Raw genomic sequence first — 46,041 nt, 5'->3', positions numbered from 1 at the left:
GCACCCAACAAGCGCGGCCTCACCGCCTACGACCACTGAACACCAGCTTCAAGGATCGATCATCTAGTCGTGACGCTAGAGGGGTGCATTCGGACCGATCGACGACACGCCATCGCGTCGGATAGCGAAATCTAGGGTCGGCACGAGACGCGCGGATACCGTGCGATCCATGGATCCGGTGCGCAACCCGTTCGCTCCCGGCGCAGGTCAGCGGCCCCCGGAGCTGGCGGGCCGGGACCGCGAGGTCGACGCGTTCGAGATCGTGCTGGAGCGGGTCTCGCGGGGACGCCCGGAGCGCAGTCTCGTGTTGACCGGGCTGCGCGGCGTCGGGAAGACGGTGCTGCTCGGCGAGCTGCGGTCGATGGCGGTGCGCGCCGGCTGGGGGTCCGGGAAGATCGAGGCCCGGCCCGACGCCGATCTCCGCCGCCCGCTCTCGGCCGCGCTGCACCGGGCGATCCGCGACCTGGCCGTCCAGCACCCGCGGCAGGAGCGCGTCGACGAGGTGCTGGGCGTGCTCAAGGCCTTCGCCCTGCGCGCCTCGCCCGACGGCGCGCGGATGCGGGAGCGCTGGCAGCCCGGCATCGACGTGCCGGTGCGCAACGGCCGCGCCGACTCCGGCGACATCGAGATCGACCTGGTCGAGCTGTTCACCGAGGTCGCGGAGCTGGCCAGTGAGGTCGCCACCGGGATCGCGATCCTCATCGACGAGATGCAGGACCTGCGGCCCGACGACGTCTCCGCCCTCTGCGCCGCCTGCCACGAGCTCTCGCAGTCCCGGATGCCGCTGGTCGTGGTGGGCGCCGGGCTGCCGCACCTCCCGGCGGTGCTGTCGGCGTCGAAGTCCTACTCGGAGCGGCTGTTCAAGTACGCCCGGATCGACAAGCTGGACCGTAAGGACGCCGACTTCGCGCTGATCGCCCCGGCCGAGCGCGAGGACGCGGCGTTCGACGCCGAGGCCCTCGACCAGCTCTACGAGCGCTCCGGCGGCTACCCGTACTTCGTCCAGGCCTACGGCAAGGCCTCCTGGGACGCCGCGCCGACCAGCCCGATCGGGGCCGCCGACGTCGCCCTGGCCGCACCGGAGGCGGAGGCCGAGCTGGCGGTCGGGTTCTTCGGGTCGCGGTACGAGCGCGCGACGCCCGCGGAGCGGGAGTACCTGCGCGCGATGGCCGAGCTCGCCGAGGGGACGGACGAGCCCGTCGTCACCTCGACGATCGCGCAACACCTGGAGCGCAAGCCCTCCTCGCTGTCGCCGGCTCGGGACAGCCTGCTCAAGAAGGGCCTGGTGTTCTCGGCCCAGCGCGGTCAGATCGCCTTCACCGTGCCCCACTTCGGCCGGTACCTGCTCGCCTCCACCTGAGGCGGCGCTGGGCCGAACGAGTGAAGAACGTCTTCCGGGAGGGGATGCGTAACGCCCCGGCCGGAGCAGACGACTCCTGGGGTAGCCCCGTGGCGCTGTCGGACCCCCGACCTGGCAGCTCCACGGGGCCTCCTCGTTCCGGGGCGGCCCTGCGGGACCCGTCGCCGCGCCCGACTCGTCCCGAGGCGACACCGCCGGGTGACGGTGTCCGTGCTGCCCGTAGCATCACCCCGGTGCCGGACCCGAAGTTCGAGATCCAGATGCTGCACGACCGCGTCATGATCAAGATCGTGGAGGCGGCGGGCGAGCGGCGGAGCTCCTCGGGGATCGTCATCCCGGCCACGGCCCAGGTCGCCAAGCGGCTGATCTGGGGCGAGGTCTTCGGCATCGGCCAGCACGTCCGCGGCGTCAAGGTGGGCGACCGGGTCCTCTTCGCTCCCGAGGACCAGTACGAGGTGGAGGTCCAGGGCTCCAGCTACATCGTGATGCGCGAGCGCGACCTGCACGCCGTCGCGACGGAGCGCACCGAGCACGGAACCGGCTTGTACCTGTAGAGCGCGCGGCGCGCGGCACGACCGTCCCGGGGCACGCGGGGCGGTGGACATCGGTGGGGAAGGAACACGGCCTGATGCCCGAGCGGCAGCCCTCGCCCGGCGAGGTGGACGAGCAGCGCACCGGCGGCGGGGGGAACGGCGCCCGCCCGGCCACGGACGGCCCCCGACCGGTCGCGGGCCCGCGCACGGACAGTCTGCGCGGCGACGCGCTGTTCTCCCCGTCCCCGCGGCCCACGCCGCAGCCCCCCGAGCAGGGCCGGGACGGGGCCCACACGAACGGGGCCCACACGAACGGGGCCCACACGAACGGGGCCCACACGAACGGGGCCGCCGCGACCGCCGTCGAGCCGATCAGCCGGCCGTCGCCCCGCCCGAAGGGTGTGGGGGGCGACGGCGCCGAGGCGCCCGTCGCGACGTCCACGGGCTCCCCGACGTCCACGGGCTCCCCGACGTCCACGGGCTCCCCGACGTCCACGGGCTTCGCGACGTCCACGGCCGCCGCGACGTCCGAGACGTTCGCGACGTCCGCGACCTCCGCGGCGAACGGGAACGCCGCCACCGGCGACGGCGCTGCGAACGGCGCGGGCACGAACGGTGCGGGCACGAACGGTGCGGGCACGAACGGCGCGGGCACGAACGGCGCGGGCACGAACGGCGCTGGGAACGGCGCTGGGAACGTCGCTGGGAACGTCGCTCGGAACGGTGCTGGGAACGGCGCGGGCGCGGATGGTGCCGCCGCGGGGCTCGCCGGCGCGACCGGAACCGAGGCTGGGGCGAGCACCGGCGCCGGTACGGGTGCCGCCGGGACGGCGCCGGCCGACGACACCGGGAATGGCGCGGCGGCACAGGCGGCTGCCGGCACCGGGCCCGCTGCTGCCGCGGAGGCCTCCGGATCGGCCGCGGCTGCGGCTCCTACCGTGGCGGCGGGCTCCGGATCCGCGAACCCCCCGGTTTCCGCCGCGGACGGTGCCCCTTCCGCGACCTCGATCCCTGCGTCCGGCTCGGCCCCGACCGCCCCGACCGCCCCGACCGCCGCAATCGGCTCGACCGCCGCGATCGACCCGACCGCCCCGATCACCCCGACGGCCGCGATCGGCCCGCCTGCTCAGACCGGCCCTGCCGGAACCCCGACCTCCGCGTCGGCCTCGTCCGAGGCGCCGGCCGCCGACCCCGCGCCCCCCCCGGCGGGCGCCCAGTCCTCCGCCCCGCCGGCGGGCGGCCTGCCCTCCGCCCCGCGGGCGGGCGACCCGCCCTCCGCCCCGCCTGGCGACCAGTCCACCGCCCCGCCGGCGGACGACCGGCCCACCGCCCCCGGTTCTCCCGTCGCAGCGTCCGGCCCCGCGGCCCCGGCCGGCCCGGCCTCGAGCGCCGACGAGCGCCCCACGACCGTCCATCCCGCCGCGACCGGGTGGAGCGCCGAGGACACGCAGGTCCTCCCGCGCGCCGCTGCCGCGGCGGCGTCCGTCGACCAGCCGACCGATCGCCTCGGCGCCCAGCCGACTCAGCGCCCTGGCGCTCAGCCGACCCAGCACCCCGGCGCTCAGCCGACCCAGCGCCCCGGCGCCGCAGCCCACCCCGTCGACCCGGTCGACCCGCCGACCGAGCAGTTCCGCATGCCCCCCGGCGGGGCGGTGCCGCCGACCCGGACCGCCGGTACCCCGCCGACCGGGAGCGGTCCCGCCGGCGCCGGCAGGGGCGGCGGTGGTCGCCGCAGGAAGCCGCTGCTCGTCGTCGCCGGCGTCCTGGCCGTGCTCGGCCTCCTGTACGTCGCCGACCTCGTCGTCTCGGCGGGCGACGTGCCCCGGGGGGTCACCGTCGCCGGGCTCGAGATCGGTGGCCTGTCCAAGGCCGACGCCCGGCAGCGTCTCCAGGACGCGATCGAGCCCCGGTCGTCGCTCCCGGTCCGGATCACCGCGGGCCCGGTGCAGAGTCAGATCGACCCGAAGACCGCCGGCCTGGAGGTGGACTACCAGGCCACGATCGACCAGGCGGGCGCGCAGCCGCTCAACCCGATCACCCGGATCACGTCGTTCTTCTCCGAGCACGAGGCCGGCGTGATCAACAAGGCCGACGAGCGGTCGGTCACCACCGCCCTGGAGCAGCTCAAGCCGGTCGTCGACCAGGCCCCCGTCGAGGGCAACGTCCGCTTCGAGGGCACCACCCCGGTCGCCGTCCCGCCGGTCCCAGGACAGACGCTCGACCTGGCCACCGCCGTCGGAGTGCTGGAGCGGGAGTGGGCCTCGGGTGCGCCGGTCGCGCTGCCGCTGATCCCGCAGCCGACCGCCACCACGAACGACGACGTGCAGGAGGCGATCGAGAAGGTCGCGACGCCGGCCGTCTCCGCGCCCCTGACCATCAAGGGCGAGGGCGCCGACGCCGCCCTGCAGCCCGCGGACATCGCGAAGGCCCTGACCTTCCGCGCGGACGCGGCGGCGAGCCCCAAGCTCGTCCCGGAGATCAACAACGAGGCCCTGAAGGCGGTCGCGTCGCCGCAGCTCGCCGCGACCGAGAAGCCAGCCCGCGACGCGAGCCTGGACTTCTCCTCCGGCACCCCGACCGTCGTCCCCTCGCAGGACGGCCGCGGGATCGACTACGACAAGACCCTCGAGAACGTCGTCGCGGTGCTGACCGGGACCGGTGAGCGCAGCGTCGTCGCAGTGTACGCCGATCAGAAGGCCGAGCTGACCACGGAGAAGCTGTCGTCGCTCGGGATCACCGGCGAGATCAGCTCGTTCACCACCGGCGGCTTCGCGGCCGACTCGGGCCAGAACATCAAGCGTGCGGCCGAGCAGGTCAACGGCACCATCGTGCAGCCGGGCGAGACGTTCAGCCTCAACGCCAGGACCAACCCGCGCAACGCGGCCAACGGCTACGTCGAGGCCGGCATCATCGAGAACGGCCACTCGGCCCGCGGGATCGGCGGCGGCGTCTCGCAGGTGGCGACCACGCTGTACAACGCGGCGTACTTCGCCGGCATGGTCGACGTCGCGCACAAGGAGCACAGCTTCTACATCAGCCGCTACCCGGTGGCCCGCGAGGCCACGGTGTTCGACGACCTCATCGACCTGAAGTTCCGCAACGACGGGCCGACCGGCGTGCTCATCCAGACGGCCTGGACCCCCTCGAGCCTCACGGTGAAGATGTTCGGCACCAAGCGCTACGAGGTGACCTCGGAGACCGGGCCGCGCACCAACCCGACCGAGCCGCAGACCATCACCATCCCGCCGGGCCAGGCCTGCACCCCGTCGAAGGGCGCGCAGGGCTTCACGGCCACGGACACGCGGGTGATGCGAAACCTCGAGACCGGCGAGGTCACCCGGAAGACCCGCACGGTGAAGTACAACCCGTCACCGAACGTGATCTGCGGCTGACCTGCCGTCGGACGATCGGGGCGAGCGGCCGTTCAGCCCTCGCGTGATCGGGGTCACGGTTCGTACCCTCCTCGGACAACGACGTCGAGGAACGGGGGCACGGATGCGCATCGCGGACGTCCTGCGGAGCAAGGGGCACGCCGTCGCGACGATCGAGCCCGAGGCCACGGTGACGGCGCTGCTCGCCCGTCTGGCCGAGGGGAACTACGGCGCGCTGCCGGTCGTCGCCGACGGCCGGCTCGTGGGGATGGTGTCCGAGCGCGACGTCGTCCGGAAGCTGTACGAGCAGGGCGCGGCCCTGCTGGAGGTCGCCGTTTCCGAGATCATGACGACGGTGGTGGCCACCTGCACGCCCGAGGACAGCGCGAGCGACCTCGCCGTGGTCATGACGAACCGACGGGTGCGGCACCTGCCGGTCGTGGTCGAGGACGAGCTGCGCGGCATCGTGTCGATCGGCGACCTCGTCAAGGCGCGGATCGACTCCCTGGAGCGGGAGCGCGAGCAGCTGGAGTCCTACATCGCGCAGTGAGCAGCTGACGCTGCCCGTGCGCGGTGAGTGGTGCCGGAGCACCACTCACCACCCACAGGGAGCCGCGGGCATGGACTAGAACGCGGCCTCGTCCAGCTCCATGAGGGAGTTGTCGGCCGCCTCGACGATCGCCTTCTCGGCGGTCAGCCGCGGCAGGACGGTCCTGGCGAAGAACCGGGCGACGCCGATCTTGCCCTCGTAGAAGTTCTTGTCCTTGGCCGAGACGTCGCCGGCCAGGGCCTGCTGCGCGACGTCGGCCTGGCGCAGCAGCAGCCAGCCGACGAGCAGGTCGCCGACGGCCATCAGGAACCGCACCGAGTGCTGGCCGACCTTGTAGAGGTTCTGCACGTCCTCCTGCGACGCGAAGAGGTAGCCGGTCAGCGAGCCGAGCATGCCCTGGACGTCGGCCAGGGCGGTGGCCAGGAGACCGCGCTCCTCCTTGAGCCGGCCGTTGCCGGTCTCGTTCTCGAGGAACGCCTGGATCTCGCCGGCCACGGCCATCAACGCCTGGCCGTCGTTCTTGACGATCTTGCGGAAGAGGAGGTCGAGCGACTGGATCGCCGTCGTGCCCTCGTACAGCGAGTCGATCTTCGAGTCGCGGATGTACTGCTCGAGCGGGTAGTCCTGCAGGAAGCCCGAGCCGCCGAGCGTCTGCAGGGACTGCAGCAACTGCTCCGACGCCCGCTCCGAGCCGACGCCCTTGACGATCGGTAGCAGCAGGTCGTTGACCTTCTCGGCCAGGTCGAGGTCGATCACACCGTCGCCGCCCTGCCGGATCCTGTCCTGGAAGGTGCCGGTGTAGAGGTAGAGCGCCCGCAGGCCCTCCGCGTACGCCTTCTGCGTCATCAGCGAGCGGCGGACGTCCGGGTGGTGCGTGATGGTGACGCGCGGGGCGGTCTTGTCGGTCTGCCGGGTCAGGTCCGGGCCCTGCACGCGCTCCTTGGCGTACTCCAGCGCGTTCAGGTAGCCGGTCGACAGGGTCGCGATGGCCTTGGTGCCGACCATCATCCGGGCGTACTCGATGACCTGGAACATCTGCGCGATGCCGTCGTGCACCTCGCCGAGCAGCCAGCCCTTCGCCGGGACGCCGTGCTGGCCGAAGGTGAGCTCGCAGGTCGTGGAGACCTTGAGGCCCATCTTGTGCTCGACGTTGGTGACGAAGGCGCCGTTGCGCCCGCCCAGCTCACCGGTCCCGCCGTCGAAGTGGAACTTGGGCACGAGGAACAGCGACAGGCCCTTGGTGCCGGGCTTCGGGTCGAGGCCGGGCGCCTCGGGGCGGGCCAGGACCAGGTGCATGATGTTCTCGGTCATGTCCTGGTCGCCGGACGTGATGAACCGCTTCACGCCGTCGAGGTGCCAGGAGCCGTCCTCCTGCAGCACGGCCTTGGTGCGGCCGGCGCCCACGTCGGACCCCGCGTCGGGCTCGGTGAGCACCATGGTGGCGCCCCAGCCCTTGTCGATCATGATCTCGGCCCAGTGCCGCTGCTCCTCGGTGCCGTTGGCGTGCACCACCGAGGCGAAGTTTGGGCCGGCCATGTACATGTACAGCGCCGGGTTGGCGCCGAGGATCAGCTCCGACGCCGCCCACTGCACCGACGGGGGCACGCCGAAGCCGCCCAGCTCGACGGGCAGGGAGAGCCGGTGCCATTCGCCGTCCCACAGGGCCCTGTAGGAGTCCTTGAAGGACTGCGGCAGCGTGGCCGTGTGGGTCGTCGGGTCGAAGACCGGCGGGTTGCGGTCCGCGTCGGCGAAGGACTCGGCCAGCGGTCCGGTGGCGAGCGTGTTCAGCTCGCTCAGGATGCCTTTCGCGGTGTCGGTGTCGACGCCCTCGAACGCACCCGTGCCGAGCTGCTCCTGGACCCGGAACACCTCGAACAGGTTGAACTCGAGATCGCGCACGTTGCTCTTGTAGTGGCCCATCGCGGTGCTCCTTCCTGCCGACGGGTAACTCGTCTGCGGCAGCTTATTACTCGTCGGTAACCACGGCAACCGTCATCGACTTCGACGAAAGCCGGTCACACCTTTGTGTCGATCTGTTGTGCACGGAGCGTGTGTGATCCAAGGTGTCCGCGGGGCGGATGTGACTCCTGTGACCACAGAAGTCACCCGGATGGGCAGGGGGCCACGATGGATCGTCGGCGTGCGGTGACGGGCGTGGTGCGAGGGGACCTCACGCGCCGCGGCTTCGTCCTGGGTGGACTCGCGGCGGGGGCGTTCGTCGCCGCACCGGGGCTCGCCCGGGCCGGCGAGATGCCGGCCGGGGGCCCCCTGACGGACGGCGTGGCCTCGCCGGACATCGTCGACTGCGCGGGCTGGGGCGCCCGACCGAACAGCGCGATCGTCCCGATCTGGAACCAGCGTCCGGTGAAGATCCTCGTGCACCACACGGCGTCGGCCAACGTCGCCGACACGAGCCGCGGCGCCGCGGACCGGGTCGCGCGCGCCATCCAGAACTTCCACATGGACAGCCGCGGCTGGCTCGACACCGGGCAGCACTTCACGATCAGCCGCGGCGGGTTCGTGCTGGAGGGCCGGCACCGCTCGCTCGAGGTGCTGCGGATCGGGCAGCGTCAGGTCGAGGGTGCGCACTGCACGGGGCAGAACGTCGTGGCGATCGGCATCGAGAACGAGGGCACCTACATCGACCAGGAGCCGCCGGGCGCGCTGTGGGACTCCTTGCGCGCCCTGTGCGCATACGCCTGCAACCAGTACGGCATCGCGCCGACCGAGCTGTACGGGCACCGGGACTTCAAGAACACGATCTGCCCCGGCGACCAGCTCTACGGCATGCTGCCGCGGCTGCGCAGCGAGGTGGCGGAGGTGCTGGGCCGCGGCGTCGAGGAGGCGGACACGCAGAAGGCGAGCTGGCCGCTGCTGCGCGCGGGCGACACCGGCGACGTCGTCCTGGCCGCGCAGTACCTCCTGCGCGACGCGGGGCTGCGCACGAACGTCGACGGCCGCTACACCCCGGCCACCACCGCCGCCGTGACCGAGTTCCAGCAGACCACCGGGGCCGAGGAACCCAACGGCATCCTCGGCGGCGAGTCCTGGCCCGTGCTGGCCCGGACCGTGGACCGGACCGGGGAACCGGGATCGGACGCCGCCCGGGCCGTCGAGGTCCTCGCCTCGGGCCGGGCCCGGAACACGCGGGGTGGGCCGTCGGGCCGCACACGGAGCGTGGGAAGCGGCCCTTCCGGCGGAACCGCCGAGGCCGTGCCCGACGTCGTCGACCGGCCGGCCTGGCAGGACCTCCTCGGCACCTCCGGCGCGCCGGCGAACACCGCGGTCGACCCGAGCGGCCCGCCGCGCTGACGGCACCACATCGGACACGCCGAACCTGAGAACCGCCCTCACCCGATCGGTCGGTCGTGTCTGCGCCGATGCGGGGGCGGGACGCTGCACCGCCCCGGATCGCTACGCTCGGTCGTCGCACGGTCGGCGGGCCGTAAGGGGGTGGAGCGGTGTCCGAACCGGACCCGGGCGAGGCGCTGGCCGGGGTGCCCGCGGCGCGCCGGCTGGTCCGCGCGATCGCCGCGGACCCCGGCGCCGGCGTGGTGTGCGACGTGGTCGGGCCGGCCGGGGCCGGCAAGTCCACGACCCTGCGCGCCGTCGCCGCGGCGTGGTCCACATCGGTCAGGACCTCGATCGAGGCCGGCAGCGAGGGGGGCGAGGACACGCCCCTCGTCGTCGACGACGCGCACGAGCTTCCCGGTCGCACCCTCGACCTGCTGTGCGAGCGCGCGGCCCGCCCCGGCGCGCGGCTCGTCGTCGCCCGTCGCCCGTGGCCGCGTGGCCCGCAGCTGGCCGCCCTCGGCGCCGCGCTGAGCTCCCACCGCCCCCCGCTGCTGCTCGGCACGCTCGATCGCACCGGCGTGGGGGCGCGCGCCGCGCGCCTGCTCGGCGCCCCCGCCGCCGATGCCCTGGTCGAGCACGTCCACACGAAGACCGCCGGCCTCCCCGCGCTGGTCGACCGGATGCTGGCCGAGATCGTCGAGCGGATCGGGCCGCAGAACCGCGCCCGGCTGTTGCGCGACACCCCGCCCGGCTCCGTGCGGGTCCCGGTGCCGACGGGGTTGCTGGACCAGCTCGGGCACCGGCTCTGGGCCCTCGACGCCCGGGTGCGGGAGCTGGCCGTCGCCGTGGCCCTGGGCGCCCCGCTCGACGCCGAGGTCCTGGTCCCCCTGCTCGGCCTGCTCGACTCGGCGGGCGGCGGGATCGACGAGGTCGACGAGCTCGTGGAGGAGGCCCGCGCCGCGTCCGTCTTCACCCCCTCCGGCGGCCCGGCCCCGCTCATGACGAGCGCGATCCTGCGGGTCACCCCGGAGGCGCGGCGCCTCGAGATCCGCCGCACGCTCGCCGAGATCGAACTGGACCGCGGCGGGAGTGTGCTCACGGCGGCACGGGGGATGCTCGGCACCGGCGCGACCGGCACCCGCTCCGCCGAGGTCTTCACCGCCGCCGGCGACGAGCTCTCCCGCACCGCCGCCGACGAGGACGCCGGGCCCTTCTACGCCGCCGCCGTCGCCGCCGGGGCCCCCGCGCTGCCTCTGGCCGCGCGCCGCGCCGAGGCGGCGATCCGGGCCGGCCGGCTCGACGACGCCCTCGCCGAGGCCGACCAGGTGCTGTCCTCACTGGACCGGGTCGACGTCGACGACGCGCTGCGCGCCGGGACCGTCGCCGCCGCGGTCCTCGCGCACCGCGGCATGCTCGCCCGCAGCGCCGAGCTGTACCGCTGGACGGCCGGGGCGGGTGCGCCGACGGCCCTCGCGATCCCCGCCCTCGTCGGCACGGGTGCGCTCGACGAGGCGCGGGCCGCGCTGCACACCCCCGCCCCGCCGCCGGTCCCGAGCGGACCCGCGACGTCGGCCGGAGCCGTCCTCGGTGCCCCGCCCGGCTTCGGCGGCGGCGCGGCCACCGGTGGCCCTGCCCGGCCGCCGACCCTGCTCGCCGGCGCCGAGGAGCTCACCGCCCAGGGCGTGCTCGACTCGGTCACCGGCTCGCCGACCCGGGCGCTCTCCCAGCTCGCGCGGGCCGCCGCCCTGCTCGAGTCGTCCACCCGGGCCGCGCTGCTGCCGGACACCCCGGCCGCCCTCGCCGCGCTGGTGGCGGTGCAGACCGGGGAGCTCGACGTCGCGAGGTCGCTCCTGGAGCGCGCCGTCACCGTCCGGCTGGGGGGTCCCGCGGCCGCGGCCCGGCACCGGCTCCTGCTCGGCTGGATCGCCCTGAACCGCGGCGCCTTCGGGTCCGCGCGCGGTCATCTCGACGCGGTGGGCCGGGACGCGCTCGAACCCCGCGACGAGCTGCTCGCCTCCGCGCTGGAGGTCGCCCTCGCCCGCCGCGCCGGCGATCTCGCCTCGCTCATGCCGCTCTGGGCCCGGGCGCGCGAGGCGATCGTGCGCCACCCCGTCGACCTGTTCGTGCTGCAGCCGCTGGGCGAGCTGGCGATCGCCGCCACCCGGCTGCGCGAGCCGAGCTGGGTCCGTCCGCACCTCGACGAGGCCGAAGCCCTGCTCGACCGGCTCGGCAGCCCGCCGCTGTGGGCCGCGCCGCTGCACTGGGCCCGGCTGCACGCCGCGATCCTGGTCGAGGACCGTGAGGAGGCGGCCGCGCACGCCGCTGCCCTGCAGGGCGCGGCCTGCGGCAGCCGGTTCGCCGAGGCCATGGCCGTCGCCGCGCCGCACTGGGTGGCGCTGCTCGAGTCCCGGGTGGACCCCGTCGCGGTCGAGGCCGCCGCGCGCGGCCTGCACGCCGTCGGCCTGTCCTGGGACGGCGGCAAGCTGGCCGGCCAGGCCGCGATCCGCACGGACGACCGCAAGGCGATGAGTGCGCTGCTGACCTGTGCCCGGGCGCTGCAGGGCCAGCAGGCGCCGGCCCGTCAGGACCCGGCCCCGGAGCCGGCCGGCTCGTCCGTCGGATCGTCGGCAGGGTCGTCGGCGGGGGTCCCGGTCGAGGACGAGCCCGCCGACGGCCAGCTCTCCGACCGCGAGCGCGAGGTCGCGGCGCTGGTGCTGGAGGGCCTGACGTACAAGCAGATCGGCGAGAAGCTGTTCATCTCGGCCAAGACCGTCGAGCACCACGTGGCCCGGATGCGCCAGCGGCTCGGGTCGACGAGCCGCGGCGAGCTGTTCGCGCAGCTCAAGCGGATCGTCGGCTGACTAGCGGCCGGATGTCAGCGCAGCCGGGCGAGCATCCCCTCGCAGCTGCGCACCACGACCCGGGCGGCGTCGGCCGTCGTTCGGCTCGCCAGCGGGCTCTCCGCCCGTCGCTGCCAGCGGACCACGGCGTCGAGCGCGGCCGCACGCAGCTCGTCCGGCCCCGTCGCGGCGTCGAGGCCGAGCCGGGCGGCGACGCCGCTTCCGTCCCCGCCGAGGAGGCGCTCGGCGTCGGGCAGCGCGTCGGCGGGGAAGGTGACGGTGCCGGCCCGCAGGGCGGACAGCATCCGCAGCTCGACGAACTCGTGGGCGCCGGCGAGGATCCGCTCCATCTCCGCCGCGATCGGCTGCGCCGTCGGGCGGGGCTCGCGCTGCAGCACCAGCTCGACGGCGAGCAGCGCGGACCGCGCCTTGAGCAGCTCGCGGCGCTCGGCGAACTGCGTGGCGAGCACCGAGCGCAGCTCCTCGAGCCCGCTGCGCCGGACCAGCTCGGCGGCCAGCGCCGACGGGTCGGTCACGCCCTGGCGGATCAGCGTGGTGCCGAGCCGGACGCCGAAGAGCCCGAACCGCTCCACCAGCCGGCGCCGCACCTCCGGCGCGGGCGCCCCTTCCACCTCGCGGTTCGCGAACCGGTCCGCGGACAGGAGCAGGGCGTCGAGCTCGGCGCGCGGCATCCCGGCGAGGGCGGCCATCGCGGCGTACTCGTCCTGCCGCATGGTGCGGCCGGTCTGGGCGAGCAGCCCGGCGACGGCGACGACGGTCTGGCACAGCCCCCGGATCTTCGGGTCCGCCCGGTACCGGCGGGCGATGCGGCGGGCCGAGGTGAGCGCGTCGAGCCGCCCGACGCCGATCTCGTCCGCCCGCGACAGCACGGCGATCGTGTTCACCGGGGTCGCCCGGGCCACGCCGCGGTCCAGGAAGGACTCGAGGAACCGCACGTCCGTGCTGTGCAGGTGCCGCATCAGGTAGACGACGGCGTCGGCCTGCGAGGGCGAGTCCTCGGGGGCGAGGAAGGCGCCGGCGCGCGCGGCGGCGTCGGCGGACAGCGAGGCGATGCCCGGGGTGTCGACGAGCGAGGTGGTCCGCAGGTACTGCGACGGCCAGTCGACGACGAGCCGGTCCACCTGCTCGGCCGGCAGCCCGCCGAGGTCGAGCTGCAGGGCGCCCTGCGACCGGGCGATCGTGAGCTGCCGGGGCGCTCCCGCGCGCGGGAACAGCTGCACCCGCGGCGCCGGGGCGTCCTGGTACCAGGTGACGACCCGGGTGCACTCCCCTGCGTCCGTCGGCGCGATCTCCTCGCCGACGAGCGCGTTGAGCAGCGTCGACTTGCCGGCCTTGACCTTGCCCGCGATCGCCACGCGCAGCGGCTCCTCGAACCGGGCCAGGTGGTGGCGCAGCCAGCCGACGGCCTGCGGACTGTCCGCGTAGACGTCGATCGTGCGGCGGAGCAGGGTGCGGACCTCGGCACCCAGGCCGACGGGCTGCGCCGGGGTCCGGAGGGTGGAGTGTTCGCTCACTTCTCGTCCACCAGCGCCCGGGCCCGCGTCGCCAGGGACTCGACCCGGCTGATCTCGGCCTTCAGGTCCTCGATCCGCTTCTGCCGGCCCGAGACGTCCGAGGTCACCGCGCCCTGCGCCGCCGCCACCGAGGTCGCGAGCGAGACCGACAGCTCGTCGGCGAGCACGGTGAAGTGGTCCCGCAGCTGGCGCTGGGCGCGGCGCAGGGTGTCCCGGGAGTCCTTGCCGACCTGGAAGGTCACCTCGTCGATGTGTCGGCGCACGGCCGTCTTCGCCTCCGCCCGGCGTCGCTCGCGCTGGCGTTTGCGCTCGTCGCGCACGGTCTTGCCGCCGAAGAGCAGACCGGCCGCGATCGAGAACGGGTTGAGCAGGGCGAGACCCGCGAAGCTCGTCGCGAGGCCGATCATCAGCAGGCCGCCGTAGCCGCCGCGCATGCCGACGAACAGCTTCTGCCCGATCCCGAACTTCTCGCCCTCCGGCTGCTCGAGCGCCTGGACGGAGCCACCCAGCCGGCTCCCGTCGATGTGGATCTCGGGGAGGGCGGCGTCGGCACCCTCGGCGAAGTGCTCGGAGACCTGCTCGGCGAGCCAGCGGGCGCGTTGCGCGGTCCAGACGTAGTTCGCCGACGTCGCCTGGCTCACCTGCTGGTGGAACCACTGCGCGAACTGGTCCCAGATGTCGGCGGGGTCGGCGTCGTCGAGCAGCTGCTCGGCCTCGCGGGTGACCGCGCGGAGCCGGTCCCGCAGGTCGTACTCGATGTCGGAGATCAGGTCGGCGACGCCGTCGTTGAGCGTGATCTGCCAGCGCGCCGAGCGCTGCCGCAGATCGTCCGCCCGCGCCTTCGCCCGGGTCAGCTCCTCGACCAGCGCCTCGGCCCTGCCCGGGTCCTCCAGCGCGGCGAGCTCGGCGGTGAACTGCGCGGAGAGCTGCTCGGCGACGGCCCGGACGTCCTGGCTGGTGGAGCGCCGGTCCAGGTCGTCCGCCCGCGCGACGACCTTGCGCAGCAGGAACCCGACCAGCGGCGCGAACCCGGACTCGCTCATCAGCTCGGCGTCGCCGGTCTCGGCGCCCGCCAGCCGCAGCGCCGACGACACGGGGTAGATCTCCGCCTCGACGCCGGCCCGCCGCAGATGGCCCTTGTCGAGCTCCACGATCTGGCGCCAGTGCGGGTAGAGGTCGGTCTTGGTGACCACGCACCCGACGTTGGGACACAGGCCCATCGCCGAGCGCAGGAAGTCGATCTCCGGGGCGGTGTACTCCTGCGCGGCGTCGGACACGAGGACGACGGCGTCGGCGGTCGGCAGGGCGGCCATCGTCGCGGCGCCGTGGGCGGAGCCCAGCCCGCCGACGCCGGGGGTGTCGACCAGGACGAGGCCGCTCTGGAGCAGCTTGCGCGGCAGGGTGACCTCGGCGTGGTGCAGGCCGGCGCGGTTCTCGGGGTTGCCGGCCTCGGAGACGAAGTCGGCCAGCCGGGAGGTCTCGACGACCGTGCGCTCCTCGACGGGCTCCCTGGAGTCGAGCGGGGCTCCGTCCGCCACCCCCGGCGGCACCCTCACCAGGGTCACGGTGGTGGTCTCGGCGAACCGGACCTCGGTGGGCACCGCGGTCGAGATGTCGTCGTCGACGGGGCAGACCGGGGCGTTGACCAGCGCGTTCACCAGCTGGCTCTTGCCCTGCTTGAACTCCCCGACGATCAGTACCCGCACGTTCGGGTCGGCCAGCCGAGCCCGGGTCGCCTGCAGCCGGACGGCGAGGTCCGGGCGCTCGTAGGCCGTCGTGGCCTTGAGCGCCAGATCGACCAGCTGGACCGCTGCCGGTACCGCCACCGAATCGTCGTCCTCTCCGGTCCCGGGCGCCGGGACACCTCTCCGCATTCTGCCTACACGACGACCGCGTCCACGACGAAGGCCCCGACACCCTCGGGTGAGGGTGCCGGGGCGTCCGGTCACGCGGGAGGCGCGTCAGGCGGTGACGAACGAGTCCTCGACGGACACGTCGTCGGTCGTGACACCCACGTTGTGGGAGTCGTTCGTGCTGTTGTCGGTCGTGCTGTTGAACGAGTCGGTGCTGCTGTTGTCGACGTCCTGGTCGAAGTTGCCCGAGTCGGACACGCTGTTGTCGCTGTGGTCGTTGCCCGAGTCGTTGATGCTGTTGTCGGTGTACTCGTTGCCCGAGTCGTTGATGCTGTTGTCGCTGTTGTCGACGCCCGCGTTGCCGCCGGTGGCGAAGGCGGAGCCGTCGTCGACCGTGAGGTCGCCGCCGACGTTCGTGCTGGTGGCGCTGCCGTTGCCGAAGGCGGTGGTGTTGCCGTCGCCGTCCACGACCTGGTTGCCGTCGCCGACGACGTTCCCGTTGCCGGTGGTGATCGTGGAGTCCTCGATGTCGCCGCCGGCCGCCACGGCGCCGTCACCGGACGCGGTCACCGCGTCGATGTCGATGTCCTGGCGGAAGTCGCCGCCGTCCGTGTCGATGACCTGGTTGATCGAGTTGTCGACGATGGTGTCGCGGTCGTCGACCCAGTTGTTGGTGACGTAGGTGTTGAGGTACTTGACGGCGTGCTCGTGGTCGGACTCGTGCGGCTCCTTGTGCGGGGGCGGCGGCGGGGTGTGGTGGTGGTTGCCGCCGGTGTCGTGGTTCCGCTCGAAGTCCGAGTCGTCGTTGTCCTGGATGAGGAGCGCGGCGTCGTGCACGTCCTCGGCGGTGAACCCGGTGAGCCCGCAGCCCTGGATGTAGGCGGCCGGGTCGGCCTTGAAGGCCTCGGCGGCCTCCGGGTCCTTGAGCAGGCTCAGCAGCAGCTCGATCAGGGTCTGGGGGGAAGCCATGTCAGTCGTCTCCGTGCAGGTCGTGAGGTCGGGAGGAGGAGGGGAGCGGGATCAGAGCGCGACGACGGAGTCGTCGACGTCGATGTCGCCGGTGTCGACCGTGAAGTTGCCCGAGCCGTTCTGGCTGTTGTCGGTCGAGGTGTTGAACGAACCGTCGTTGCTGTTGTCGACGTCCTGGTGGGTGTTGAAGGAGTCGTCGACGCTGTTGTCGCTCTCGTCGTTGAACGAGTCGTTGACCGAGTTGTCGGTCTCCTCGTTGAACGAGCCGTTCACGCTGTTGTCGCTGTTGTCCACGGAGGCCGAGCCGCCGGTGGCGAAGGCCGAGCCGTCGTCGACCGTCACGTCGCCGCCGACGTTCGTGCTGGTGGCGCTGCCGTTGCCGAAGGCGGTGGTGTTGCCGTCGCCGCGCACCACGTCGTTGCCGTCGCCGACGATGTTGCCGTTGCCGGTGGTGATCGTGGAGTCCTCGATGTCGCCGCCGGCCGCCACCGCGCCGTCGCCGGAGGCCGTCACCACGTCCGTGTCGATCGTCTGGCGGAAGTCGCCGCCGTCGGTGTCGATGTGCTGGTTCACCGAGTTGTCGACGACGGTGTCGCGGTCGTCGACGTAGTTGTTGGTGACGTAGCGGTTGATGTAGTCGACCGCGCCCTTGTGGCCGTCGTGGTCGCCCTCGTGGTGCCCGCCGCCGTGGTGCGGGGCCGCCGCGGCCGCGACCAGGTGGTTGCTGCCGGTGTCGTAGTTGCGGTCGAAGGAGGCGGTGTCGTTGTCCTGGATCAGGACGAGGGCGTCGTGCACGTCCTCGGCCGTCAGGTCCTCGAGGCCGGCGTCGCGCAGGGTGCCGTGGGGGTCGTCGCGGAAGTCCTGCTGGAGGTCGCGGGACTCCTGGTCGTTGCCGATGAGCTTGAGGAGGAACTCGAGCAGCGTCATGGGGATCGTCTCCGTGGATCGTGTGTCGGTGTCGCGCCGGGCGAACCCGGCTGGCGTTGATCCGAAAGGTAGGAGCGCGGGGCCGACCCGCCATCGGGGATCGGGCACGGTTCCCCACCGGGTGGCATAGGGGATCGGGGCCGGGCCGGTTAGGGGCTTCCGGGGCCCCGCACCCCCCGGCGTCACCCGATCGTGTCAGCAGGGGGTCGGGGACGATAACGGCGCGGCGCCGCCACGCGATGGCGTGACAGGCGTGCGGGGGCGCGCCGGGGGCAGAGCTGCCGGTGATCGGCGGGGGGAACGACGATGGGCTACCAGCTCGGTATCGACCTGGGCACGACGTACAGCGCGGCGGCCGTGTGCCGCCCGGCGGGCGAGCACTGGGTCGCGCCGGAGATGGTCGCGCTCTCGGGCCGCCGCACGGACGTGCCCTCGGTGCTGTTCGTGGGGCCCGACGGCGAGGTGCTGGTCGGCGACGCCGCCGAGCGCCGCGCGGTGACCGACCCGGACCGGGTCGTCCGCGAGTTCAAGCGCCGCGTCGGGGACTCGACGCCGATCGTCGTCGGCGGGCGCACCTGGGCGCCGGAGGAGCTGTGCGCCCGGCTGGTCCGCTGGATCGTCGACGAGGTCGCCGACCGCGAGGGGGGCCCCGCCGAGCGGATCGCCGTCACCCACCCCGCCTCCTGGGGCCAGCACAAGCTGGAGCTGATGGCCGAGGCGCTCGACGCGCAGGGCCTCACGGTGACCTTCCTGGCCGAGCCCCAGGCAGCGGCGCTGCACTACGCGGCGGGCGAGCGGGTCGCCGCGGGCTCCACCATCGCCGTCTACGACCTGGGCGGCGGCACGTTCGACGCCGCCGTGGTGCGCAAGACCGACCGCTCCCACTTCGCCCTGCAGGGGCGGCCCGAGGGGATCGAGCGGCTCGGCGGGGTCGACTTCGACCAGGTGGTGTTCGACCACGTCGTCGCCGGGCTGCCGGAGGCCTTCGAGGGTCTCGACGACGCCGATCCGGCCGTGCTCGCCGCCGTCGCCCGGCTGCGTCGCGAGTGCACCGAGGCCAAGGAGGCGCTCTCGGCGGACACCGAGACGGCGATCCCGGTCCTGCTGCCGGGCCACCGCGGCTCGGTCCGGCTGCACCGCAGCGAGTTCGAGGACGTCATCCGCGACCGGGTCGAGGAGACCGTCGAGGCGCTCCGCCGGGCCGTCGCCTCGGCGGGGCTGCAGCCGGCGGCGCTCGACGCCGTGCTGCTCGTCGGCGGGTCCTCCCGCGTGCCGCTGGTCGGGCAGCTCGTGTCGCAGGAGCTCGGCCGGCCCGTCGCCGTCGACACCGACCCGAAGAACGCGATCGCGAAGGGGGCGGCGCTCGCCGTCTCCCCGCGGCCCACGGCGTCCTGGCCGGCGGTGGCGCTGGCCCCGGTGCCCGGTGGGGCCGCGACCCCCACCGGCGGGTTCCCGGCGCCGTCGCCGAACGCGCTCAGTTCCACCTCGGGCTCGCTGCCCGCGCTCATCGGGGCCACCGTGGCGATCGGCGCGCCGGGCGGCGGCGCGACCGGCCCGATCGGGGTCGTCGGCCCGGCTGCGTCCCCCTCATCGACCGGGGGCGGGTCGACCGGGGGCTGGGCGCCCGTCGGGCCTCCGCCACGTCCCGGACTGCCCGGCGCCGCGCCCACGGACCCGGACTGGGAGTACGACCCCGAGCCCGGGGGTCGTCGCCGCATGCCGGTCGGCCTGCTGGTCGGTCTGGGCGGGGCGCTCGCCGCCGTGGGTGTGGTGGCCGCGGCGGTGTTCTGGCCCTCGGCCGCGCCGGCCGTGAGCAGCGGGGTCGGCGGGATGAACGTGCCGGTCTCCGGCGCCCCGGCCGCGGACCCCACCCCGGCGGCGGCCACCCTCGACCCGACGACCGCGGGCCGGGCCCCGTCTTCGGAGACCGGGTCCGCGGGGTCGGGCGGCAACGCGACCACGGGCCGTGCCCCCACATCGCCGGCCGGCGGCGCGGCGCGGCCCCCGGCGGCGGGTGGAGCCGCCCCCGCTGCGCCCGTCGTCCCCGCGGCCCCTGGTCCGGCCGCGCCGGGGTCGTCGACCCCGCCTCCCACCTCGTCCGGCAACGACGCGGGCGGGGGCAACGGCGGTGCCGGCGGGAACGACGGTGGGGCCGGCGGGACTCCGGGTGGCGGCACCAGCGGCGGCAACGCCGGTGGCAGCACGGGTGGCAGCAACGCCGGTGGCGGGAGCACCGGCGGCACGGGTGGCAACACCGGCGACACGGGTGGCAGCACCGGCGACACGGGTGGGAGCACCGGCGGCACCGGAACGAACCCGGGAACCTCCACCCCGCCCCCCGCGACGGACGGCGCCCCCACCAGCAGCATCCCGCCCGCCCCCTCCACCACCGCCCCGGCCGGCGGCACCCCCTGACCCACCGGACCGCCAGCGTTATGGCTCCATAACGCTTTCGAACGGGCTGGCTGGCAGCGTTGTGGCTCCACAACTCCTCCCGACGCCGGCGGGGCCGGTGTCCCGTACGTGGCCGGGAGGAGGCCGCCGGGTGTCCCGTCACCCGATCCGGGTCTCGGTTGCGTCTCGGCTCCCGTACTCGGCGTGACGTCCCGCATCCGCCGACCGATAGTCGACTGCGGCGCCCCGGAGTGGGCACCGGACGACGGTTCGAGTGGTGAGGAGGGCCCCGCGGTGGGTCGGCTGGCAGGGTTCGTGATCGGTCTCGAGGCCGCGGCGGTCGTCGTCGCGTATCTCGCCTTCGGATGGCCGGTGCTGCTGATCGGGATCCCCGCGCTGGTCGGTACCGCGTTCGTCCTGCTGTTCGTGCACCTCTCCGAGAAACCCCGCGCCCGCCTGCAGGAGGCCCGCGCGGCCCGCTACGAGGAGGCCCCGGTCCCCGGCGGGCTCATGAGCGGGTTCTACGAGGTCCCGGCCCCGCGCGCCGTCGCGGAGGTCGATCGCACCCGGGCGTGAGCTGCCGACCGCCCGCCGCCGTGCCACGGTGGTGAGGTGGCCCGAGGCGTGCACCCGTGCTGACCGGCCTGCTGTTCGCACTCTGCGCGACCGTCCTCAACACCGGGGCGGGGCTGCTGCAGTCGGAGGCGGCGCAGCACACCGAGTCCCGTACGCACCTGGCTCTGCGCCCGCTGTACCTGGCCGGCCTGCTGGTCGACTGCCTCGGCTGGATCTGCACGGTCGTCGCGCTGCGGCACCTTCCGGTCTTCGCGGTGCAGGCCGCGCTCGGCCTGTCCATCGCGCTGACCGCGGTGGCGACCTGGGCGATCTACGGGATCCAGCTGCGGACGGTGGACAAGCTGGGTGTCGCCGCGTGCGTCCTCGGGCTCGGCGTGGTCGCGGGGAGCGCGGGCGGTGAGACCCCGGCCGACTTCTCCGGCACCGCGATCGTCGTGCTGATCGCGGGCGCCGCGGCGCTGGCCGTCGGCGCGATCGCGGTCTGGCGGCTTCCCGTGGCGTGGCCCATGTCGTTGATCGCCGGGTTGGGCTTCGGCGGGACCTCGCTGGCGGTCCGTGCCGTGCACGTGTCGCCCGTGGCCAGCTTCGACGTCGGCGAGCTCGCCGGGCAGCCGGCGACCTACCTCATCGGGCTGTACTGGGTCGTCGGGATCACCTGCTACTCACGGGCGCTGGCGATCGGCAACCTCGCCGGCGTCACGGCGGTGTTCTCGGTGACCGAGGTGATCGTGCCCGGGCTGGTCGGCATCGTGCTGCTCGGCGACCCGATCCGGCACGGCTGGCTGATCCCCTTCGCGGCCGGGCTCGTGATCGCGGTCGCGGGCGTGGTCGCCCTCGCGAATGCGCCGACGCCCGCGGCCGGGCATCGTCGTCGCCGGCACGTCCGCTGAGAGCCGAGGAGTACCGATGCCGACCTTCACCCGCGACGGGGTGACCCTGCACTACGAGGAGCACGGCTCCGGTTTCCCCGTGCTCCTGCTGGCGCCGGGCGGGCTGCGCTCCACGATCGACGCCTGGCAGCGCGGCCCGTGGAACCCGATCGACGAGCTCGCGCCGCTCTACCGGGTCATCGCGATGGACCAGCGCAACGCGGGGGGCGGCTCCTCCGGCCCCGTCTCGGCGTCGGACGGCTGGGACACCTACACCGGCGACCAGCTCGCCGTCCTCGACCACGCGGGCGTCGAACGGGCGCACGTGCTGGGCATGTGCATCGGGGGCGCGTTCATCGCCAACCTGCTGCGCACGGCGCCGGACCGGATCGCCGCCGCCGTCGCGCTGCAGCCCATCGGGCTGTCGGACAACCGCGACCGGTTCCACGAGATGGTCCGGGGCTGGGGGGAGGAGCGCGGGGTCCCCGCCGAGGACCTCGCCGGCTTCCGGGACAACCTCTACGGCGGCGACGACGTGCTGTGGAGTGTCTCCGACGCCGACGTCGAGCGCTTCACCCACCCGATCCTGGTGCTCATGGGCGACGACGAGTTCCACCCGCAGGCGGCCTCTCGTCTCCTGGCCCGGGTGGCGCCGGACGCGTCGTTGCTGGAGTCGTGGAAGGACCCCGACAGCATCCCGATGGCGCAGAAGGCGGTCGCCGAGTTCCTGGCCGCGAACACACCGGCCTGAGATCCGTTTCCTCCACGACGACGGGTGCCCCGGTCCGTCAGGATCGACCCATGACCTGGGACGACGTCGTCGCGATCGCGACCGCACTGCCGGAGGTCGAGGTGTCGACCTCCTACCGCACACCGGCGCTGAAGGTCCGCGGGAAGGGCTTCGCCCGGCTACGCACGGAAGCGGAGGGCGGGCTCATGCTGGTCTGCGGCACGGACGAGAAGGAGGCCCTGCTCGCCTCGGGCGACCCGACCTTCTTCACCACGCCGCACTACGACGGGCACGGCTCGATCCTCGTCGACCTGGCGACGGTCGATCCGGCGCAGCTCAGCGAGCTCGTCGAGGAGGCGTGGCGACGGAAGGCGCCGGCCCGCCTGGTGCGCGACCGGGACGCGGATCAGGCCCGGTAGGTCTGGACCAGAGTGTCGCCGTAGCGGGTGACGTCGGCCAGGTGCAGCGACACCTTGCCGCGATCCTCCGGCCAGAACCGCAGGCCGCCGCCGATCGCGACCGGGAAGACCTGCAGCCGCAGCTCGTCGACCAGCCCGGCGGCGAGCAGGGTGCGCACCATCGTGGCGCTGCCGTTGACCAGTAGTGGTCCGCCGTCGCCCTTCTTGAGCTCCGTCACGGCGTCGACGACCGCGCCCGTGAGCGGGCGGGCGTTCCAGGTCAATTCCTCGGGGCGCGAGGTGGCGACGTACTTGGGCAGCGCCGTCATCCGCTCGGCGAAGTCCCCCTCGCGCTGTGGCCACGCCCCCACGAAGCTCTCGTAGGTGGTGCGGCCCAACAGCAGCCCGCCCGCCTCGACCACCTCGCGGTACTTGAACTCGAAGAACTCGGGGGTGCCGTGCTCGGCCACCCAGCCGGTGTGCGGGTGCGTCGGCTCGCCGCCGGGCGCCTCCATCACGCCGTCGAGCGTCACGAACTCGGAGACCACGATCTCGCGCATCGGTGCCGTCCTCTCCTGTCTCGGATGTCCCCCTTCCGACCGGCCGAGGCCGCGCAACTCATCGGACCGTCCGGCATCGCGCCCGCCCGGGAGCGCCACCACCTCCGGCGGCCGGGGCCAGTGCAACCGGACGGGTCGTGCCGGATTCCCGGCGGGCCGTGATGCGGGCGCGCAGCCGGGCGAGGTGCCCGTCGAGGCCACGGGGGACCTCGGGGACGACGAAGGCCCAGCTCCGGTGTGGACACCGTGTGAGCTGGGCCTTCGGTGAGAGAGCGGATGACGGGAATCGAACCCGCGTATTCAGCTTGGGAAGCTGATGTTCTACCATTGAACTACATCCGCAGTGCGTGAGAGCGACTCTAGCATCCCCGCTGCGGCCCTCGATCCACCTCCCCGGATAGGCTGCGCGGCGTGTTGCTCTCGGACCGCGACCTGCGCAAGGAGCTCGAGTCCGGGCGCCTCGGGCTCGACCCGTGGGACGAGGCGATGTTGCAGCCGTCGAGCATCGACGTGCGGCTGGACCGCTTCTTCCGGGTCTTCCAGAACTCCCGCTACACGCACATCGACCCGTCGATCCAGCAGGACGAGCTGACCACGCCGGTCGAGACGGCCGAGGGGGACAACTTCGTGCTGCACCCCGGCGAGTTCGTCCTCGGGTCGACGTTCGAGCAGGTCAGCCTTCCGGACGACCTGGCGGGCCGGCTCGAGGGCAAGTCCAGCCTGGGCCGGCTGGGCCTGCTCACCCACTCCACGGCCGGGTTCATCGACCCCGGCTTCACCGGCCACATCACGCTCGAGCTGTCCAACGTCGCGAACCTCCCGATCACCCTGTGGCCCGGCATGAAGATCGGGCAGCTCTGCCTGTTCCGGTTGTCCAGCCCGGCCGAGCGGCCCTACGGCAGCGAGGGCGTCGGCTCCCGCTACCAGGGGCAGCGGGGCCCGACGCCCTCGCGCGCGTGGAAGAACTTCCACAAGGTCGACACCCGGCGCTGAGCGCCTACACCGCGGCCACCCGCGCGTCCCACCGGAAGTTCCGCATGGCCAGCCAGCCGAACAGCACCGGCCACGCGACCAGCGAGCCCAGCGGGTACGGCATCCACGGCGCGCCGGAGGCGATCCGGCTCAGCGCGCCGATCGCCCCGCCGGGCAGGAGCGCGAGCAGGCCGGGCCAGCCGCCCGCGGAGACCACGGCAACCATCACCGCGGCCGCGACCACCAAAGAGAACAGCGGCAGCGTGGTGATCTCCCGCCTCGCTGCTGGCCGACGTGATCCGGCGGGTGCACGGCGGCGGCCGGTACGTCGACCCGACCTGGCCGTGGCCGCCCTCGCCACGGAGGGCTGACCGCTCATCGAGCGGGAGCTGCAGGTCCTGCGCAGCGTCGGTCAGGCGGGGTGGGCGGGGACGGCGGGGACGGCGGGACGGCGGGGACGGCGGGATGGCGGGATGGCGGGATGGCGGGACGGCGGGGGACATCGCCACGCGGGTCCACCTGTTCGCCGGCACCGTCCGCAACTTCCTGTCCTCGGCGACGGAGAAGCTCGGCGTCGCGACCCGGGTGGAGGCGCTGGAGCGGGCGCGCGACCACGGCTGGTTGTGAGGCCGCTACGGACCCCGGCGGATCGCTAGGCTGGGCCGCGATGGAGCGCCCCGACCCTTCAGCCCACCCCGACCCCTCCGCCGGGACGGGGGCGTGGCGCAGTGGGCGGCACGCGCCCCCACGGCGGGCGGCCGAAGAGCCCCGCGCCGGCACGGAGGACGACCGGCCGGCGCCCGGGGCCGAGGTCGTGCGGCGGGACGAGGGCGACCCGCCGGTGGAGCGGGACGCTGTCCAGCAGGACCGACGACCTGAACGCAGCCGGTCCGGGGGCCGGGCCGAGCGGGATCGGACCGACGCCGATGCGCGTGAGCTCGGCCGGGCAGAGCCCGAGCAGGCCGAGTTGGAGCGGCTCGACCAGGGACGCATCGATTCGACGCCGCTCGACCGGGGGCAGGCCGCACGAGACCACGCAGGTCGGAGAGGTGAGCGAGAGAAGGGCCGGCCGCGAGGGCGGTTCGACCCCGATCCCGACCCGGAGGGCTCGGGAGCGAACGGAACCCGGGTCCCGGCGGCGGAGGTGTTGCGGAGGTTCCGCCCGCGGAGCTGGCGCGGCGCGATCGGCCTCGGGATCGTGGGCGCTGCGGTCCTGCTGTTCGTCTTCGTGGCGTTCGACGACCAGGCGCGCTGGTGGGTCCCGGTCGCCGCCGGGCTCGTGGTGCTCGTGCTGCTGTCGCTGCTGCGCCTGGACCGGCTGCTGAAGGGCTGGACCTGGCACGTCGCCGGGGTCGCGCTGCTGGCCGGGCTGGTGCACGAGACCGCCGGCAACCCCTGGTCCTGGGCCTTCGCCACGAGCATCGGGGTGCTGGTCGCCGGGCTGCTACGGCTCCCGCGGTGGCAGGTCGCGGCCGTCGGCGCGGCCCTGTGTGTGGTGTCGTTCGTGGGCTACCAGTTCCGCGCCGCCGAGGTCCGCGACCAGGAGACGCAGATCGCGCAGCAGGCCGGGACGCAGATGCGGCAGGGCTTCGGCTACGACCGTCCCGACCTCGTCCTGACCAAGCTCGGCGAGGGCCTGACCCCGGCCGACCCCGAGGCGGTGTGCCGGCTCCTCGACCCGGCCGCGCAGGCCCAGCTGGCGCAGGCCACCGGTGCGGCCGACTGCACCGCCGGGGTCGGCGTGGCCGCGAGCCGCGTACCCGCGGGCAGCCCCACCGCCGCCCCCCGCGCCTCCACTTCGCCCACCCCGGCCCCGGCACCGGGCACCGTCGTCGCGCTCGACGGCTGTTCCACCGCCTGGGGCCGCGCCGTCCCGGCCCTCGGCACCGTCGACGTCGTACGAACGGAGAACACCGCCAAGGCCACCTGGCGCGTCGCGCGCTTCCGCCCCTGCCCCTGAGAGAGCCCCGCGAGCCGGGCTCTCACCCTCCGTCGAGTCGGGCTGTGGGCTTCCGCGAGTTGCGCTGTGGGCTTCCGCAGGCCGCGCTGTACGCCTTGGGTAAACGCCGTTTACCGGGACCCGCTATCCGAGCGGTAAACGCCGTTTACGGGGACCTGCCGCCCCGAGATCACCGTCCGGGACGATGTGCGGCCACCGCCGGCCGCGGGCGGTCCGGAACGACGATCAGGGCTCCGCTCCCGCCCGCCACGCCCGCCGGGCCCGCTGCCGCGACCGACCGTGACCGACCGCGTCCCACCCCTGAGAACGCCACCGGCCCCGCGATCCGAAGATCGCGGGGCCTGTGATGGGACTACTGCGTCAAGAGCCGGATTCGCCCTTGTCGCCGGTGCCCGAGGGGGCGTCGGAGCGGGCGTGGCCGTTGGTCTCCGGCTTCGGAGCGGAGCCGTTGGACGTCGCCCCCTTCGACCCGGACGCGTCGGAGTCCTCCTTCGAGGCCTCCGTCGACCCGGTCGGCGGCTCCGACGGCCCGGCCGTCTCGGCCTCGGACGACGCGGTCGGCTCCTTGCCCGAGCCCTCCACCGCGGCGTCGTTCATCCCGGTCGTGACCTCCGACTTGTCGGCGTCGGTGCCGGCCGTGCCGGTGTCCGGGGCCTCCGCGGCCTTCTCCGCGACGGCGTCGACGGGCGCCTCCGCCGGCTTCACCGTGTCCGCCGCGGCCTCGGCCGAGGTCGACGCGGTGGCCGCACCGGAGTCGGCGGCGCCGGCCGGGGTGTTCTCGGTGAGCGGGGAGTCCGTGGTCTGCTCGACGTCGCCCTCGGTCGCCTCCGGGGCCGCGGGCGTCGCGACGGCGGAGTCGCCGCGCTGGACCGAGGCCAGCAGCATCTGCGCGACGTCCTGGATCTGGACCTGCTCGCCCTCGCCGCCGGCCTGCTTCTGGGTCAGGCCGTCGCCGATCATGGTGCGGCAGAACGGACAGCCGACGGCGATCGTGCCGGCCGCCGCCGAGGCCCCGTCCCCACCCGCGGGCGAGAGGGTCTCGAGCGCCTCGGTGGTGCGGGTGACGTTGATCCGCTGCCCGATCCGCTCCTCCATCCACATCCGCGCGCCGCCCGCGCCGCAGCACATCGAGCGGTCGCCGTGGCGGGGCATCTCGGTGAGCGTGCCGACCGCGGAGACCAGCTCGCGCGGCTCCTCGTAGACCTCGTTGTGCCGGCCCAGGTAGCACGGGTCGTGGTAGGTGACCCGCTTGGAGGAGTCCGGGTCGGCGACCGGGACGAGCTTGCCGGTGCGGACCAGCTTGTTGAGCAGCTGGGTGTGGTGGATGACCTCGTAGTGCCCGTCGAGTTGCGGGTACTCGCGGGAGAGCGAGTTGAGGCAGTGCGGGCAGGTGGTGACCATCTTGCGGGTGCCCGGCTCGCGGCCCTCGAACACGGCGTTGAGCATCTCGGCGGTCTGCTGGGCCATCATCTGGAACAGGAACTCGTTGCCCGCGCGCCGCGCCGGGTCGCCGGTGCAGGTCTCCTCGGTGCCCAGCACCACGTAGTTCACGCCCGCCCGGTGCAGCAGCTCCGCGGTGGCCCGGGTGGTCTTCTTGGCGTTGTCGTCGAACGCCCCGGCACAGCCGACCCAGAAGATGTACTCGGTCTCCGGGGAGAGCTCGCCGTCGAACACCGGGACCTCGAAGGGCAGGTCCTGGGTCCAGGCCAGCCGGTCCTTCTGGTTCGACCCCCAGGGGTTGCCCTTGTTCTCCAGGTTCTTGAACAGCCCGGACAGCTCCGTGGGGAACTCGGTCTCGATCATAACCTGGTAGCGGCGCATGTCGACGATGTGGTCGACGTGCTCGATGTCGACCGGGCACTGCTCCACGCACGCCCCGCAGGTGGTGCACGACCACAGCACGTCCGGGTCGATCACCCCGAGCACGTCCTCGCCGCCGACCAGCGGGCGCTCGGCCTCCTTGACCGCGGCGGAGGGGATCGCGGCCAGGCGGGCCTCGGCGTCGTCGCCGGTCAGCCCGACCTCCTCGCCGGTCATGTCCTTGCGGCCCCCGGCGAGCAGGTACGGGGCCTTGGCGTAGGCGTGGTCGCGCAGCGCGTTGACCAGCAGCTTCGGCGAGAGCGGCTTCTCGGTGTTCCACGCCGGGCACTGCGACTGGCAGCGCCCGCACTCGGTGCAGGTGGTGAAGTCGAGCAGGCCCTTCCAGGTGAAGTCCTCGACCCGCCCGGCGCCGAAGGTGTCGGTGTCCGGGTCGGCCTCCTCCAGGTCGAGCACCTTGCCCTGCGAGGTCATGGGCTTGACGTTGCCGAGCGCCTTGCGCCCGTCGTCCTCGCGCTTGAAGTAGATGTTCGGGAACGCGGTGAACCGGTGCCAGGCCACCCCCATCGTGGGCTTGGCGGCGATCACGATCAGCCACAGCGTGGCCGAGAGGACCTTCACCGTGGCGAACACCGAGATCAGCGTGGGGCTGCCGGGGAAGATCGTGGACAGCGGGCCGGTGACGAAGGTCGACCAGTCCGGGGCGTCGAACGCACCGAGCGCGAGCTTCGAGGCGCGCACGATCAGGATGCCGGCGCCCTCGAGGAACACGATGGCCTCGACGAAGTACGCCCGGCCCATGTACGAGCCGTAGAACCGCGACGCCCGCCCGAGCCGCTTGGGGTTCTTCACCTGCCGGTAGACGATCAGCGGCAGGATGCCGACCACGGTGCCCACGCCGAGGACCTCGACCCACAGCGAGTAGGGGCCCCACTCGCCGATGATCGGCAGGTGGAAGGTCGGGTTCCACACCTCGACGAACGCCTCGATCAGCGCCAGGAACAGCCCGCCGAAGCCGATCATCACCAGCCAGTGGAAGACACCGACGTGGCTCCACTTCAGCATCCGGGTGTGACCCAGCGTCTCCTTGAGCATGGTCGCGAAGCGCGGCCCGAACGGGCCGGAGCGCGTTCCGTCGGCCTGGCCCAGGCGGATGATGCTCACCATGCTCGCCACCGTGCGCCACACCAGCGCCACGGCCACCACGGCGGACAACACCGTGACGATGCCGAGCACGTACTGCACCCAGGTCATGTGGACGAACCTCCCTGTCGTGGTCCCGGCAAGAAGGCTATACGCGTGGTTACTGACGAGTAGCAACACGAAACGGCCTCGTTGCGGTTCGCGACGACAATCGCGTGAGCGGGAGAATAGGTCACCGGGGTGGCCCTGTGCCCTGTGACGGGCACGGCACGCTGCGGTGACGGGGGCTGCCGGACGCGCTCCGCAACCGCTGCTCCCCCGGTCAGGGCCGCGTGGTCAGGGTACCCTTCTGAGAGCGGAATCACCGAATGCCCGGGTCGTGCGGCCACCCCGCGGGAGGCGTGGTGACCGGGCGGTGCGGGACCGTGGACGACTCACCCGGTCGGCGGGCCTCCCTTCACGGTCGGTGCGAGGCCCGTGGCGAACGGGTGCGGCGAGGCCGCCGGCAGCGCGTGCGATCGGGTGGCTCTGGCGTGGCCTCACCTGCGCTTCGGCCCGTCGTGGCTACTCTGGTCCGCTGGCGGCCCATGCTCCCCCCGTTCCCCAGGGTGCCCGCCCGACCACGGCAGGAGAAGACCGATGACCGGACCAGGGGCCCGGACCCTCTGGTACGCCCAGAACCTCACCACGAACGGCCTGCAGGGGTGGATCCAGAGCAACATCGTCCCGCTCATCCTGCTGGGTATCGCGATCATCCTGCTGTGGATCGGCGGTCGGGGCGACAACGCCGGTGTGGCCCGCCGCAGCGTGGGGCTGCTCGTCGGTCTCGTCGCGCTGGGCATCGCGGTGTCCGGCAACGGGCCGAGGGTCGGCAGCTTCCTCGCCAGCCTGATCACGGGTTAGCCCGTGCTGGTCCGCACCGACGACGAGGTGTACCGGGTCGACTCCGTCTGGCTGGGTCCGCCGCGCGCGACCTTCCCCTGGCGCGCGCGGTACGTCTCCTACGGTGTCGGCCTGCTCGTCATGATCGTGATCATGTTCCTCCAGCGCCGGGTCGGCATCGGGCTGGACTTCTTCTCGGTGGCCTGGGCGCTGGTGCTGACCGTGGTCGCCACCCGGTTCCTCGGGAAGAAGATCGACTACGAGCGCCCGCTGAGCCAGGTCGCGGAGCTGTTCCGGCACGAGGTCACCGGTCCGCGGCAGCGCCGCCGCGGCGCGGGCGGGCCGGTGCGGTTCGCGCACGTCCGCACGCACCGGGCCCTTCCGCGGCCGGGCCGGGCGGCCGTCCCGGAGCCGAGGCCCGCCGTGCGCCCCGAAGCGCGTCCCGCCGTGCGCGCCGAGCCGGAGCCCGAGCCCGAACCGGCCCCGCGGATCGTCGAGGCCGCCCCCGTGCTGAACGACATCGCCCCCGTGCAGGCCGCACCGCACCGGGTCGGCCACACGCCCGCCGCGCCGCAGCCCTGGGCGACCTCCGCACAGCGCCGTGAGGCCACCGGGACGGCCACCGCGAACGGGCGGAAGGGGGCCGGTCGTGGCCGCGCGTGAGCAGCGCGATCCCTTCCGCGACGGCCGCCGCCCCGCCGGTCGCTCCCTGCAGGGCGATGCCAAGCTCCCCAAGTTCAGCCCCACGATCGCGTTGCGCAGCATCGACGGGCACGTCACCCGCACGTCCACCCAGGTCATGGCCTGGTACCGGCTGTCCCCGCAGGCGTGGAGCTTCCGCAGCGACAGCCAGCGCGAGATCCTCATCCGGCAGATCGCGGCGCAGCTCGGCGAGCTGCAGGGGCGCTGGCTGCACCTGCGCGTGACCACCCGCCCGTACCCGGTGCACATGTGGGCGGAGTCCTTCGACCAGAACGCCCTCGGCCGCATGCCCGACGTGCCGGGCGCGCTGGGCTGGGACGCCTTCCTCGAGGGCGAGCAGCGCCACCTCATGGGCCTGTCCATGAGCGACAAGGAGGTCTTCCTCGGCGTCGAGGTCTCCGGCCGCAGCATGATCGACCGTTGGGTCGAGCGCGCGGCGCCGGTGCTGGGCCGGGTCGTGCCGGCGGCGGTGCGGGCCGAGCTGTCCGCGCTGGAGTCCGAGCTCAACCACCTCGACGCGCTGGTGGCGGGGTCGGGGCTCGACGGGGTGCCGGCGTCGGCGTCGGACATGGCCTGGTTGATGCACCGTTCGGTCGCCCTCGGGCTGCCCGCGCCGCGCAGCCTGTCGTCGGTCCCGGTGGGCGTGACCCGCTGGGAGGAGGAGGACCTCGCGGCCTTCACCGACGGTGTCGAGCTGCACCAGGAGCCCTACGCGCCCACGGTGAAGGTGACCGGCCGGGTCCGCGGGCAGGCCGTCACCCGGGACGTCGCGGTGCTCTCCCTCGGGCTGATGGAGGGGCTGCGCATCCCCGAGGTCGACGACCCGTGGATGCAGCACTCCGACCGCCTCCCCTTCCCGGTGGAGTGGTCGGCGCGGATGTACATCCGCAGGCCCGAGGAGGTGACCGGCGAGCTGCAGCGCCAGATGGGCAAGGTGCGCAGCCAGATCCGGCACTACACCCACGACCACGACCTCGAACCGCCGATGTCGCTCGCGCGTCAGGCGGACCGGGTGCTCGAGGTCGAGGACGAGCTGACCAGTGGCCTGACCCAGCTCAACACGCGGCTCTACGGCTGGTGGCGGATCGCCGTCGCCGGGCCGGACGAGGGCGAGGCGATCCAGCGCGCGCAGCAGGTGCTGGACCTGTACTCGCCGAAGGTGCAGATCGAGCATCCGGAGGCGCAGTACCGCTACGCCCGCGAGTTCATCCCCGGCGAGGCGATGGCGTCCACGGCGTACCGGCGACGCGGCTCCGTGACCTGGGCGGCGGCCGCGGTGCCGGCCGCGACGGCCAGCGTCGGGGACCGGCGCGGGATCATGCTCGGCGAGACCTGCACGGCCACCCGGCGCCCGGTGGCCTGGGACCCCTGGCTCGCCCAGGAGGTCCGGCGGGCCTCGGGCCTCACCGCCGTCGTCGGCGGTCTGGGGTCCGGCAAGTCGTTCCTCACGGGCCTGATCGTCTACAAGACACTCCGCGCGGGTGCACGGTGGACGGTACTCGACCCGTCGGGTCCGCTGGCCGAGCTGACCCGGCTGCCCGAGCTGGCCTCGTTCTCCCGGCACATCAACCTGCTGCGCGCCGACCCGGGCATCCTGAACCCGTACCGGGTGGTGGCCGAGCCGCGGCCGGACCACTTCGCCGACGACGAGGACCCCGAGCGGTCCTGGCGCCGCGAGCGGTCCCTGGCCGCGGCCACCCGCCGCCGGCTGGTGCTCGACGTGCTCACCGGCCTGCTGCCCTACGACGTCGCCCGCCTGCCGCACACCCGGATCGTGCTGCTCCGCGCGGTGCGCGAGGTCGGTGGTGCCCCGGACCGGCACCCGGGCCTGGTCATCGACGCGCTGCGCCGGCACCAGCGCGACGGCGAGGAGCACGCCGGCGTGGTCGCGGACTTCCTCGAGGAGCGCCGCGAGCTCCCGCAGGCCGCGCTGCTGTTCCCGGACACGAGCCGGGACGACCCGTGGGCCGCCGATCGCGACTACCGGCTGACCGTGCTCACCATGCAGGGGATGACGCTGCCGCGGCCGGGCAGCCCGCGCGAGGAGTGGACGGACAACGAGGCGCTGGCCGTCGAGCTGCTGAACCTGGCCTCCTGGCTGACCCAGCGGACGATCTACGAGGCCGACCGCAACCTGCGCAAGGGCGTCGCGCTCGACGAGACGCACTTCCTGTCCCAGGTGCCCACCGGCAAGGTGCTCATCGACCGGCTCGCCCGCGACTCCCGCAAGTTCAACGTCCGGGCCCTGTTCGCCTCCCAGCTCGCGGGCGACCTGCTGCGGGTCTCCGGCTTCGCGTCCCTGGTCAACGCCGTGTTCGTCGGCCGCACGGACGACGAGGAGGCCCAGACGGAGGCGCTGCGCCTGCTGCGGGTCCCCACCGGCGTCGGCTACGAGCAGATGCTGAGCACGCTCTCCCCGCGCCCCCGGCACGACGACCGGCCGGACGACACCCCCCGCCAGTTCGTGTTCGCCGACGGGCACGGCGGCGTCGAGAAGATCCGGATCGACCTCGAGGCGCCCCACCTCGACCACGTGCGCGAGGCGCTCGACACCAACCCCGACGCCAGCCGGGTCGCCGTCAGCGGGGCGCCGGTGCTCGCCGCCGACTCCGGGCGGGCGCCCGACGAGCCGCGCCCGGTCGGGGCGCGCCAGGTCGTCGTGCCACCGGGCGGAATCGATCTGGACGAGGACCTCGACCCCGTCGACCTGTCCGCCCCGGAGATCCGCACCGGCGAGGCCACCCGGGTCGGCCCGGGCCGGGCGGGCTGGGACGGCGGCGTGCAGGTGGTCCCCGGCTCGCCGGAGGCGGACCCGGACGACCTCGACGACGAGCAGCTCGACCTCCTCGACGACCTGGAGGAGGGCTGGGCGGACCTCGACGAGGACGCCGAGCTCGCCGTCGACGAGGACGCGATCGCCGGGAACGGACGCGGCGGCAACGGACACGCGCCCGCGGACGGCACGGAGGATCCCGGCGACGTCGCCGCCGAGCGCGCCCGCTCCGGCGCCCCCGGCGAGGGCGGGCGGTGACCCCCGCGGCGACCGCGTCGCCCGGGGGCACGACGGGGCTCCTGGCGGTGCTCCTGGTCCTGGCCGCCGCCGTGGTGGTCGCCGTACGCCGCGACCGCGCGCGCCGCCGCGCCCGACCGGACACCGCGGCGGAGACGGTACCCGCCCCCCGTCGGCGCCGCGGTGCCGCGGTCCTCCTGGTCCTCGCCGTGGTGGCGGGCAGCGGGCTGGTCGGCAGCCCGGCCCTCGCGCAGGGTTTCGACTGCAAGCAGAGCCCCGAACCGGACCGCCCCGGCACCGGTCTCGTCGGCTCGCTCGACCCGCCCCGGCCCGACGGCGGGGAGCCCGGCTCGGTCTACCGCGAGGTCGGCTACGCCGGGATGACCTGGCACAACTACGACCTCGGCTGCGCCGGCGGCGTCCTCAACCCGGCGACGACCACGGACACGTGGCTCGGCAACCAGACCTTCAACGTCGCCAAGTTCACCGTGGGCGGGGTGAACTGGGCGCACTACCTCATCGCGGACGGCGGCGCGCTGCTCGACCCGCTGGACAACGTCATCACCGCTGCCACCCGGGCCATGTACGACTCGGTGTTCACGCTCTGGATCGGCGTGGCGCTGGTGATCCTCGCGGTGATCCTGCTGGTCCTGGCGCTGCGCGGCGACCTGGCCCGGCAGACGCAGCGGGCGGCCTTCGCACTCGGCGCCCTGGTGCTCGCCGGTGCGGCCTACCTGGCCCCGGTGAACTGGGCGAAGGCGGCGGACTCCCTGCTGCTCGACGGCGTCACGCAGATGCAGGAGGGCTTCCTCTCCCAGGTCGGGCTGGGCGACCGGGACACCCTGCCGACGGTGCTGGTCGACCAGGTGATCTACACGAACTGGCTGCGCGGCAACTTCGGCTCGCCGGACGTCCCGCAGGCCACCGACCTCGGCCGGCCACTGCTGCGGGCGTCGACCTTCACGATCAACGAGGTCGCCGACGGGCAGGACACCCCGCAGCTGGCCGAGCAGAAGAAGACGGACTACGCGACCCTCGCCGGGCAGATGGGCGACCGGTACAGCTACTTCCAGGGCGAGTCCGGCAGCCGGGTCGGCGTCGGCGTGCTCTCGGTGGTGCAGGCCGCGTGCATCGCGCTGTTCCAGCTGCTGTCGAAGGTCCTGGTGCTCGTCGCGATGCTGCTGCTGCGGCTGATGGTGATGACGGCGCCGGCGGTCGCCGTGGTGGCCGTGCTGAAGCCGGACATCCTGCCCGCGCTGCTGCGGGTGGCCGGCGCCGCGATCGTCAACACGATCATCGTCGGTGCCCTCGCAGGGCTGCACGCGCTGCTGGTGGTGTCGCTGTTCCGCCCCGGCGCGGGCATCGACCTGTGGCTCGCGCTGCTGGTCACGGGCGTGGTCACGGTGGTGCTGTGGGCGGTCGCGCGGCCCTTCCGGCGACTGGTGTCGATGGTGTCGCTGACCCGGGACCAGTTCGGCGGGATCGTGCCGTCGATCGGCGGCGGTCCGATGTCCCGCGTCTGGCAGCGCGTCCGCGGCGCGGACCCCGGCGCCGACCGGCAGGGCCGCTGGTGGCACGAGCGCCGGGCGTCCGGTTCCGGCGACGACCCCGACGCCGTGCGCCCCGAGGCCGAGTACTCGCGCTTCACCGCGCCGCCACCGGTGCAGGCCACGGTCACGCCGGCCGGGCCGGGCGCGCGGACGCCGCGCCGGCACGCCACGGTCGCCGGCACGAACGACCCGGCCGTCCCGGCCGCCCGCCGTGCGGTCCTGCCCGCGGGCGGGTCCCCGACCCCCGCGGCGACCGGCGTCCGCCCCGCCCGCACCGACCCGAGCGAGATCGACGAGCGCGTCATCTACCGCCGTTCCGACCCCGCGGCGGCCCGCGCGGTCCAGGCCCGGCCGGTCGACGCCGAGCTCGTCGACGGCGTCCCGGTCTACCGCATCTACCGCCCCGCCCGGACGGGCCGCGATGCCGATTAGGTCCCCGCGCGGGCGCGCGGCCGCCTACCGGGCGGTGTGGTCGTGGCCCCTGCGCACCCCGCTGCGGCTCGCGGGCACCGTCGTCGTGGTGCTGGCGCTGGCCGTGCTGGTCAGCTTCGTCGTCGGCGCCCTCCGTCCGCCCCCGCAGTCCCCGGCCGCCCAGGAACCGGGCGCGACGACCGCCACGACCGGCGCCCGCGCGCCCGCCTCGCCCACCCCGACCGCCCTGCCGCCGGTCGCGCCGCTGGCCCCGACCACGCTCCCGCTGTCCGCCGCGCCGGCCCAGGCGCTGCAGGTGGCGCAGGACTGGGCCACGGCCTGGGCCACCCACCCGGCGGGCACCACGAACCAGCAGTGGGTGGCCGCGCTGGCCCCCTACACCACGCCGGAGTACGTCGGCACCCTCAGCGGCGTCGACCCCGCCAACATCCCGGCGACCCGGGTCACCGGTGCGGCGACGGCCACGCAGGTCTCCCCCGCCTCGGTCGTGGCCGACGTCCCGACGGACGCGGTGACCCTGCAGGTCACGGTCGTCGACACCGAGGCGGGCTGGCGCGTCTCCGGCTACGACCGGGCCTGACCCCGTGCGCCTGCTCCGGCCGCTGCGGCTGCTGCTGCCCTTCGTGGCGATCGGCGTCGCGCTCGTGGTGTTCCTGACGCTCGGCTTCCTCGCCTTCGCGCCCAACGCCGCCCAGCAGCGGACCGGCACCGGGTGCGACGCCGGCATCGGGCCGATCGGGACCGTCGGGCGCGGGGGTGCGGCCGGCGCGACGATCGACACGCTCACGGACGAGCAGCGGCAGAACGCGGCGACGATCATCGGCGTCGGCAAGGAGCTGAACGCGCCGCCGCGCGCGTGGCTGGTGGCCCTGGCCACGGCGATGCAGGAGTCGACCCTGCGCAACATCGACTACGGCGACCGGGACTCGCTGGGGCTGTTCCAGCAGCGGCCCTCGCAGGGCTGGGGCTCGCCGGCGCAGGTCACCGACCCGGCCTACAGCGCGCGGACCTTCTACGACCGGCTGCTGCAGGTGCCGGACTGGGAGGACCAGCCGGTCACGGTGGCCGCGCAGACCGTGCAGCGATCCGCCTTCCCCAGCGCCTACGCGAAGTGGGAGGGGCTCGCCGCGGACCTCGTCGAGCAGCTCGGCGACGTCACCGACCCCACGGGCTGCGGCAGCGGCTCCGCGGAGCTGCCCGCCGGCGCGGTGCGCACGGCCATCGAGTTCGCCCTCGGCGAGGTCGGCAAGCCGTACGTCTGGGGCGCGACCGGCCCGGACACCTACGACTGTTCCGGGCTGATGCTGCGGGCGTTCGAGAAGGCCGGGATCACGCTTCCCCGGGTCTCCCGGGACCAGTACAACGCCGGCGGGCACCTCCCGGTCCGGCAGGCCCAGCCCGGCGACCTGATGTTCTACGCCTACGACCGCACCGACCCGTCGACGATCCACCACGTGTTCCTCTACCTGGGCAACGACCAGATGGTGGAGGCGCCCTACAGCGGGCAGAACGTCCGGGTGCAGCCCGTAAACTGGGACTACAAGGAGCTCGTGCCCCTCGCGACCCGCCCGGGCACCCCCTCCAACACCGCCTGAACCCTCCCCGGGAGCACGCACGATGGCCCGCCCGGACGCCGCCCGTCCGCCCCGCTCGACCACGCCGCTGGCCGACTACCTGGACCGCCCGGCCCCGGGTGCGGGCCCGGACTACCTGGTGGTGCCGCGCGGGATAGCCGAGGCGATGCCGCTGCGCTGGCAGCAGGTGTTCGCGGGGCTGCTCGCCGACCTGCACGACGCCTACGGCCACCTGGACTGGCCGGACTACCGTGTGGTGCCGAGCCGCTGGGAGCTGCTGCGCGACCTCGACGAGGAGCAGCTGGCCGCCGCCGGGTACGTCGCCGACCTGGACCCCGAGGGCGGGCTCGAGTACCGGGACGCCACCGGCGAGGTCGTCGCGGACCCGGCGCACCACCGGGCCCTGGCGCCGGTCGAGGAGACCCTCCCGCGGCCGGGGGACGAGGTCCCGCCGCCGCGGCCCGCCCCGGCGTTGTAAGGGCCTCTACCGCTCTCTCGTTCCTCCGCTAGACATCGGGATATCCCGCGAGGCGCGCGCTCCGGGTCCCGGTGGATCGGGCGGTGTGCTCCCCGCCACTCGGGCAAAGTTGAGTCGGGCGGGAACAAGTCGGGTACGTCGCCCGTTGGACCGAGCAGCAAGTTGAGTGAGATGGGCTCAAGGCCGAGTTGACGGCGAGCGCCTCGATCGCGAAACTTGAGCCGGATCCGCTCAACGGCGGTACGGAACCCGACAGTTCTACACAGCACTACGACACACGGTGTTCGACGAACACCGAGTTCGACACGGAGGCACACACCATGGCTCGTGCGGTCGGTATCGACCTCGGGACCACCAACTCCGTCGTCTCCGTCCTGGAGGGCGGGGAGCCGACGGTGATCGCCAACTCGGAGGGCTCCCGCACCACGCCCTCGGTCGTGGCGTTCGCGCGCAACGGCGAGGTCCTCGTCGGCCAGTCCGCCAAGAACCAGGCCGTCACCAACGCGGACCGCACGTTCCGCTCGGTGAAGCGGTTCATCGGCTCGGACTGGAAGACCCCCGACATCGACGGGAAGACCTACGCCGCGCAGGAGATCAGCGCCCGCGTGCTGCAGAAGCTCAAGCGGGACGCCGAGGCCTACCTGGGCGAGGACATCACCGACGCGGTGATCACCGTCCCGGCCTACTTCGAGGACGCGCAGCGCCAGGCCACCAAGGAGGCCGGCCAGATCGCGGGCCTCAACGTGCTGCGCATCGTCAACGAGCCCACCGCGGCCGCGCTGGCCTACGGGCTCGACAAGGGCGAGACCGAGCAGACGATCCTCGTCTTCGACCTCGGCGGCGGCACCTTCGACGTCTCGCTCCTCGAGATCGGCGACGGCGTCGTGGAGGTCAAGGCCACCAACGGCGACAACCACCTCGGTGGTGACGACTGGGACGAGCGGATCGTGACCTGGCTCGTCGACAAGTTCAAGGGCAGCCACGGCATCGACCTGACCAAGGACAAGATGGCGATGCAGCGGCTCCGCGAGGCCGCGGAGAAGGCCAAGATCGAGCTCTCGAGCTCCTCGAGCGCCACGATCAACCTGCCCTACATCACCGTCGACAGCGACAAGAACCCGCTGTTCCTCGACGAGACCCTGTCCCGCGCCGAGTTCCAGCGCATCACCTCGGACCTGCTCGACCGCACCCGCGCGCCGTTCAACCAGGTGATCAAGGACGCGAGCATCTCGGTCGGCGACATCGACCACGTCGTCCTCGTCGGCGGCTCGACCCGCATGCCGGCCGTGACCGAGCTCGTCAAGGAGCTCACCGGCGGCAAGGAGCCGAACAAGGGCGTCAACCCGGACGAGGTCGTCGCCGTCGGCGCCGCGCTGCAGGCGGGTGTCCTGCGCGGCGAGGTCAAGGACGTCCTGCTGCTCGACGTCACCCCGCTGTCCCTCGGCATCGAGACCAAGGGCGGCGTGATGACCAGGCTGATCGAGCGCAACACCACGATCCCGACCAAGAAGTCCGAGATCTTCACGACGGCGGACGACAACCAGCCGTCGGTGCAGATCCAGGTCTACCAGGGCGAGCGCGAGATCGCGGCCTACAACAAGAAGCTCGGCATGTTCGAGCTGACCGGGCTGCCGCCGGCCCCGCGCGGCGTGCCGCAGATCGAGGTCTCCTTCGACATCGACGCCAACGGCATTGTGAAGGTCTCCGCGGTCGACAAGGGCACCGGCAAGAGCCAGGACATGACGATCACCGGCGGGTCCGCCCTGGGCAAGGACGAGATCGACCGGATGATGCGCGAGGCCGAGCAGCACGCCGAGGAGGACAAGAAGCGGCGTGAGGAGGCCGAGGTCCGCAACCAGGCCGAGACCCTCGTCTACCAGACGGAGAAGTTCGTCAAGGACAACGAGGACAAGGTCCCGGCCGACGTCAAGGACTCGGTGAACTCCGCCCTCGGCGAGGTGCAGGAGGCACTGAAGGGCACCGACACCGACGCGATCAAGTCCTCGATGGAGAAGCTCGCCACCGAGTCGCAGAAGCTCGGCCAGGCGCTCTACCAGCAGCCGGGTGCCGAGGGCGCCCCGGGCGGCGCGGCCGGGGAGAACCCCGGCGCCGGTGCCACCGGTGAGCAGGCCGGTGCCGACGACGTGGTGGACGCCGAGATCGTCGACGACGAGGAGAAGAAGGACAAGTGAGCACCCCGTACGGATCCGACCGCAGGCCGGGCCCGGAGGGGGAGCAGGAGGAGCCGGTCGTCGTGCGCGACCGGCGCCGGATCGACCCCCTGACGGGCGAGGTCCGGTCCTCGGCCGACGTCGGTGGCCAGCAGGCCGCCGGCGCCCCGGCCGGGGCCGCCCCCGGCGGTGAGCCCGCGCCCGAGTCCGGGATCGAGTTCGACGACCCCCGGATCGCCGACCTGGAGAAGCAGCTCGAGGAGCGCACGGCGGACCTGCAGCGCGTCACGGCCGAGTACGCCAACTACCGGCGCCGGGTGGACCGGGACCGGGAGGGCGTGGTCGTCGCCGCGCGCGTGTCGTTCGTGTCCGACCTGCTCACCGTGCTCGACGACCTCGACCGCGCCGAGGAGCACGGCGACCTGAACGGCCCGTTCAAGGCGGTGGCGGACAAGGTCGTCGGCGTGGCGACCCGCCTCGGGCTCGAGGCCTTCGGCGCGGACGGCGAGCTGTTCGACCCGGCGCTGCACGAGGCCGTCCAGCACGAGCCGGCCGACGCCCCCGGCCCCACGGTCACCGTGCTGACCACGGTGCTGCGGCGCGGCTACCGCATGGCGGACCGCGTGCTGCGGCCCGCGATGGTCACCGTCGCCGACCGGCCCGAGTCCGAGGTGCCGGCCGCGGCCGAGGTGCCCGACGCGCCCGCGGGCGAGCCGGGCCCGGCGCCGTCGCCGGACGAGCCGACGAACCCGGCCTGAGCCGGGCGTCCGGACATCACCTCAGACAGACACACCGGAAGGAGGCGGGATGACCCAGCGCGACTGGATCGAGAAGGATTTCTACCGTGAGCTGGGCGTCTCGTCCTCGGCGTCGGACTCGGAGATCAAGAAGGCGTACCGCAAGCTCGCCCGCGAGCTGCACCCGGACGCCAACCCGGGCGACGCCGCGGCCGAGACCCGGTTCAAGGCCGTCTCCGAGGCCTACGGCGTGCTCTCCGACCCGGAGAAGCGCACGGAGTACGACGAGACCCGCAAGCTGTTCGCCGGCGGCGGGTTCTCCGGTGGCTTCCCGGGTGGCCAGGGCTTCCCGGGCGGGTTCTCCGGCCAGGGCGGCACCCAGGGCTTCGACCTGGGCGACCTGTTCGGCCAAGGGACCGGCTCGGGGGGCGCCGGTGGTCTCGGCGACCTCTTCGGCAACCTGTTCGGCGGCCGCGGCGGCGGCGCCACGACCGGGGGCTTCTCCGGCGGGCAGCGTCCGCAGCAGGGTGCGGACGTCGAGAGCAGGCTGACGATCCCGTTCGAGGACGCGGTGCGCGGCACCACGATGACGCTGAACATCTCCTCGCCCGGGACCTGCGACACCTGCCACGGCTCCGGCGCGAAGCCCGGCACCGGCTCCCACACCTGCCCGATCTGTGGCGGGGCGGGCGTGGTCAGCCGCAGCCAGGGGGCGTTCGCCTTCTCCGAGCCGTGCCGGGACTGCCGCGGCACCGGCCGGGTCGTCGACGAGCCCTGCCCGGAGTGCGGGGGCGACGGCGTGAGCACCAAGGTGCGCACGCTGACCGTCCGCGTGCCGGCGGGGGTCGACGACGGGCAGCGCATCCGGCTGGCCGGCAAGGGCGAGCCGGGTCGCTACGGCGGTCCGCCCGGCGACCTCTACGTGCGGATGAGCGTCACGCCGCACCGGGTCTTCGGGCGCTCGCCGAAGAACCCGAACGACCTCACCCTGAAGGTGCCGGTGACCTTCCCCGAGCTCGTCCAGGGTGCGACGCTGACCGTGCCGACGCTCGACTCCACGGTGTCGCTCAAGATCCCCGCGGGGACCCAGAGCGGCCGGACCTTCCGGGTCCGCGGGCGCGGCGTACAGGCGAAGAAGGGCGCCGGCGACCTCCTCGTCACCGTCGAGGTCGCGGTCCCGCAGCGGCTCGACGAGGCCGCGGCGACGGCGCTGCAGGGGTACGCGGACGCGACGAAGGCGTTCGACCCGCGGGCGGACCTGCTCGCGGGCGACCGGTGAGATGAGGTGAGGGGACATGGCGGACCGTGAGGCGGGCCGCGGCCCCGAAGGTGCCCTCCCGCCCGGCGCGGGGCAGGACACCCCGGTCTTCGTCATCTCCATCGCCGCCGAGCTGTCGGGCCTGCACGCGCAGACCCTGCGCAGCTACGACCGGCTGGGGCTGGTGAGCCCCGGCCGGTCCCCCGGCGGCGGGCGGCGCTACTCGGCCCGCGACATCGCGCTGCTCCGCGAGGTGCAGCGGCTCTCCCAGGAGGAGGGCGTGAACCTCGCCGGCGTCAAGCGGATCATCGAGCTGGAGCAGCTGGTCGACCAGCTGCGCGGCCGGGTCGAGGAGCTGACCGAGGAGCTCGCGGCCGCGCACGCGGCGGCCGAGCAGGCGGCGGCGATGGTGCACCAGAGCTACCGCCGTGACCTGGTCCCGACCGAACGGGGCGCGCAGGTCGTGGTGTGGCAGCCACGGGCCCCGCGTCGCCGTTCCGACCCGCAGGGCTGAGAACCGTGTGCCGGACCCCGTACCGGGTGGTGCGGGGTTCAGCCGTTCTCGGGGGCACCCTCGCGGGCCGCCTCGACCTCCCGCTCGACGTCGGCGTAGGGGCGTCGGGCCACGGTCGCGCCCGGCAGCTTCGCGTCGAGCACGCCGTGATCCGGCTCGTCGACGTCGGCGATCACGGCGGTGCCGCCCGCGGGCACCGTCCGCGCGAGGTGCCCGATCGCGAGCTCCTCCGGGCTCTGCTCGGTGGCGCCGTACAGGGAGACGAGCTGGTTGCCGAACAGCAGGGTGTCGATCGGCCCGAGCAGCAGCGTCACCAGCGCGCCCAGGCGCGGGTGCCGCTCGGCGAAGCCCAGGGCGTCGCCGGCCTCGTGGTCGAGCTCGAGGTGCCCGTCGGCGTCGCGGTGCACGATCGCCGCGGCCCGCAGCTCCAGCGAGCCCGCGTCGTGGAGCCCACCGAGGACGTCGAGCACCTCCCGGGGCTCGGCACCGGTCACCACCACGACGTTCTCTGCCATGTGGTGCACGCTAGCGCGCCGATCATGGGCGCGCCGCCGCCACGGCCCGGCCGCCGAGCACCCCGGGGGCGCGACGCGTAGACTTTCTCCACATTGAGTGGAACAGACTCAACTTTCCTGCCGTTGAGGAGTACGAGAGGGCACACCACGTGCCCGGAGGCCGCACGATCCGAGGAGACACGGGGATGGATTCCTTCAACCCCACCACCAAGACCCAGCAGGCGATCTCGGCCGCCGCGCAGGCCGCCGCGCTGGCCGGCAACCCGGACGTCGGTCCCACCCACCTGCTCGGCGCCTTGCTGGCCCAGGGGGACGGGATCGCCGCTCCGCTGCTCGCGGCCGTCGGGGCCGACGCCGCCGCCGTCCGCACCGAACTGACCCAGCTCGGCAACCGGCTGCCGTCGGCCTCCGGGTCCACGGTGTCCGCACCGCAGCTGAACCGCGAGGCCCTGGGCGCGATCACCGCCGCCCAGCAGCTCGCCACAGAGATGGGCGACGAGTACGTCTCCACCGAGCACCTCCTCGTCGGCCTGGCCGACAAGGGCGGCCCGGTGAGCGGGCTGCTGCGCCGGCACGGCGCGACCCCCGAGGCGCTGCGCGAGGCGTTCGGCAAGGTCCGCGGCTCGTCCCGCGTCACCAGCCCCGACCCCGAGGGCACCTACCAGGCGCTGGAGAAGTACGGCCAGGACCTGACCGCGCGGGCCCGCGAGGGCAAGCTCGACCCCGTCATCGGGCGGGACACCGAGATCCGGCGCGTGGTGCAGGTGCTGTCCCGGCGCACCAAGAACAACCCGGTGCTGATCGGCGAGCCCGGCGTCGGCAAGACCGCGATCGTCGAGGGCCTGGCCCAGCGGATCGTGGCGGGCGACGTCCCGGAGTCGCTGCGCGGCAAGCGCGTCGTGGCCCTGGACCTGGGCTCGATGGTCGCCGGCGCGAAGTACCGTGGCGAGTTCGAGGAGCGGCTCAAGGCCGTCCTGAAGGAGATCACGGACTCCGCCGGTGAGGTCATCACCTTCATCGACGAGCTGCACACCATCGTCGGCGCCGGCGCGACCGGCGAGGGCGCGATGGATGCGGGCAACATGATCAAGCCGATGCTCGCCCGCGGCGAGCTGCGGATGGTCGGCGCCACCACGCTCGACGAGTACCGCCAGCACATCGAGAAGGACCCCGCCCTGGAGCGCCGCTTCCAGCAGGTGCTGGTGGGCGAGCCGAGCGTCGAGGACACGGTCGGCATCCTGCGTGGCCTCAAGGAGCGCTACGAGGTGCACCACGGCGTGCGGATCACCGACGCCGCCCTGGTCGCCGCGGCCACGCTCTCGGACCGCTACATCACCGCCCGGTTCCTCCCGGACAAGGCCATCGACCTGGTCGACGAGGCCGCGTCCCGGCTCCGGATGGAGATCGACTCTCGGCCCGTCGAGATCGACACCGTCGAGCGCTCCGTGCGCCGGCTGGAGATCGAGGAGATGGCGCTGGCCAAGGAGTCCGACGAGGCGTCGAAGGAGCGGCTGTCGGCCCTGCGTGCCGAGCTCGCCGAGAAGCGCGAGGAGCTCTCCGCGCTGACCGCGCGCTGGCAGAACGAGAAGACGGCGATCGAGGCCACCCGTGAGCTCAAGGAGCAGCTGGAGCAGCTGAAGGGCGAGTCGGAGCGCGCCGAGCGCGACGGCGACCTCGGCCGCGCCGCGGAGCTGCGCTACGGCCGCATCCCGCAGCTGGAGAAGGAGCTCGCCGAGAAGACCGCCGTCGTGGAGCGCCACGAGGAGGTCATGCTCAAGGAGGAGGTCGGGCCCGACGACGTCGCCGACGTCGTGAGCGCCTGGACCGGCATCCCCGCCGGCCGGATGCTCGAGGGCGAGACCGCCAAGCTCCTGCGCATGGAGGACGAGCTGGGCAGGCGGGTCGTCGGCCAGACCGAGGCCGTGCGCGCCGTGTCCGACGCCGTGCGCCGGGCGCGCGCCGGGATCGCGGACGAGAACCGGCCCACCGGGTCGTTCCTGTTCCTCGGCCCCACCGGCGTCGGCAAGACCGAGCTGGCCAAGGCGCTGGCCGAGTTCCTGTTCGACGACGAGCGGGCGATGGTCCGCATCGACATGAGCGAGTACTCGGAGAAGCACTCGGTGGCGCGGCTGGTCGGTGCCCCTCCCGGCTACGTCGGCTACGACCAGGGCGGTCAGCTCACCGAGGCCGTGCGGCGGCGCCCGTACACGGTGGTGCTGCTCGACGAGGTGGAGAAGGCCCACCCGGACGTCTTCGACACGCTGCTGCAGGTGCTCGACGACGGTCGGCTGACGGACGGCCAGGGCCGGACCGTCGACTTCCGGAACACGATCCTGGTGCTGACCTCCAACCTGGGCAGCCAGGCGATCGCGAACCCGGCGCTCGACGACCAGGGCCGCAGGGACGCCGTCATGGCGGTGGTGCGCGGGCACTTCAAGCCCGAGTTCCTCAACCGGCTCGACGACGTGGTGGTCTTCCACGCATTGTCGACCGAGGAGCTCACGCACATCGTCGACATCCAGCTCGACGTGCTGCGGCAGCGGCTGGCCAGGCGCCGGCTCACCCTCGAGGTGTCCGACGGCGCCCGCGAGTGGCTGGCGATGAACGGGTTCGACCCGGTCTTCGGCGCCCGCCCGCTGCGCCGGCTGGTCCAGTCCGCGATCGGCGACCAGCTCGCCAAGGAGCTGCTGTCGGGCGCGGTGCGCGAGGGCGACACCGTGCGCGTCGACCTCGACCCGACGGCCGAGGGCGGCACCGGCGGCCTGATCGTCGGACGGGGCGTGCCCGCCGCCGTCTGACGGACACCCCGTTGACGATCGTGAAGTGATCGTCCGAAGCGCCGTGGGCGCGGACCGTGATCCCTACGGTCCGCGCCCATGAGTGTTCTCGGCAGCAGTGTTCCCCGCGGCAGGGTTCTGGGCAGCAGTGTTCTCGGTGACGGGCAGGCCTGGCTCGCCGACTACCGGCGCCGGATCGAGGAGCTGCGGGAGCGCGCCGAGCGGGCGCAGGCCGAGATCGCGGCGCTGACGGCCACCGCCGCGAGCCCCGACGGCGCCGTCCGGGCCACCGTGGACAGCACCGGCGCGCTGACCGGGCTGGCCTTCGGCCCCGCCGCGGACGGCCTGGGCCGCGGCGCCCTGGCCGAGCTCGTCGTGACGACGACGGCGAGCGCCGCCGCGGAGGTCTCCCGCCGGGCGACGGCGGCCCTCGGCCCGTTGCTGGAGCAGCGGTGAGCGGCGTGGGCGCTCTGGGCGGCGCAGGCGGGGTGGCCGGCGGGTTCGTGGTCGACCCGGCGGAGCTGGAGGCGCACGCCGCCGCGCTCGAGGAGGCCGAGCGGCGGCTCGCCGCCGGGGCGCCCGGTCCGGCCGTCCTGTCCGCCGACGCGTTCGGGCTGGTCGGGCGGCTGTTCGCCGGTGCGGCGAGCGAGGCGGCGGGCGCCGGGGTGGCCGCGCTGGAGGCGGCGCGGCGGGGCCTGGCCGCGGCCGCGGCGGCGGCCCGGGAGACGGGCGCGGCCTACCGGGAGGCGGACCTGGCCGCGGCGCTCGCGCTGGAGCGGGCGGCCGGAT

Annotated in this window: 37 protein-coding genes, 1 tRNA gene and 1 pseudogene; 28 read left to right on the top strand and 11 right to left on the bottom strand. The window is 73.7% G+C overall.

Going from position 1 to position 46,041, the window contains the following annotated elements:
- Positions 1 to 169: 169 nt before the first annotated feature.
- Together LWC33_RS27570 and LWC33_RS27565 are read left to right on the top strand one after the other, a co-directional pair.
- Positions 170 to 1,360 (top strand): ATP-binding protein, encoded by a 1,191-nt coding sequence (locus tag LWC33_RS27570; protein WP_233307604.1) that lies wholly within the window; start codon positions 170 to 172, stop codon positions 1,358 to 1,360.
- Positions 1,361 to 1,593: 233 nt separating this feature from the next.
- Entirely contained in the window at positions 1,594 to 1,914 is a 321-nt protein-coding gene (locus tag LWC33_RS27565) for a GroES family chaperonin (RefSeq protein ID WP_233307603.1), read from the top strand.
- A 1,105-nt stretch (positions 1,915 to 3,019) separates the two neighbouring features.
- On the opposite strand, the gene LWC33_RS27560 is transcribed toward LWC33_RS27565, so the two are convergent.
- A complete protein-coding gene (locus LWC33_RS27560; protein ID WP_233307602.1) occupies positions 3,020 to 3,340 on the bottom strand; it encodes a hypothetical protein in 321 nt (106 codons plus the stop codon).
- A gap of 187 nt (positions 3,341 to 3,527) precedes the next feature.
- Here LWC33_RS27560 and LWC33_RS27555 point away from each other — a divergent pair, with 187 nt between their 5' ends.
- Positions 3,528 to 5,285, top strand: coding sequence for a VanW family protein (locus tag LWC33_RS27555; protein ID WP_233307601.1), 1,758 nt, complete (start codon positions 3,528 to 3,530; stop codon positions 5,283 to 5,285).
- A gap of 103 nt (positions 5,286 to 5,388) precedes the next feature.
- The gene (locus tag LWC33_RS27550; RefSeq protein WP_233307600.1) at positions 5,389 to 5,814 is read left to right on the top strand and encodes a CBS domain-containing protein; all 426 of its coding nucleotides are present in this window, start codon (positions 5,389 to 5,391) and stop codon (positions 5,812 to 5,814) included.
- Positions 5,815 to 5,889: 75 nt separating this feature from the next.
- Here LWC33_RS27550 and LWC33_RS27545 read toward each other — a convergent pair whose 3' ends face one another.
- Positions 5,890 to 7,734: an acyl-CoA dehydrogenase gene (locus LWC33_RS27545; RefSeq protein ID WP_233307599.1), complete on the bottom strand. Its 1,845-nt coding sequence runs from the start codon at positions 7,732 to 7,734 to the stop codon at positions 5,890 to 5,892.
- Positions 7,735 to 7,968: 234 nt separating this feature from the next.
- On the opposite strand from LWC33_RS27545, the gene LWC33_RS27540 reads away from it, so the two are divergent.
- Both LWC33_RS27540 and LWC33_RS36265 read left to right on the top strand, forming a co-directional pair.
- Positions 7,969 to 9,126: a peptidoglycan recognition protein family protein gene (locus LWC33_RS27540; protein ID WP_233307598.1), complete on the top strand. Its 1,158-nt coding sequence runs from the start codon at positions 7,969 to 7,971 to the stop codon at positions 9,124 to 9,126.
- Between the two features lie 149 nt (positions 9,127 to 9,275).
- A complete protein-coding gene (locus tag LWC33_RS36265; protein ID WP_233307597.1) occupies positions 9,276 to 11,969 on the top strand; it encodes a helix-turn-helix transcriptional regulator in 2,694 nt (897 codons plus the stop codon).
- Between the two features lie 14 nt (positions 11,970 to 11,983).
- Here LWC33_RS36265 and LWC33_RS27530 read toward each other — a convergent pair whose 3' ends face one another.
- The 4 genes from LWC33_RS27530 to LWC33_RS27515 form a co-directional block, all read right to left on the bottom strand.
- A complete protein-coding gene (locus LWC33_RS27530) occupies positions 11,984 to 13,483 on the bottom strand; it encodes a dynamin family protein (protein ID WP_233307596.1) in 1,500 nt (499 codons plus the stop codon).
- A complete protein-coding gene (locus LWC33_RS27525) occupies positions 13,480 to 15,309 on the bottom strand; it encodes a dynamin family protein (RefSeq protein ID WP_233307595.1) in 1,830 nt (609 codons plus the stop codon). The genes LWC33_RS27530 and LWC33_RS27525 overlap by 4 nt, the downstream gene beginning before the upstream one ends.
- Before the next feature lie 135 nt (positions 15,310 to 15,444).
- A complete protein-coding gene (locus tag LWC33_RS27520) occupies positions 15,445 to 16,305 on the bottom strand; it encodes an IniB N-terminal domain-containing protein (RefSeq protein WP_233307594.1) in 861 nt (286 codons plus the stop codon).
- 51 nt (positions 16,306 to 16,356) lie between these two features.
- Entirely contained in the window at positions 16,357 to 17,232 is an 876-nt protein-coding gene (locus LWC33_RS27515) for an IniB N-terminal domain-containing protein (RefSeq protein WP_233307593.1), read from the bottom strand.
- A gap of 306 nt (positions 17,233 to 17,538) precedes the next feature.
- Between LWC33_RS27515 and LWC33_RS27510 the strand changes: the two genes are divergently transcribed.
- The 5 genes from LWC33_RS27510 to LWC33_RS27490 all read left to right on the top strand — a co-directional run bounded on the left by LWC33_RS27510 (position 17,539) and on the right by LWC33_RS27490 (position 22,220).
- Positions 17,539 to 19,647: an Hsp70 family protein gene (locus tag LWC33_RS27510; RefSeq protein WP_233307592.1), complete on the top strand. Its 2,109-nt coding sequence runs from the start codon at positions 17,539 to 17,541 to the stop codon at positions 19,645 to 19,647.
- Positions 19,648 to 19,920: 273 nt separating this feature from the next.
- Positions 19,921 to 20,202, top strand: a complete 282-nt coding sequence (locus LWC33_RS27505; RefSeq protein ID WP_233307591.1) for a hypothetical protein — start codon at positions 19,921 to 19,923, stop codon at positions 20,200 to 20,202.
- Positions 20,203 to 20,258: 56 nt separating this feature from the next.
- Complete coding sequence (locus LWC33_RS27500) at positions 20,259 to 21,092, top strand: DMT family transporter (protein ID WP_233307590.1); 834 nt, start codon at positions 20,259 to 20,261, stop codon at positions 21,090 to 21,092.
- Positions 21,093 to 21,108: 16 nt separating this feature from the next.
- A complete protein-coding gene (locus LWC33_RS27495) occupies positions 21,109 to 21,822 on the top strand; it encodes an alpha/beta fold hydrolase (protein ID WP_233307589.1) in 714 nt (237 codons plus the stop codon).
- Positions 21,823 to 21,872: 50 nt separating this feature from the next.
- Positions 21,873 to 22,220 carry an MmcQ/YjbR family DNA-binding protein gene (locus tag LWC33_RS27490; RefSeq protein WP_233307588.1) on the top strand — a complete coding sequence of 116 codons (348 nt, stop codon included), beginning with the start codon at positions 21,873 to 21,875 and terminating at the stop codon, positions 22,218 to 22,220.
- Here LWC33_RS27490 and LWC33_RS27485 read toward each other — a convergent pair.
- Positions 22,208 to 22,759 (bottom strand): dihydrofolate reductase family protein, encoded by a 552-nt coding sequence (locus tag LWC33_RS27485; protein ID WP_233307587.1) that lies wholly within the window; start codon positions 22,757 to 22,759, stop codon positions 22,208 to 22,210. The two genes, LWC33_RS27490 and LWC33_RS27485, sit on opposite strands and share 13 nt — an antisense overlap.
- A gap of 271 nt (positions 22,760 to 23,030) precedes the next feature.
- A tRNA-Gly gene (locus LWC33_RS27480) sits at positions 23,031 to 23,101 on the bottom strand.
- A 69-nt stretch (positions 23,102 to 23,170) separates the two neighbouring features.
- Between LWC33_RS27480 and dcd the strand changes: the two genes are divergently transcribed.
- Entirely contained in the window at positions 23,171 to 23,752 is a 582-nt protein-coding gene (gene dcd, locus LWC33_RS27475) for a dCTP deaminase (RefSeq protein WP_232871910.1), read from the top strand.
- 4 nt (positions 23,753 to 23,756) lie between these two features.
- Here dcd and LWC33_RS27470 read toward each other — a convergent pair whose 3' ends face one another.
- Positions 23,757 to 23,975 carry a hypothetical protein gene (locus tag LWC33_RS27470; protein ID WP_233307586.1) on the bottom strand — a complete coding sequence of 73 codons (219 nt, stop codon included), beginning with the start codon at positions 23,973 to 23,975 and terminating at the stop codon, positions 23,757 to 23,759.
- A 221-nt stretch (positions 23,976 to 24,196) separates the two neighbouring features.
- On the opposite strand from LWC33_RS27470, the gene LWC33_RS27465 reads away from it, so the two are divergent.
- Together LWC33_RS27465 and LWC33_RS27460 are read left to right on the top strand one after the other, a co-directional pair.
- The gene (locus tag LWC33_RS27465; RefSeq protein ID WP_233307585.1) at positions 24,197 to 24,358 is read left to right on the top strand and encodes a helix-turn-helix domain-containing protein; all 162 of its coding nucleotides are present in this window, start codon (positions 24,197 to 24,199) and stop codon (positions 24,356 to 24,358) included.
- Between the two features lie 571 nt (positions 24,359 to 24,929).
- Positions 24,930 to 25,691 carry a hypothetical protein gene (locus LWC33_RS27460; protein WP_233307584.1) on the top strand — a complete coding sequence of 254 codons (762 nt, stop codon included), beginning with the start codon at positions 24,930 to 24,932 and terminating at the stop codon, positions 25,689 to 25,691.
- A gap of 762 nt (positions 25,692 to 26,453) precedes the next feature.
- Here LWC33_RS27460 and LWC33_RS27455 read toward each other — a convergent pair.
- A pseudogene (locus tag LWC33_RS27455) lies at positions 26,454 to 28,763 on the bottom strand ((Fe-S)-binding protein); the annotation flags it as partial.
- Positions 28,764 to 29,291: 528 nt separating this feature from the next.
- Here LWC33_RS27455 and LWC33_RS27450 point away from each other — a divergent pair.
- From LWC33_RS27450 to LWC33_RS27400, 11 genes are all read left to right on the top strand, one after another.
- On the top strand, positions 29,292 to 29,555 hold the full coding sequence (locus LWC33_RS27450) for a hypothetical protein (protein WP_233307582.1): 264 nt from the start codon (positions 29,292 to 29,294) through the stop codon (positions 29,553 to 29,555).
- 3 nt (positions 29,556 to 29,558) lie between these two features.
- Positions 29,559 to 30,197: a hypothetical protein gene (locus LWC33_RS27445; RefSeq protein WP_233307581.1), complete on the top strand. Its 639-nt coding sequence runs from the start codon at positions 29,559 to 29,561 to the stop codon at positions 30,195 to 30,197.
- Positions 30,184 to 33,267, top strand: coding sequence for an ATP-binding protein (locus tag LWC33_RS27440; RefSeq protein ID WP_308191018.1), 3,084 nt, complete (start codon positions 30,184 to 30,186; stop codon positions 33,265 to 33,267). Before LWC33_RS27445 ends, LWC33_RS27440 begins: the two co-directional genes overlap by 14 nt.
- On the top strand, positions 33,264 to 35,228 hold the full coding sequence (locus tag LWC33_RS27435; protein WP_233307580.1) for a hypothetical protein: 1,965 nt from the start codon (positions 33,264 to 33,266) through the stop codon (positions 35,226 to 35,228). Before LWC33_RS27440 ends, LWC33_RS27435 begins: the two co-directional genes overlap by 4 nt.
- Complete coding sequence (locus tag LWC33_RS27430) at positions 35,218 to 35,808, top strand: hypothetical protein (protein ID WP_233307579.1); 591 nt, start codon at positions 35,218 to 35,220, stop codon at positions 35,806 to 35,808. The genes LWC33_RS27435 and LWC33_RS27430 overlap by 11 nt, the downstream gene beginning before the upstream one ends.
- Before the next feature lie 4 nt (positions 35,809 to 35,812).
- Entirely contained in the window at positions 35,813 to 36,823 is a 1,011-nt protein-coding gene (locus LWC33_RS27425) for a C40 family peptidase (RefSeq protein ID WP_233307578.1), read from the top strand.
- 22 nt (positions 36,824 to 36,845) lie between these two features.
- Complete coding sequence (locus tag LWC33_RS27420; RefSeq protein WP_233307577.1) at positions 36,846 to 37,280, top strand: hypothetical protein; 435 nt, start codon at positions 36,846 to 36,848, stop codon at positions 37,278 to 37,280.
- 320 nt (positions 37,281 to 37,600) lie between these two features.
- Entirely contained in the window at positions 37,601 to 39,472 is a 1,872-nt protein-coding gene (dnaK, locus tag LWC33_RS27415; protein ID WP_233307576.1) for a molecular chaperone DnaK, read from the top strand.
- Positions 39,469 to 40,209 carry a nucleotide exchange factor GrpE gene (gene grpE, locus LWC33_RS27410; RefSeq protein WP_233307575.1) on the top strand — a complete coding sequence of 247 codons (741 nt, stop codon included), beginning with the start codon at positions 39,469 to 39,471 and terminating at the stop codon, positions 40,207 to 40,209. Before dnaK ends, grpE begins: the two co-directional genes overlap by 4 nt.
- Before the next feature lie 49 nt (positions 40,210 to 40,258).
- Positions 40,259 to 41,467: a molecular chaperone DnaJ gene (dnaJ, locus tag LWC33_RS27405; RefSeq protein WP_233307574.1), complete on the top strand. Its 1,209-nt coding sequence runs from the start codon at positions 40,259 to 40,261 to the stop codon at positions 41,465 to 41,467.
- 16 nt (positions 41,468 to 41,483) lie between these two features.
- Positions 41,484 to 41,960, top strand: coding sequence for a heat shock protein transcriptional repressor HspR (locus LWC33_RS27400; protein WP_233307573.1), 477 nt, complete (start codon positions 41,484 to 41,486; stop codon positions 41,958 to 41,960).
- Between the two features lie 38 nt (positions 41,961 to 41,998).
- Here the strand turns inward: LWC33_RS27400 and LWC33_RS27395 are convergent, their stop codons facing one another.
- Positions 41,999 to 42,475, bottom strand: a complete 477-nt coding sequence (locus tag LWC33_RS27395; RefSeq protein WP_233307572.1) for a hypothetical protein — start codon at positions 42,473 to 42,475, stop codon at positions 41,999 to 42,001.
- Between the two features lie 185 nt (positions 42,476 to 42,660).
- On the opposite strand from LWC33_RS27395, the gene clpB reads away from it, so the two are divergent.
- From clpB to LWC33_RS27380, 3 genes are all read left to right on the top strand, one after another.
- Positions 42,661 to 45,273, top strand: coding sequence for an ATP-dependent chaperone ClpB (gene clpB, locus LWC33_RS27390; protein WP_233307571.1), 2,613 nt, complete (start codon positions 42,661 to 42,663; stop codon positions 45,271 to 45,273).
- Positions 45,274 to 45,351: 78 nt separating this feature from the next.
- On the top strand, positions 45,352 to 45,708 hold the full coding sequence (locus LWC33_RS27385; protein ID WP_233307570.1) for a YbaB/EbfC family nucleoid-associated protein: 357 nt from the start codon (positions 45,352 to 45,354) through the stop codon (positions 45,706 to 45,708).
- On the top strand, positions 45,705 to 46,041 hold a 337-nt coding region (locus LWC33_RS27380; protein WP_233307569.1), incomplete at its 3' end, for a hypothetical protein. The genes LWC33_RS27385 and LWC33_RS27380, both read left to right, overlap by 4 nt.

The organism is Pseudonocardia terrae (assembly GCF_021343995.1).
GTDB classification, from domain to species: Bacteria; Actinomycetota; Actinomycetes; order Mycobacteriales; family Pseudonocardiaceae; genus Pseudonocardia; species Pseudonocardia terrae.
The sequence above is the reverse complement of the archived record's forward strand: the minus strand, read 5'-3'. Positions and strand labels throughout refer to the sequence as shown.

Bases quoted from the DNA above. Each gene is read 5' to 3' on its own strand.
- LWC33_RS27570 (WP_233307604.1), top strand. From the start codon at position 170: ATGGATCCGGTGCGCAACCCGTTCGCTCCCGGCGCAGGTCAGCGGCCC.
- LWC33_RS27555 (WP_233307601.1), top strand. From the start codon at position 3,528: ATGCCCCCCGGCGGGGCGGTGCCGCCGACCCGGACCGCCGGTACCCCG.
- LWC33_RS27550 (WP_233307600.1), top strand. From the start codon at position 5,389: ATGCGCATCGCGGACGTCCTGCGGAGCAAGGGGCACGCCGTCGCGACG.
- LWC33_RS27545 (WP_233307599.1), bottom strand. From the start codon at position 7,734: ATGGGCCACTACAAGAGCAACGTGCGCGATCTCGAGTTCAACCTGTTC.
- LWC33_RS27520 (WP_233307594.1), bottom strand. From the start codon at position 16,305: ATGGCTTCCCCCCAGACCCTGATCGAGCTGCTGCTGAGCCTGCTCAAG.
- LWC33_RS27515 (WP_233307593.1), bottom strand. From the start codon at position 17,232: ATGACGCTGCTCGAGTTCCTCCTCAAGCTCATCGGCAACGACCAGGAG.
- LWC33_RS27510 (WP_233307592.1), top strand. From the start codon at position 17,539: ATGGGCTACCAGCTCGGTATCGACCTGGGCACGACGTACAGCGCGGCG.
- LWC33_RS27495 (WP_233307589.1), top strand. From the start codon at position 21,109: ATGCCGACCTTCACCCGCGACGGGGTGACCCTGCACTACGAGGAGCAC.
- LWC33_RS27490 (WP_233307588.1), top strand. From the start codon at position 21,873: ATGACCTGGGACGACGTCGTCGCGATCGCGACCGCACTGCCGGAGGTC.
- LWC33_RS27485 (WP_233307587.1), bottom strand. From the start codon at position 22,759: ATGCGCGAGATCGTGGTCTCCGAGTTCGTGACGCTCGACGGCGTGATG.
- LWC33_RS27465 (WP_233307585.1), top strand. From the start codon at position 24,197: ATGGCGGGATGGCGGGATGGCGGGACGGCGGGGGACATCGCCACGCGG.
- LWC33_RS27450 (WP_233307582.1), top strand. From the start codon at position 29,292: ATGACCGGACCAGGGGCCCGGACCCTCTGGTACGCCCAGAACCTCACC.
- LWC33_RS27430 (WP_233307579.1), top strand. From the start codon at position 35,218: ATGCCGATTAGGTCCCCGCGCGGGCGCGCGGCCGCCTACCGGGCGGTG.
- LWC33_RS27420 (WP_233307577.1), top strand. From the start codon at position 36,846: ATGGCCCGCCCGGACGCCGCCCGTCCGCCCCGCTCGACCACGCCGCTG.
- dnaK (WP_233307576.1), top strand. From the start codon at position 37,601: ATGGCTCGTGCGGTCGGTATCGACCTCGGGACCACCAACTCCGTCGTC.
- dnaJ (WP_233307574.1), top strand. From the start codon at position 40,259: ATGACCCAGCGCGACTGGATCGAGAAGGATTTCTACCGTGAGCTGGGC.
- LWC33_RS27400 (WP_233307573.1), top strand. From the start codon at position 41,484: ATGGCGGACCGTGAGGCGGGCCGCGGCCCCGAAGGTGCCCTCCCGCCC.
- LWC33_RS27395 (WP_233307572.1), bottom strand. From the start codon at position 42,475: ATGGCAGAGAACGTCGTGGTGGTGACCGGTGCCGAGCCCCGGGAGGTG.
- clpB (WP_233307571.1), top strand. From the start codon at position 42,661: ATGGATTCCTTCAACCCCACCACCAAGACCCAGCAGGCGATCTCGGCC.
- LWC33_RS27385 (WP_233307570.1), top strand. From the start codon at position 45,352: ATGAGTGTTCTCGGCAGCAGTGTTCCCCGCGGCAGGGTTCTGGGCAGC.